This is a genomic window from Burkholderia aenigmatica, assembly GCF_902499175.1.
Classification (GTDB): Bacteria; Pseudomonadota; Gammaproteobacteria; order Burkholderiales; family Burkholderiaceae; genus Burkholderia; species Burkholderia aenigmatica.
In genome coordinates this window covers 52,124-99,056 of the sequence record NZ_CABVQC010000028.1, presented here as the reverse complement: position 1 = coordinate 99,056, position 46,933 = coordinate 52,124, and the positions used below count along the sequence as shown (strand labels likewise).

The 46,933-nt window shown below is 67.0% G+C and carries 48 protein-coding genes and 1 pseudogene; 24 read left to right on the top strand and 25 right to left on the bottom strand.

The window, feature by feature from the left end:
• A pseudogene (locus BDO18943_RS21120) lies at positions 1 to 504 on the bottom strand (helix-turn-helix domain-containing protein); the annotation flags it as partial.
• A gap of 114 nt (positions 505 to 618) precedes the next feature.
• On the opposite strand from BDO18943_RS21120, the gene BDO18943_RS21115 reads away from it, so the two are divergent.
• The 5 genes from BDO18943_RS21115 to guaA all read left to right on the top strand — a co-directional run bounded on the left by BDO18943_RS21115 (position 619) and on the right by guaA (position 6,315).
• Positions 619 to 1,383: a DUF899 domain-containing protein gene (locus BDO18943_RS21115; protein ID WP_175023886.1), complete on the top strand. Its 765-nt coding sequence runs from the start codon at positions 619 to 621 to the stop codon at positions 1,381 to 1,383.
• A 28-nt stretch (positions 1,384 to 1,411) separates the two neighbouring features.
• Positions 1,412 to 2,218 carry a DUF2182 domain-containing protein gene (locus BDO18943_RS21110; RefSeq protein WP_175023889.1) on the top strand — a complete coding sequence of 269 codons (807 nt, stop codon included), beginning with the start codon at positions 1,412 to 1,414 and terminating at the stop codon, positions 2,216 to 2,218.
• Between the two features lie 288 nt (positions 2,219 to 2,506).
• Positions 2,507 to 3,967: an IMP dehydrogenase gene (gene guaB / locus BDO18943_RS21105; protein WP_175023885.1), complete on the top strand. Its 1,461-nt coding sequence runs from the start codon at positions 2,507 to 2,509 to the stop codon at positions 3,965 to 3,967.
• Positions 3,968 to 3,973: 6 nt separating this feature from the next.
• The gene (locus tag BDO18943_RS21100; RefSeq protein WP_175023884.1) at positions 3,974 to 4,579 is read left to right on the top strand and encodes a hypothetical protein; all 606 of its coding nucleotides are present in this window, start codon (positions 3,974 to 3,976) and stop codon (positions 4,577 to 4,579) included.
• Positions 4,580 to 4,695: 116 nt separating this feature from the next.
• Positions 4,696 to 6,315 (top strand): glutamine-hydrolyzing GMP synthase, encoded by a 1,620-nt coding sequence (gene guaA, locus BDO18943_RS21095; RefSeq protein WP_011352431.1) that lies wholly within the window; start codon positions 4,696 to 4,698, stop codon positions 6,313 to 6,315.
• Positions 6,316 to 6,567: 252 nt separating this feature from the next.
• Here the strand turns inward: guaA and BDO18943_RS21090 are convergent, their stop codons facing one another.
• Together BDO18943_RS21090 and BDO18943_RS21085 are read right to left on the bottom strand one after the other, a co-directional pair.
• Positions 6,568 to 7,185 (bottom strand): 3'-5' exonuclease, encoded by a 618-nt coding sequence (locus BDO18943_RS21090; protein ID WP_175023883.1) that lies wholly within the window; start codon positions 7,183 to 7,185, stop codon positions 6,568 to 6,570.
• A 200-nt stretch (positions 7,186 to 7,385) separates the two neighbouring features.
• Positions 7,386 to 8,051, bottom strand: coding sequence for a DJ-1/PfpI family protein (locus BDO18943_RS21085; protein WP_175023882.1), 666 nt, complete (start codon positions 8,049 to 8,051; stop codon positions 7,386 to 7,388).
• A 96-nt stretch (positions 8,052 to 8,147) separates the two neighbouring features.
• Between BDO18943_RS21085 and BDO18943_RS21080 the strand changes: the two genes are divergently transcribed.
• Positions 8,148 to 8,702: a TetR/AcrR family transcriptional regulator gene (locus BDO18943_RS21080; RefSeq protein WP_175023881.1), complete on the top strand. Its 555-nt coding sequence runs from the start codon at positions 8,148 to 8,150 to the stop codon at positions 8,700 to 8,702.
• 142 nt (positions 8,703 to 8,844) lie between these two features.
• Here the strand turns inward: BDO18943_RS21080 and BDO18943_RS21075 are convergent, their stop codons facing one another.
• The 8 genes from BDO18943_RS21075 to BDO18943_RS21040 form a co-directional block, all read right to left on the bottom strand.
• Complete coding sequence (locus BDO18943_RS21075; RefSeq protein WP_175023880.1) at positions 8,845 to 9,294, bottom strand: acetyltransferase; 450 nt, start codon at positions 9,292 to 9,294, stop codon at positions 8,845 to 8,847.
• A gap of 94 nt (positions 9,295 to 9,388) precedes the next feature.
• Positions 9,389 to 9,862, bottom strand: a complete 474-nt coding sequence (locus BDO18943_RS21070; protein WP_175023879.1) for an NUDIX hydrolase — start codon at positions 9,860 to 9,862, stop codon at positions 9,389 to 9,391.
• Positions 9,863 to 9,913: 51 nt separating this feature from the next.
• Positions 9,914 to 10,798 (bottom strand): NAD(P)-dependent oxidoreductase, encoded by an 885-nt coding sequence (locus tag BDO18943_RS21065; protein WP_175023878.1) that lies wholly within the window; start codon positions 10,796 to 10,798, stop codon positions 9,914 to 9,916.
• A gap of 101 nt (positions 10,799 to 10,899) precedes the next feature.
• Positions 10,900 to 11,196, bottom strand: coding sequence for a gamma-butyrobetaine hydroxylase-like domain-containing protein (locus BDO18943_RS21060; RefSeq protein WP_175023877.1), 297 nt, complete (start codon positions 11,194 to 11,196; stop codon positions 10,900 to 10,902).
• The gene (locus BDO18943_RS21055; RefSeq protein WP_175023876.1) at positions 11,193 to 12,188 is read right to left on the bottom strand and encodes a HEAT repeat domain-containing protein; all 996 of its coding nucleotides are present in this window, start codon (positions 12,186 to 12,188) and stop codon (positions 11,193 to 11,195) included. Before BDO18943_RS21055 ends, BDO18943_RS21060 begins: the two co-directional genes overlap by 4 nt.
• Positions 12,189 to 12,231: 43 nt before the next feature.
• Positions 12,232 to 12,477, bottom strand: coding sequence for a 4Fe-4S dicluster domain-containing protein (locus BDO18943_RS21050; RefSeq protein WP_043190913.1), 246 nt, complete (start codon positions 12,475 to 12,477; stop codon positions 12,232 to 12,234).
• An 11-nt stretch (positions 12,478 to 12,488) separates the two neighbouring features.
• Positions 12,489 to 14,228, bottom strand: coding sequence for a fumarate reductase/succinate dehydrogenase flavoprotein subunit (locus BDO18943_RS21045; protein WP_175023875.1), 1,740 nt, complete (start codon positions 14,226 to 14,228; stop codon positions 12,489 to 12,491).
• Positions 14,225 to 14,995, bottom strand: a complete 771-nt coding sequence (locus BDO18943_RS21040; RefSeq protein WP_175023874.1) for a GntR family transcriptional regulator — start codon at positions 14,993 to 14,995, stop codon at positions 14,225 to 14,227. Before BDO18943_RS21040 ends, BDO18943_RS21045 begins: the two co-directional genes overlap by 4 nt.
• A 298-nt stretch (positions 14,996 to 15,293) precedes the next feature.
• Between BDO18943_RS21040 and BDO18943_RS21035 the strand changes: the two genes are divergently transcribed.
• Positions 15,294 to 16,514, top strand: coding sequence for an MFS transporter (locus BDO18943_RS21035; protein ID WP_175023873.1), 1,221 nt, complete (start codon positions 15,294 to 15,296; stop codon positions 16,512 to 16,514).
• Between the two features lie 72 nt (positions 16,515 to 16,586).
• Here BDO18943_RS21035 and BDO18943_RS21030 read toward each other — a convergent pair whose 3' ends face one another.
• Positions 16,587 to 17,669, bottom strand: a complete 1,083-nt coding sequence (locus BDO18943_RS21030; RefSeq protein WP_089450816.1) for a helix-turn-helix transcriptional regulator — start codon at positions 17,667 to 17,669, stop codon at positions 16,587 to 16,589.
• Between the two features lie 500 nt (positions 17,670 to 18,169).
• Here BDO18943_RS21030 and BDO18943_RS21025 point away from each other — a divergent pair, with 500 nt between their 5' ends.
• The 11 genes from BDO18943_RS21025 to BDO18943_RS20975 all read left to right on the top strand — a co-directional run bounded on the left by BDO18943_RS21025 (position 18,170) and on the right by BDO18943_RS20975 (position 27,386).
• Positions 18,170 to 18,439, top strand: coding sequence for a DUF4148 domain-containing protein (locus BDO18943_RS21025; RefSeq protein ID WP_175023872.1), 270 nt, complete (start codon positions 18,170 to 18,172; stop codon positions 18,437 to 18,439).
• Between the two features lie 251 nt (positions 18,440 to 18,690).
• Complete coding sequence (locus tag BDO18943_RS21020) at positions 18,691 to 19,092, top strand: DnaJ family domain-containing protein (RefSeq protein ID WP_043187968.1); 402 nt, start codon at positions 18,691 to 18,693, stop codon at positions 19,090 to 19,092.
• On the top strand, positions 19,089 to 19,685 hold the full coding sequence (gene tadA, locus BDO18943_RS21015) for a tRNA adenosine(34) deaminase TadA (RefSeq protein ID WP_175023871.1): 597 nt from the start codon (positions 19,089 to 19,091) through the stop codon (positions 19,683 to 19,685). Before BDO18943_RS21020 ends, tadA begins: the two co-directional genes overlap by 4 nt.
• A gap of 108 nt (positions 19,686 to 19,793) precedes the next feature.
• Positions 19,794 to 20,732: a muramoyltetrapeptide carboxypeptidase gene (gene ldcA / locus BDO18943_RS21010; RefSeq protein WP_175023870.1), complete on the top strand. Its 939-nt coding sequence runs from the start codon at positions 19,794 to 19,796 to the stop codon at positions 20,730 to 20,732.
• A gap of 307 nt (positions 20,733 to 21,039) precedes the next feature.
• On the top strand, positions 21,040 to 21,744 hold the full coding sequence (locus tag BDO18943_RS21005; RefSeq protein WP_175023869.1) for a GntR family transcriptional regulator: 705 nt from the start codon (positions 21,040 to 21,042) through the stop codon (positions 21,742 to 21,744).
• A gap of 150 nt (positions 21,745 to 21,894) precedes the next feature.
• Entirely contained in the window at positions 21,895 to 23,379 is a 1,485-nt protein-coding gene (locus BDO18943_RS21000) for an NCS1 family nucleobase:cation symporter-1 (protein ID WP_175023868.1), read from the top strand.
• A 10-nt stretch (positions 23,380 to 23,389) separates the two neighbouring features.
• Entirely contained in the window at positions 23,390 to 24,181 is a 792-nt protein-coding gene (locus BDO18943_RS20995) for an aspartate/glutamate racemase family protein (RefSeq protein WP_175023867.1), read from the top strand.
• A gap of 148 nt (positions 24,182 to 24,329) precedes the next feature.
• Entirely contained in the window at positions 24,330 to 25,283 is a 954-nt protein-coding gene (puuE, locus tag BDO18943_RS20990) for an allantoinase PuuE (protein WP_043187981.1), read from the top strand.
• A complete protein-coding gene (gene uraD, locus BDO18943_RS20985) occupies positions 25,280 to 25,801 on the top strand; it encodes a 2-oxo-4-hydroxy-4-carboxy-5-ureidoimidazoline decarboxylase (protein ID WP_043187984.1) in 522 nt (173 codons plus the stop codon). The genes puuE and uraD overlap by 4 nt, the downstream gene beginning before the upstream one ends.
• A 62-nt stretch (positions 25,802 to 25,863) precedes the next feature.
• A complete protein-coding gene (gene alc / locus BDO18943_RS20980) occupies positions 25,864 to 26,877 on the top strand; it encodes an allantoicase (RefSeq protein ID WP_043187987.1) in 1,014 nt (337 codons plus the stop codon).
• A complete protein-coding gene (locus BDO18943_RS20975) occupies positions 26,874 to 27,386 on the top strand; it encodes an ureidoglycolate lyase (protein WP_175023866.1) in 513 nt (170 codons plus the stop codon). The genes alc and BDO18943_RS20975 overlap by 4 nt, the downstream gene beginning before the upstream one ends.
• A gap of 59 nt (positions 27,387 to 27,445) precedes the next feature.
• On the opposite strand, the gene BDO18943_RS20970 is transcribed toward BDO18943_RS20975, so the two are convergent.
• On the bottom strand, positions 27,446 to 28,435 hold the full coding sequence (locus BDO18943_RS20970) for a LysR family transcriptional regulator (RefSeq protein ID WP_175023865.1): 990 nt from the start codon (positions 28,433 to 28,435) through the stop codon (positions 27,446 to 27,448).
• 151 nt (positions 28,436 to 28,586) lie between these two features.
• Between BDO18943_RS20970 and BDO18943_RS20965 the strand changes: the two genes are divergently transcribed.
• Positions 28,587 to 28,991 (top strand): RidA family protein, encoded by a 405-nt coding sequence (locus BDO18943_RS20965; RefSeq protein WP_043187994.1) that lies wholly within the window; start codon positions 28,587 to 28,589, stop codon positions 28,989 to 28,991.
• A 26-nt stretch (positions 28,992 to 29,017) separates the two neighbouring features.
• On the opposite strand, the gene BDO18943_RS20960 is transcribed toward BDO18943_RS20965, so the two are convergent.
• Positions 29,018 to 29,833 (bottom strand): aminotransferase class IV family protein, encoded by an 816-nt coding sequence (locus BDO18943_RS20960; RefSeq protein WP_175023864.1) that lies wholly within the window; start codon positions 29,831 to 29,833, stop codon positions 29,018 to 29,020.
• Between the two features lie 134 nt (positions 29,834 to 29,967).
• Here BDO18943_RS20960 and BDO18943_RS20955 point away from each other — a divergent pair, with 134 nt between their 5' ends.
• Complete coding sequence (locus BDO18943_RS20955) at positions 29,968 to 30,888, top strand: LysR substrate-binding domain-containing protein (RefSeq protein ID WP_175023863.1); 921 nt, start codon at positions 29,968 to 29,970, stop codon at positions 30,886 to 30,888.
• A gap of 78 nt (positions 30,889 to 30,966) precedes the next feature.
• A complete protein-coding gene (locus tag BDO18943_RS20950; protein WP_175023862.1) occupies positions 30,967 to 31,377 on the top strand; it encodes an ACT domain-containing protein in 411 nt (136 codons plus the stop codon).
• Between the two features lie 99 nt (positions 31,378 to 31,476).
• On the opposite strand, the gene BDO18943_RS20945 is transcribed toward BDO18943_RS20950, so the two are convergent.
• Together BDO18943_RS20945 and uraH are read right to left on the bottom strand one after the other, a co-directional pair.
• Positions 31,477 to 32,670, bottom strand: coding sequence for a urate hydroxylase PuuD (locus BDO18943_RS20945; RefSeq protein WP_043188007.1), 1,194 nt, complete (start codon positions 32,668 to 32,670; stop codon positions 31,477 to 31,479).
• Between the two features lie 50 nt (positions 32,671 to 32,720).
• Complete coding sequence (gene uraH, locus BDO18943_RS20940) at positions 32,721 to 33,074, bottom strand: hydroxyisourate hydrolase (protein ID WP_011352401.1); 354 nt, start codon at positions 33,072 to 33,074, stop codon at positions 32,721 to 32,723.
• A gap of 512 nt (positions 33,075 to 33,586) precedes the next feature.
• On the opposite strand from uraH, the gene BDO18943_RS20935 reads away from it, so the two are divergent.
• Positions 33,587 to 34,999, top strand: a complete 1,413-nt coding sequence (locus BDO18943_RS20935; protein ID WP_175023861.1) for an 8-oxoguanine deaminase — start codon at positions 33,587 to 33,589, stop codon at positions 34,997 to 34,999.
• A gap of 104 nt (positions 35,000 to 35,103) precedes the next feature.
• On the opposite strand, the gene BDO18943_RS20930 is transcribed toward BDO18943_RS20935, so the two are convergent.
• Both BDO18943_RS20930 and BDO18943_RS20925 read right to left on the bottom strand, forming a co-directional pair.
• Positions 35,104 to 36,033 carry a LysR substrate-binding domain-containing protein gene (locus tag BDO18943_RS20930; RefSeq protein WP_006490213.1) on the bottom strand — a complete coding sequence of 310 codons (930 nt, stop codon included), beginning with the start codon at positions 36,031 to 36,033 and terminating at the stop codon, positions 35,104 to 35,106.
• A 221-nt stretch (positions 36,034 to 36,254) separates the two neighbouring features.
• Positions 36,255 to 36,464: a dodecin gene (locus BDO18943_RS20925; RefSeq protein ID WP_011352399.1), complete on the bottom strand. Its 210-nt coding sequence runs from the start codon at positions 36,462 to 36,464 to the stop codon at positions 36,255 to 36,257.
• Positions 36,465 to 36,599: 135 nt separating this feature from the next.
• Between BDO18943_RS20925 and BDO18943_RS20920 the strand changes: the two genes are divergently transcribed.
• A complete protein-coding gene (locus tag BDO18943_RS20920; protein ID WP_175023860.1) occupies positions 36,600 to 37,508 on the top strand; it encodes an NAD(P)-dependent oxidoreductase in 909 nt (302 codons plus the stop codon).
• Positions 37,509 to 37,574: 66 nt separating this feature from the next.
• Here the strand turns inward: BDO18943_RS20920 and BDO18943_RS20915 are convergent, their stop codons facing one another.
• The 4 genes from BDO18943_RS20915 to BDO18943_RS20900 all read right to left on the bottom strand — a co-directional run bounded on the left by BDO18943_RS20915 (position 37,575) and on the right by BDO18943_RS20900 (position 40,950).
• On the bottom strand, positions 37,575 to 38,021 hold the full coding sequence (locus tag BDO18943_RS20915; RefSeq protein ID WP_027784713.1) for a hypothetical protein: 447 nt from the start codon (positions 38,019 to 38,021) through the stop codon (positions 37,575 to 37,577).
• 333 nt (positions 38,022 to 38,354) lie between these two features.
• Entirely contained in the window at positions 38,355 to 38,786 is a 432-nt protein-coding gene (gene mscL, locus BDO18943_RS20910; protein WP_006487991.1) for a large conductance mechanosensitive channel protein MscL, read from the bottom strand.
• 231 nt (positions 38,787 to 39,017) lie between these two features.
• The gene (locus tag BDO18943_RS20905; RefSeq protein WP_175023859.1) at positions 39,018 to 40,181 is read right to left on the bottom strand and encodes a tetratricopeptide repeat protein; all 1,164 of its coding nucleotides are present in this window, start codon (positions 40,179 to 40,181) and stop codon (positions 39,018 to 39,020) included.
• 88 nt (positions 40,182 to 40,269) lie between these two features.
• Positions 40,270 to 40,950, bottom strand: a complete 681-nt coding sequence (locus BDO18943_RS20900; protein WP_011352396.1) for a PspA/IM30 family protein — start codon at positions 40,948 to 40,950, stop codon at positions 40,270 to 40,272.
• A gap of 443 nt (positions 40,951 to 41,393) precedes the next feature.
• Between BDO18943_RS20900 and BDO18943_RS20895 the strand changes: the two genes are divergently transcribed.
• On the top strand, positions 41,394 to 43,910 hold the full coding sequence (locus BDO18943_RS20895; protein WP_175023858.1) for a penicillin-binding protein 1A: 2,517 nt from the start codon (positions 41,394 to 41,396) through the stop codon (positions 43,908 to 43,910).
• 84 nt (positions 43,911 to 43,994) lie between these two features.
• Here BDO18943_RS20895 and BDO18943_RS20890 read toward each other — a convergent pair whose 3' ends face one another.
• From BDO18943_RS20890 to argE, 3 genes are all read right to left on the bottom strand, one after another.
• Positions 43,995 to 44,465 (bottom strand): DUF3574 domain-containing protein, encoded by a 471-nt coding sequence (locus tag BDO18943_RS20890; RefSeq protein WP_235996144.1) that lies wholly within the window; start codon positions 44,463 to 44,465, stop codon positions 43,995 to 43,997.
• 145 nt (positions 44,466 to 44,610) lie between these two features.
• Positions 44,611 to 45,630 (bottom strand): threonine/serine dehydratase, encoded by a 1,020-nt coding sequence (locus BDO18943_RS20885; RefSeq protein ID WP_043188027.1) that lies wholly within the window; start codon positions 45,628 to 45,630, stop codon positions 44,611 to 44,613.
• A gap of 60 nt (positions 45,631 to 45,690) precedes the next feature.
• Complete coding sequence (gene argE / locus BDO18943_RS20880; RefSeq protein ID WP_175023856.1) at positions 45,691 to 46,911, bottom strand: acetylornithine deacetylase; 1,221 nt, start codon at positions 46,909 to 46,911, stop codon at positions 45,691 to 45,693.
• Positions 46,912 to 46,933 lie beyond the last annotated feature (22 nt).

Sequence of the window (46,933 nt, the reverse complement as noted above, 5' to 3'; positions counted from 1 at the left end):
CGCCGCGCGGGCCGCGTGCGTGCGGATGCGGCGCATCGCGATGCCAGCCGCGATCAGCTCATGGGCGGCGCGCGATGCTGCCGGGAGCGGCGCGGGATCAAGATTCGCAAGCATCCGTTCGGCATCGTCGAGCTGACCGATCAACAGCAGCCGGCGCACGCCGAGATAGCGCGCATGCGCGGCGTTCGCGCGGTCGCCGTGCGCGTCGAGCGTCGCGCAGGCGGCATCGAGCGCGCGCGTCGGCCAGCGCAGGTCGCGCGACGCGAGCGCGATCTCCGCTTCCGCGACGACACAGCGCGCACGCGCCACGGCCTCCCTTGCGCCGAACGCGCGTGCGGCGCTGCGCACGAGTGCACGTGCGCGTTCGAAATCGCCGAGCTGCGCCATCGCGATCCCGCGCAGCGCGAGCGCCGGTGCGTCGTCGCGCAGCGCGACGCGGTTCAGCGCGCCGAACGCGTCACCGGCCGCGAGCGCGCGCGCAGCCGCCGTGATCAGCGAATCCATCCGAATCCCGACACACTTGTCACTCCCTCCGGCTCGATGCCCGCCACTAATCTAGCACCATGCACACGGCGCCGGACGCCGTGCCCGGAAACCCATCGGAAGGAGGCACCTGCAATGACGACCCATCTCACCGGAACGCGCGAAGAATGGCTGGCCGAGCGCCGCGCGCTGCTTGACGCGGAAAAGGCGCTGACTCGGCAAAGCGACGAACTCGCACGGCGGCGCCAGGCACTGCCGTGGGTGCGCGTCGACAAGACGTACCGGTTCGACACCGAAGACGGGCAGGCAACGCTCGACGACCTGTTTCGCGGCCGGTCGCAACTGCTCGTCTATCACTTCATGTTCGGCCCCGACTACAAGGCCGGTTGCCCGTCGTGTTCGTCGATTGCCGACGGTTTCGACGGCTTTGCCGTGCACCTGGCGAACCACGACGTGACGCTCGCGGCCGTGTCGCGCGCGCCGCTCGCGAAGCTGCTCGCTTACCGGCAGCGGATGGGGTGGAGCTTCCCGTGGGCGTCGTCGGTCGGCAGCGATTTCAACTTCGACTTCAATGTGTCGTTCACCGAAACGCAGCAGCGCGCGGGCGACGTCGAGTACAACTACGCGCGGGCCGGCCACGCAATGGACATGGATCCGCCGCCGGCACCCGTCGTGGCGTTCGCGGCGACCTGCGGCACCGATGCGGTCACGTATTCGCTCGACCGGCCGGGGATGAGCGCGTTCGTGCGCGAGGACGGCGCGGTTTATCACACGTATTCGACCTATGCGCGCGGGCTCGACGGGCTGTGGGGGATGTACCAGTGGCTCGATCGCGCGCCGCGCGGGCGCAACGAGACCGGCCCGTGGTGGCGTCGTCATGACGAGTACGCACGCGGCTGAGCGCGCCGGCGACGGGTGGGGGCGGGCGATGACACGGCGGGCGGCCGGCGATGCGGGCCCCGATCAGCGGGCCTTCGGGGCGGCGTTGGTGGCCGTGTTCGCCGTCGCCGCGATCGCGACCGTCGCGCAGCACGCGTCGATGGCCGCGATGGGTGGCGTACCGGTGTCCGGTGGCTGGATGACCTCGGCGGCATGGCAGCGGCCGTGCGGATGGGGCGCCGGACGCACGTTCGCGGCGTTCGCCGGCATGTGGGGCACGATGACGGTGACGATGATGCTGCCCGTGCTGGCGCCGGTGCTCTGGCGATACCGGCAGAGCGTGGGTCCGTTGGCCGCGGCGCGTTCGACCTGGCTGGTCGTTGTAGCCGGCGCGGGATATTTCGCGGTATGGATGGCGCTTGGGGCGCTTGTGTTTCCTGCTGGCGCCGCGCTGACCGCCGCCGCTGTCCGGCTGCCGGCGCTCGCCCGTGCGATGCCGTTCGCGGCCGGTGCGATCGTGTCCGGTGCGGGGATGTGGCAGCTTTCGGGTTGGAAGGCGCACCGGCTGGCCTGCTGCCGTCACGCGGCGGCGGATGCAGGCCTGCCACGGGAGCACACGGGCGCCGCCTGGTGGCACGGCGTGCGAGCCGCAATGCGTTGCGGCGCCTGTTGCGGGAACCTGATGGCGGTCGCGCTGGCAGCCGGCGCGATGGATTTGCGCGTGATGGCCGTCGTAACGGTCGCGATGGCCGCCGAGCGCCTGGTGCCGGCTGGCGAGCGCGTCGCGCAGATCGTCGGCTGGGGCGCGATCGGGGCAGGCATCGCGATGATCGTGCGCGCGGCCGGGCTCCTGTGAGGCCGCGGCGCGAGCCACTTTGGCCGTCGCCGCGCGGCGCTCGACCGCGGCCGCTACCGCCGTGCAGCGCGGCCGCGACGGGCGCACATGCGGTGTCGCGGCCCGTTGCGCGAATGGCGCGATGCGACGGTGAAACGAAAGGCGATCGAAAACGAACCGAACGGCGAACCGAACGGCGAACCGAACGATTCGGCCCCCGAACGGAGGAAAGCGGCTAAGCCGTTGTTCGTGTTGTGAAAATTCGCAGCGCTTCGCGTATAATTCGCTTTTGCGCCCATAGGATTTGCCATGCGTCTGATCCAAAAAGCACTCACTTTCGATGACGTGCTCCTCGTTCCCGCCTTCTCCGACGTTCTCCCGCGCGACACCAGCCTCAAGACCAAGCTGACCCGCAACATCTCCCTGAACATGCCGCTCGTGTCCGCCGCCATGGACACGGTCACCGAAGGTCGCCTCGCGATCGCGATGGCACAGCAGGGTGGCGTCGGTATCGTCCACAAGAACCTGACGCCGGCCGAACAGGCCCGCGAGGTCGCGAAGGTCAAGCGTTTCGAATCGGGCGTCGTCCGAGATCCGATCACGGTGCCGCCGCAAATGAAGGTGCGCGACGTGATCGCGCTGTCGCGCCAGCATGGCATCTCGGGCTTCCCGGTCGTCGAAGGCCCGCTGCTCGTCGGCATCGTCACGAACCGCGACCTGCGTTTCGAAACCCGCCTCGATGAGCCTGTCAAGTCGATCATGACGCCGCGCGAGCGCCTCGTCACGGTCAAGGAAGGCACGCCGCTCGCCGAAGCGAAGGCGCTGATGCACAGCCACCGCCTCGAGCGCGTGCTGGTCGTCAACGACGCGTTCGAACTGCGCGGCCTGATGACCGTCAAGGACATCACGAAGCAGACCGAGCACCCGGATGCGTGCAAGGACGAACACGGCAAGCTGCGCGCAGGCGCGGCGGTCGGCGTCGGTCCCGACAATGAAGAGCGCGTCGAGCTGCTGGTGCAGGCCGGCGTCGACGTGATCGTCGTCGATACCGCGCACGGCCACAGCAAGGGCGTGCTCGAGCGCGTTCGCTGGGTCAAGCAGAACTACCCGCACGTCGAAGTGATCGGCGGCAACATCGCGACGGCCGCCGCCGCGAAGGCGCTGGTCGAGTACGGCGCGGATGCAGTCAAGGTCGGGATCGGCCCGGGCTCGATCTGCACGACGCGGATCGTCGCCGGTGTCGGCGTGCCGCAGATCAGCGCGATCGCGAACGTTGCTGACGCGCTGCGGGGCACGGGCGTGCCGTGCATCGCCGACGGCGGCGTGCGCTTCTCGGGCGACGTGTCGAAGGCCCTCGCGGCCGGCGCGAACGCAGTGATGATGGGCAGCATGCTGGCGGGCACCGAAGAATCGCCGGGCGACGTGTTCCTGTACCAGGGCCGCCAGTACAAGTCGTACCGCGGCATGGGTTCCGTCGGCGCGATGAAGGACGGCGCGGCAGACCGCTACTTCCAGGACAACTCGGCGAACATCGACAAGCTCGTGCCGGAAGGCATCGAAGGCCGTGTCGCGTACAAGGGTTCGGTCAACGCGATCCTGTTCCAGCTGGTCGGCGGCGTGCGCGCGAGCATGGGCTACTGCGGCTGCAAGACGATCGACGAGCTGCACGACAAGGCTGAATTCGTCCAGATCACCGCGGCGGGCATGCGCGAGTCGCACGTGCACGACGTGCAGATCACGAAGGAAGCGCCGAACTACCACGTGGACTGATCGCCGATGAAACCGCTGCTGCGAGCCGTGTTGATCGTCGATGCCGTGCTGCTGCTGGCGTTCGGCGTGCTGTTCGTGCTGACGCCCTGGCAGTCGCTGTTCAACGCGCTGCAGCTGGCGAGCGTCCAGCCGGCGATGCTGGGCCAGGCGTTCGGCATCGCGTTGCTCGGGCTCGCGTGGCTCGCGTTTCATGCAGCGTTCAACGGGGATCTCACGGCGCCCGTCGCGCGGTCGGTCGGCCACGTGTACTGGCTGACCGGCGTGCTGACGATCGTCTGGTCGATCGGCACCGGCAGCGGTCCCGCGCTGGCTGCCGCCGGCCGGGTGCTGTCGGCCGTGGCCGGTGTCGTGCTGATCGTGCTCGGCCTCGGCGGCGTGCGGCTCGCATCGGCCGTGCGCCGGCGCGAGAAAGCGCAGGCGCTCGACGCGCGTGCGCCGGCGCAGCGTCCGGCCGAGCCGGCGATGACGCCCGCGTCGTCGTCCGCACCGCAGCGTGTCGAACCCGTCGTCAGCCGTCCTGCGGCATCCGCCGCATCGTCACCGGCTTCATCCGGTTCCAGTCAATCGTCAGGCGGCGTCGCACTCGACGAACGCCCGCCGATGCAGGATTGACCGGCCATGCGTCGCGCGTGCTGCCTTCCGCCCGACGCCGCTGTCCATGCTATTGACGCAGCGCATGATGTAAATGATGCGCTGCTTTTCTTATTCTCTTCATCCCGTCCGCAGCCATGCACGACAAAATCCTGATTCTCGACTTCGGTTCGCAAGTCACCCAACTGATTGCGCGACGCGTGCGCGAAGCGCACGTCTACTGCGAAATCCATCCGAACGATGTGTCCGACGACTTCGTCCGCGAGTTCGCGCCGAAGGCGGTGATCCTGTCGGGCAGCCACGCGAGCACGTACGAAGACCATCAGCTGCGCGCGCCGCAGGCCGTATGGGATCTCGGCGTGCCGGTGCTCGGCATCTGCTACGGCATGCAGACGATGGCCGTGCAGCTCGGCGGCAAGGTCGAGTGGAGCGACCACCGCGAATTCGGTTACGCGGAAATGCGCGCGCACGGCCATACGCGCCTGCTCGACGGCATCGAGGATTTCAAGACCGACGAAGGCCACGGCATGCTGAAGGTCTGGATGAGCCACGGCGACAAGGTCGCCGAGCTGCCGCCGGGCTTCGCGCTGATGGCATCGACGCCGAGCTGCCCGATCGCCGGCATGGCCGACGAGGCACGCGGCTACTACGCGGTGCAGTTCCACCCGGAAGTCACGCACACGCTGAAGGGCCGCCAGATCATCGAACGCTTCGTGCTGCAGATCGCCGGCGCGAAGCCCGACTGGATCATGAAAAACCACATCGAGGAAGCCGTCGCGAAGATCCGCGAGCAGGTCGGTGACGAGGAAGTGATTCTCGGCCTGTCGGGTGGTGTCGATTCGAGCGTCGCGGCCGCGCTGATCCATCGCGCGATCGGCGATCAGCTCACCTGCGTGTTCGTCGACCACGGCCTGCTGCGCCTGAACGAAGGCAAGATGGTGCTCGACATGTTCGAGGGCCGCCTGCACGCGAAGGTTGTGCACGTCGACGCATCCGAGCAGTTCCTCGGCCACCTGGCCGGCGTGACCGATCCGGAAGCGAAGCGCAAGATCATCGGCCGCGAGTTCGTCGAGGTGTTCCAGGCCGAGGCGCAGAAGCTGTCGAAGGCGAAGTGGCTCGCGCAGGGCACGATCTATCCGGACGTGGTCGAATCGGGCGGTACGAAGACCAAGAAGGCGACGACGATCAAGAGCCACCACAACGTCGGCGGCCTGCCGGAAACGCTCGGCCTGAAGCTGCTCGAGCCGCTGCGCGACCTGTTCAAGGACGAAGTGCGCGAGCTGGGCGTCGCGCTCGGCCTGCCGCCGGAGATGGTGTACCGCCATCCGTTCCCGGGCCCGGGCCTCGGCGTGCGGATCCTCGGCGAAGTGAAGCGCGAGTTTGCAGACCTGCTGCGCCGCGCGGACGCGATCTTCATCGAGGAACTGCGCAACACGACCGCGACCGCGCACGATGCGGCTGCCGGCCTGTGCGGCGAAGCCGATGTCGGCAAGAGCTGGTACGACCTGACGAGCCAGGCGTTCGCGGTGTTCCTGCCGGTCAAGTCGGTGGGCGTGATGGGCGATGGCCGCACGTACGACTACGTGACGTCGCTGCGCGCGGTGCAGACGACCGACTTCATGACCGCACACTGGGCGCATCTGCCGTACGCGCTGCTCGGCCGCGCGTCGAACCGGATCATCAACGAGGTGCGCGGGATCAACCGTGTGGTGTACGACATCTCGGGCAAGCCGCCGGCGACGATCGAGTGGGAATAAGCGTTCGTGCTGAATCAGCGTTCGATTCCGCTCTCGTCGTTGCGCATCGATTGATGGCGCGATAGGGCGTGAGCGGATGGCGGGTTCAGCTTGTTCGCTGTCCCGGCACGGACCGGGACAAGAAACGGCTTGGCGATTGCCAAGCCGTTTTTCGTTAACGCGTCGCCTGAGTCACGAAACGGCGTGCGTCATTCGTGACGCGGCAATCCGTTGTGCGCCCGATGGCGATCGCTCGCGTCCGCCGATCGAATCTCACGCGTGCGAGCCCACGAGCGAACGCAGGTACGTCGGCACTTTCGCCTTGGCCGTTGCCTGGACACGCGCCATGAGCGCGTGATCGATGCGGTTCAGCCCGTAAGTCCGCGCAATGTCGTGCTGCAACCGGCACCACAGGTGACCGGCCATCTCGGCATCGACCATCGCCCGGTGGGCACGGCCCGATTTGGGCAACCGCAGCATATCCACCAGGCTCGACAGGCGGTGACTCTGGGCATCCGGGTAGATACGTCTCGCCACGAGCATCGTGCACGCAAAGGCATGCTCGGCCGACATGCCGAGCAGCCCGAGTTCCGCCTGCCAGAACCGTTTGTCGAAGCCGGCATTGTGCGCGACGACCGCATGCTTGCCGACGAACGCTGCGGCTTCCTTCATGACTTTCGATGCCGGGGGCGCCGATGCAATCATCTCGTTCGTGATGCCGGTCAGTGCGACGACATCGGACGGTATGCGTCTGCCTGCATTCATCAGGCTCTGGAAACGGTCGACGACTTGTCCGTCCCGGAGCAGGATGACGGCGATTTCGGTCGCACGGTCGCCCATATTCGGCGAAAGTCCGGTTGTTTCGAAGTCCAGTACTGCGACGGTTTGCATGGTCGAATCCTGTTGCTTCACGCGGTGTCGTTAGAGTGGCCGAGAGGTTAGCATCTCCAGACCCGCGACAGGCTCGTTCAGCGCGGGAAACGACCATCCTTGCGGCGAGCGCCGACCCGATCCGCCATTGGCACTGCAGGACGCACGACGATGCAACAGGGTGCCGGCCGCCGACTATCGGCAGCCCATTGGTCCGCGCGTCATGCCGCCAGACTGTTTTCGCCTTCAACCATCCGGATCGGGCCCGTGGTCTGTCCCGCACCCTGCCTGATGCTGAACTCGATCAGATCTTCGTAAATCTCCCGTTGCCCGGCGGGCAGCACAGGCAGCAGTGTCTCGCGGCGCTTGTCCGCATCGAACATCGATTCGACCAGCCATCCCGTCAGATAGACCGACGCCAGGCATCCGCCCGCGGTTGCGACATTGCCGTGGCACACCAGCGGCTGGTTCAGCACGTCCAGCCCGAGTGCCTGCAAACCCTTCCGCGCGTCAGGATGCGTCGTGGCGCGGCGCTCCGGCAGCAGCCCGAGCCCCTCGAGAATGAAGGCCCCGCCGCAGATCGATCCGACGAGCTGGCGCTCGGGATCGAGATCGAACGACGGCAGGAAGTCGGGATGGGCCAGTGCGGCCGGTACGCCTTCCTTGCCGCTCGAAAAGAGGACCGCGTCGGCGTGATTGGCATCGGCAAGCGGGCCGTGCGTCGGGATGGCCAGACGATGTGCGGAATGCAGCACTGGCTGCGCACCCAGGATCCGGACGCGCCAGTCGCGGTTGTTGCGGCCGAGAATGTCCCACATCAGGAACAGGTCGACGTCGGTGAACTGGTCAAATGCGACGAGAGCGATGTCTTTCAAGGCGGACTCCATGCGTAATGGCGCGCTGCCGGAAGCGGCGGCGGCCGTGATAGAGTTCGCAGCCTATCTGTCCATGCCGCACCATACACAGCCTGTATGGCGATGACGATGAGCACACTGACGCGAAACGACTGGATTGCAGCGGGCTTTGACGCCCTCGACGGGGAAGGGTATGCGGGCATGTCCGCCGAAAGCCTCGCGCGACGGCTGAACGTGACCCGCGGATCGTTCTATCACCACTTCCGCAATCGCGAGGATTTCGTCCGGACGCTGCTGACCGCGTGGGAGAGCGACTACACCGCACGCATGCTCGCGTATGCGGCAGACGGCCGCAGCGCGGGCGACACGCTGGCGCGCTACCTGCACATCGCCGCGGAGAAGCGGCCCGGCCGTGAAATTGCGATTCGCGCGTGGGCGCTGCACGATCCGCTGGTGGCGGAATTCCAGCAGCGCGTCGATGCGACGCGCCTGGCATTCGCGGTCGAGACGTCCCGCCGCTGGGCCCGCCTGCCGGGTGAAGCCGAGATCGTGGGGCAGCTCGCGCATCTCTGCCTGATCGGCGGCCAGCAGGCCGGGCTGCGGCGCGATGCCGAGCGGTTCAACGGCTTCATGCAGCGCGCGTTTGCGGCCGTGGGGAGCAGGCTTGCCCGGGGACGCGCGTAACGGTGCGATACGCGCGATACCGGTGAGGCAGGGATGTCGCGGGTATCGCGGCATCGAACGCGCTCGGATGCGCGGCTGGGTCGTCGACAAAAGCGCACGACGCGAAGCCGCAAGCAGAGGGCATGCGCTTGCGTGATACCGCTCAGGCGTGATCGCTCCCGCGATAACGCAGGTGAATCAACGGATAAGCCCGACCCTGCCCATCGAGCGGCGATCGTCCGCAGCGCTCGAATCCCAGCCGTTCATAGAATCCCGCCGCCTGGTCGTTCTGTTCGTTGACGTCGGTCGACAGGTCGGGATGACGCTTGAGTGCATCTTCCACGAGCAGGCGCCCGATCCCCGCGCCATGATGAGCAGGATCGATGAACAGCGCTTCCATGTGACTGCCGTCGAGAAGCATGAAGCCGATCGCACGGTCGGTATCGTCGACGGCGAGATCGAGCGGTGCACCGGGCAGGAACGCGACGACTTCGGATTCGATCGCGCGACGGTCGTTGTCGCTCAGGAAGTGATGCGTGGCATCGACCGCGCTGCGCCAGATATCGAGCACGCGTGCGCCGTCGGCCGGGGTGGATTGGCGGATTCCGATCATGATTTGATTTGTTGTTTTAGTCGCGACAGGTGGCTGGCGCCGTCAGGGTCCCGATCGGGCTGCCTGCACGGCGATGCGGAAAGTAAGCATTATGTCAGGTTGGAGCGCGACGCGTTTCGGCCAGGGTGGCTGCCCGTTCCACCGCCCGCCGCGCGACGTCCCGCACGCCCGCACTCATCGGCAGATCGTCACGATCGAGTTCGGCGAGATCGAACCAGCGCGCTTCGAGTGCATCGTCACCCGCAACGGGCATGCCGCGCAGCCACTTGCACAGCACGGCGACCAACACGTAATGCTGGCGCAGGCCGCCATTGGCATCGTGATCGAACGCATCCAGCGCGGTGAACACGTCCAGCGCTTCGACGTCGATCGCGGTTTCTTCGGCGATCTCGCGCACGGTGGCGCGCGTGACGGTTTCGCCCGCTTCGATCTTGCCGCCGGGAAACCCCCAGCAGCCGGCATCGGGTGGATTGGCGCGGCGAACCATCAGCACGTCGCGTTCGCGGAGGACGACGCCGATCACGGCGGGAACGGGGCGCACGGTCGGCGCGGGCGACGAATCGGACATGATGGTTCTATGCGTCGAAGCGTGGGCAGGTAAGCGACGTCAGGCGACGATTCATCGCCCGTCCTCGGTACGCTGCTCGATCGCGCGGATCACGGCGACCATGTCGGCGGACCCATGCCCGGCCTGTTCGGTCTCGCCGTAAAGCGCGTGGCAGATATCGAGCAGCGGCGACGCGATGCCGATGCTGCGCGCCGACTCGGCGACGAGGCGCGCATTCTTCAGCACGTCCGTGATCGCGGCCTGCACGGAGAAATCCGCCGCGACGAGCTTGCCGATCTTCACGCGCGACACGTCGCTTGCCATCGGGCCGGCATTCAGCACGTCGGCGAAGCGGGCGAGATCGATGCCGTGACGCTGCGCGAAATGCGTGGCTTCGGTCAGTCCGGTGACCATCGTGATCAGGAACAGGTTGACGGCGAGCTTCATGGTCAGCGCCGACGGCACGTTGCCGCAGATGAAGCTGTCGCGGCATAGCGGCTTCACGAGCGGGCGAACCGCGTCGACGTCGTCCTGCGCACCGGCCAGCATCACGACGAGCTGGCCTGCTTCGGCCGGCTTGCGCGACCCCGACACGGGTGCCTCGACGTAGCGGCCCGACGCGGCCGCGATCTCGTCGGCCAGCGCGCGCGAGTATTCCGGCGACGTGGTGCCCATGTTCACGATCACGTGGTCGCCGACGCGACGACTGAAGTCGGGCGTGCCGCGCCCGAGGACGGTGTCGATCGCGGTATCGTTCGCGAGCATCAGGATGACGGTACGGCAGGCTGCGAACACGTCGTCGGCGTGCTCGGCGATGCGTGCGCCGGCGTCGCGCAGCGCGTCGTCGCTGCCGTGGGAGCGGCTCCATGCGACGAGCGGCGTGCCGGCCCGCGCGAGATTGAGTGCCATCGGCGTGCCCATCACGCCGAGGCCGATGAATCCGACTGCCGTTTGCATGTCCTGACTCCCGCTGTGAGTGGAGACGATCGTGGCCGTCAGTATCGCAGCGTTTTCGCTCGCGTGTCGGCGATGCCGCGCGCGTCGCGCAGGAAGCGGTTCTAGCGATGCGACGGCGCTGCGTTCATGCCGGCCAGATACGGCCACGGATAGATGCCGCGTGCATGGCCGTCGCCAAACGCGAGACGGATACCGTAGCCGGCCGGCTCCACATCGTCCAGCGTGAGGCCGGGCTGCACGTCGACACGGCCGCCGTCGTACCGGATCCGACGGCATTCCGCGCACGGGCAGCCGCGGCGCAACTGCGCATAGCCGATATGCTGCGTGTCGCCGTCCGGCCAGCGCAGCGTCAGCGCGCGCGCCGGATGATCGAGCACGATTTCGGTCGGTACGATCATCGCGAAGCCTCGTCGATCTGCCGGATCGCGATCCGCACGGCCTTGCGAACCTCGGGGTCGCGATCCTCCAGTGCGGTGTGCAGCGCGGGCAGGGTCGTGCGCTCGCGCAGTTCGCCGAGCGCGAGCGCGGCCTCCTTGCGCAGGTTGCCGATCGCATGCGCGAGCAAGGCGGCGATCGCAGGGGCGGCGGTGCTGTCGCGCAACTGGCCAAGCGCACGGACGGCGCGCAGGCGTACCTGCCAGTAGTCGTCGTCGAGCGCGGCGACGAGCGGTGCGCTCGCAGCGGAGATCCGCAGCTTGCCGAGTGTCGCGGCCGCTTCCTCGCGCACTTGCCACGCGGGGTCGCGCAGTGCGGCGAGCAGCGCTGTCGCGACGGGCGCGTCGTCGGGCGCGGCGAAGCCGAGCGCGCCGACCGCCGCACGTCGTACGTCCGCATCGGTGTCGGCCGTCGCGACGCGCGCGAGCGGCGGCAACGCATGCGCATCCTTGAGCCAGCCGAGCACCGCGACGGCCTCGGCGCGCACGGCGGCCGCATCGGCATCCAACGCGTGCAGCGCGGGCGCCAACGCATCGGGGTCGCGCAGTTCGCGCAGGCCGCGCAGCACGGCGGCGCGCACGAACGGCTCCGGCCGGTCGGCCCAGCGACGCAGCGCCGCGCCCGATGCGGCGTCCTTCAGTTCGGACAGGCTTTGTGCGGCGGTGGCGCGTACACCGTCGTCCGGATCGAGCAGCGCGCCGCACAGTGCGTCGACGACGTCGGGCTGCTCCCACGCGCCGAGCGCGCGGGCGGCTTCGCCGCGGACGTCGGCCGACGCATCGTCGCGCAGTGACGCGACGAACGCGGGCACGCAGTCGGGATCCTCGAGGTCGGCGAGTTCGAGCAGTGCGATGCGGCGCTCGGACGCGTCGGGCGCGGCGAGGCGGGCGACGAGCGCGGCCAGGTCGGGGTCGCGCGCGCCGGGCAGCGGGGAAGCGAAGGCAGAGGCGGTCATGGGTAAACGGTCGGGGGAGGGTGAGAGCCTGCCGCTCACACGATCAGCGCAGCAGGTACGGGATGTCGACCTTGACCGCGCCGGTCGGGCAGTCGCGCTCGCACGGCATGCAGTACCAGCACTCGTCGAACTGCATGTAGGCCTTGCCTTTCGTCACGTCGATCGCGAGCAGGTCGAGCGGGCACACGTCGACGCAGACGGTGCAGCCCTTGTCGGCGATGCACAGATCCTCGTCGATCGTGACGGGCGCGCTGCTGCGCAGGAAGATGTCGTGCGGCGTATGGGGCACGGTTGGGCTCCTCAGAGGGCGGCCGCGGGCGCGGCCGGTTCGCGGATGCGCAGATGCGCGTAGGCGCTGCGCTCGTCGTCGGCGAGCGGCACGACGTAGGGTTCGACCGCTCGCTTCTCGCTGCGCATCGCGCCGTCGGCGCCCTTGCGCAGCCACGTGTGGCAGAACCACTCGGCGTCGTTGCGCTGCGGAAAGTCGACGCGATGGTGGTACAGCCCCCAGCGGCTCTCGGTGCGGAACAGCGACGCGCGCGCGGCCATTTCCGCACAGTCGCGGATCGCCCGCACCTCGGCGGCGCGCATCAGTTCATGCGGATGATCGGCTTTGATCGATTCGATATCCTCAGTAATGGCGTCGAAACGTTGAAGCCCGATTTCCATCTTGCGCGTCACCTTCGGCGGCTGCAGATAGTCGTTCACCATGCGACGCAGCTTGTATTCGACCTGCGCCGGCGCCAGGCCGCGCTCGCGCAGCAACGGGGCAAGCACGCGGGTGCGCTCGGCGGCGACCTGTTCGTCGTCCACCGGCGCATGCGCGCGGCCGGCAACGTAGTCGGCCGCATTCTGCCCGGCAAACCAGCCGTACGTAAACGCACCGAGCATGTAGTTGTGCGGGACGGCCGCCATGTCACCGGCCGCATAGAGCCCCGGTACGGTCGTCTCCGCGCGTGCGTTCACGTACACGCCGGATGCGCTGTGGCCACTGCAGAAGCCGATCTCGGAGATGTGCATCTCGACCATCTGCTGCCGGTAGTCGGTGCCGCGCCCCGCGTGGAAGCGGCCGCGGCTCGGCCGTTCGTTCGTATGCAGGATCTGCTCGATGGTCTGGATCGTTTCTTCCGCGAGATGGTCGAGCTTCAGGAACACCGGGCCGTTGCCGCTTTGCAGTTCCTGGTAGAACTCCCACATCATCTGGCCGCTCCAGTAATCGCATTCGATGAAGCGTTCGCCCTTGCCGTTCGCGGTGAAGCCGCCGAGCGGGCCCGTCACGTATGCGCACGCGGGGCCGTTGTAGTCCTTGATCAGCGGATTGATCTGGAAGCACTCGAGGTTCGCGAGCGCGGCGCCCGCGTGATAGGCCATCGCGTAGCCGTCGCCTGCGTTGGTCGGGTTCTCGTAGGTGCCCATCAGGTAGCCCGAAGCCGGCAGGCCGAGCCGGCCGGCCGCGCCGCAGCAGAGGATCACGGCCTTCGCACGGATCACGTGGAACTCGGCCGTGCGGCAGTCGAAACCGAGCACGCCGCTCGCGCGGCCCTGCGCATCGGTCAGCACGCGCGTCACGACGATCCGGTTCGTGATCGCGATGCGTGCGCGCTTCAGTTGCCGGTACAGCACCTTCTTGATGTCGTGGCCTTCGGGCATCGGCAGCACGTATGCGCCCATGTGATGGACCTTCTTCACCGCGTAGTCGCCGGTGCCGTCCTTCTCGAACTTCACGCCCCAGCGGTCGAGCTGCTCGATCGTCGCGAAGCTGTGCCGCGCATACGCATGCACGGCTTCCTGGTCGACGATCCCGTCGTTGGCGATCGTGATCTCGCGCGTGTACTGCTCGGGTGTCGCGTGCCCGGGGATCACCGCATTGTTCAGGCCGTCCATTCCCATCGAGATCGCGCCGCTGCGCTTCACGTGCGCCTTTTCGAGCAGCAGCACGCGCAGCGACGGGTCGCGCTCCTTCGCCTTGATTGCCGCCATCGGGCCGGCCGTGCCGCCGCCGACCACGACGATGTCGTATTCGAGCACATGAGTAGTCATCGTTGTGTCCTTGCAGGTTTGCGCGGTTTCTGGCGGTCGATGCGCAGCCGGTACTGGAAGGCGTCGCCGCGGAAGTACAGGTATTCGAAGTCGATCGGTGCGCCCGATGCGTCGTGCGTGAGGCGCTCGATGCGCAGCACGGGGCTGCTTTCCTCGACATGCAGCGCATCGACGATCTCGTCGTCGGCGAGGATCGCGTCGATCGACACGTCGGCATGGCCGAGCGGGATGCCGCAGTCGTTTTCCAGGACCAGGAAGATGTCGCGGGTCGCGAGATCGGCGCCCGCGAGGCGCTTGCCGAGGGCTTCGGGCACCCAGGTCTGTTCGAGCGACACCGGCTCGCGATTCAGCAGCCGCACGCGATGAATCTCGACGAGCGGCGCGCCTTCGGGCACGTTCAGCTTGGTCGCGAGATGGCGGTCGGCCTTGACGGTGCGGAAACTGCGCACCTGGTTGACGATCTCGTAGCCCATCGACGACATCGCCTCGGCGAAGCCCTGCAGCGACGTCACGTTCTGGAACGCCTTCGGCTTCGACACGAAGGTGCCCTTGCCGTGCAGCTTGAACAGCAGTCCTTCCTTCTGCAGATCGCCGAGCGCCTGGCGCACCGTGATACGGCTGACGTCGAACATCGCGCAGAGTTCGTGTTCGGAAGGCATCCGGCTGTGCGGCGCATAGGTGCCGTCGAGAATCCGCGCGCGCAGGGTGTCCTTGATCTGCACGTAGAGCGGGGCCATCGACAGCGGCACGACGTTGGGTGAAGTCATCGGTCAACTTGTTATGACAAGATTGATCGAGTGTAGTCAGCGCGCTCGCGGGTCCCAACCAACGATTTCTGATTTGAACTTTCCGATTCCGGAAAAGCGCGCCGGCAGGGGACAGACCAAACGGACGATCCGCCGGTTGCGGGCGGAGCGGAGCGGCGGACCATAAAAATTCGCCGGCGCGTGTTCCGCGCCTGTCGATTTCCCGATGCGTCGCCCGTCGTATCCATGTCGACCGGACATGGCGCCACGCGGGTAGCACCCGGTCCCGGGCATTGCCGTAACGAAAAGGAGGCACGCCATGCCGGATTCCCGATACCGCTGGGTGATCGTCGCCGCAGGCGGCCTGATGGGCTGCATCGCGGTCGGCGCGATGTTTTCGCTGCCGGTGTTCCTGCGTGCGATCGCACGCGACACCGGCTGGTCGATGACCGGCATTTCCGGCGCGATGACGCTCGGCTTCATCGCAATGGCCTTCGCGAGCATGGGGTGGGGCAGCCTGTCGGATCGCATCGGCACGCGCCCGGTCGTCATGACGGGCGCCGTCCTGCTGTCGGCGAGCCTGGCGCTGGCGAGCCGTGCGCCGTCGCTGCTCGCGTTCCAGCTGACTTTCGGCCTCGCCGTCGGTGGCGCGACGGCCGCGATATTCGCGCCGATGATGGCGTGCGTGACGGGCTGGTTCGACACGCACCGCAGCCTGGCGGTGTCGCTCGTGTCGGCCGGGATGGGGATGGCGCCGATGACGATGGCCCCGCTGGCCGCGTGGCTCGTGTCGGTGCGCGACTGGCGCACGTCGATGCTGCTGATTGCGGTGCTGGCGGCCGTCGTGATGATTCCGGTGTCGCTGCTGGTGCGCCGGGCGCCCGCGCTCGACGGTGCGCCTGCGGCCCCGGTGGCCCCTGCACCGGCGGACGAGCCTGCGGCGATGTCGGTCATGGATGCGCTGCGTTCGCCGCCGTTCATCGTGCTGCTGCTGACCAACTTCTTCTGTTGCGCGACGCATTCGGGCCCGATCTTCCACACGGTCAGCTACGCGGTGACGTGCGGGATCCCGCTGACCGTCGCGGTATCGATCTACAGCGTCGAAGGGCTCGCCGGCATGGGCGGCCGGATCGTGTTCGGGATCCTGGGCGATCGCATCGGCGCGAAGCGCATGCTGGTGGCCGGGCTGCTCGCGCAGGCGCTCGGTGCGCTCGGCTATGGCTTCGTGCGCACGCTCGACGGGTTCTACGTGATCGCGACGCTGTTCGGCTTCGTCTATGCGGGCGTGATGCCGTTGTATTCGGTGCTCGCGCGCGAGAATTTTCCGCAGCGGATGACGGGCACGGTGATCGGTGGCTGCGCGATGGCTGGCGGCCTCGGCATGGCCGCGGGGCCCGTCGCGGGCGGCCTGATCGTCGATGCGTCCGGCAGCTACCGCTGGCTCTACATCGGTTCGTGCGCGATCGGCATCGGTGCATGCCTGATCGCATGGATGTTTCGTCCGTTTCCGCAAGCGCGGCCGATGCGGGCAGCCGCATGACTGTGGTTCGACCATGCGCCGCGTGTCGAGCGGAACATGTGAACCGATCAGGAAAACGAACGATATGCCGCGCTAGTCGTGCGAGCCGGCCCGGAACACGCTGCGCAATTCGTCGTGGTTGTGCACGTTGAGCTTGCGATAGATCTTGCGCACGTGATCGATGACCGTGCTGTTGCGCAGCGCGAAGCCGCTCGCGATCTCGCTGTGAGAGCGGCCGAGCACGAGCTGCGTGCAGAGTTCGCGCTGGCGTTCGGTCAACCCGAATTCGAAGCCGAGCCGTTCGATCTCCAGTTCGAGCGGCGGAAAATGTTCGATGTAGATCACGATGGAGAAATCGCGCTGCACGGGGCGTGCGTCGGCGAGGCGATAGGCCTTGAAGCGAAAGCGGCCGGCGGTATTGCGGCGCTCGAGCGTCGCGGGTGGCGCAGGGTGTCCGCGCCAGATCCGGTTGACGTTCGACAGCAGCGGGGCGAGCCAGTCCGGCAAGTGGTCGTGACGATAGAACGCGAGCGGTTCGCCGGTCGCGAGCGACAGCATCCGGATGCTCTCCGTGTTGTGCAGCAGGAGCCGGCCGGCGCCATCGACGACGACGATCGCGGACAGGCTGCCTTCCGCCTCGTGCAGCGGCAGTTGCGCGGGCCGCGACAGCGCGTGCGCGAGATGTCTGGCGACGGGTTCGATGTCGCGATGATTCTTTTCCGAGAACGGACGACTGCCGGGCGCGCGTGACAGCTGCAGGCTGCCCCAGCCGCGCGTGCCGTCCGTCGCGGTCAGTTCGAGACAATGACGCATCGAGGTCGGCTGCCACAGGTCCGCATACATCTCGCTCGACAGCAGCTCGTCGTCGTAGTGCGCGCTGTTGACGAAACCGCGGCCGCGGCGCATCGCGTCGGAGAACGTGACGCCGAGCACCTCCTGCCGGGCGGTGTTGTGCACGTTCATGAAGTACGACGGCAATACCGTGTAGACCGTGTCGTTCTCGCTGTAGACGTCCGACAGCGCGTAGTGCTCGTCGGCGTAGAAGAACATGCCCCAGTCGGCACCGACGATGTGTCGTGCGGCTTCAATCACATGAGGAATGACGAGGCGCGGCTCGACGCCGAGCGAACAGAGTCGTCGAATGTGACTCGCCAGCGCGACGTGCTTGTCGGACATGAAGACGCTCCTCGAGCGTGCATCGGACTCGCGCGCCGCGTCGTGGTGACGTGGCCGATTGCACATGCGCCGTCCTGTCTGTCCAGCTTAGACGCCCAACATGACAACGACCGAAATTACCCCCTTTCAAGGGGGCGTCAAAGCGGCACGTGGTTTCTATCATTGCTCCATTCCAGTTGTATTCACGTGACGAACATGCCGTTGCATTCGGCGTGCGGCATTCGTCCGATGCAACGTGAATGCAACCGGAATATCCGATTCGCGATGCGGCGGGATGCGCGAGCCACACAACTCGAAACGCGCAATGTGGCCGCAGCACGAAATCGCGCATGTCGATGCGCCAGCCCCGGGGGGAAACAGAGGGATTGCCAGCAAGGATCGACGTTGCGTGCACGCCGGATACGACGGCACGCGAGCAGGACGTCGAAGTGCGCGGACGGCGGGAAGCCGGCGCCGCCCGCGTCGTTGGGGGGTATTGCAGCTTCATGTGAGGTGCCACGATGAAGACCATGTACAAGGCGGCGCTGGCCGCAATCTGCGTGCTGGGCGCGGTGGGGCTCGCGCAGGCGCAGGAAGGGAGCGCGCCGACGTCGACGCCGCCGTCCGATGCCGCGATCAGCGCGACGTCGATGGGCAGCATGCCCGGCGCAGGGTCGCAGGCGGGGAGTCCGACCGCGCTCACGCGAGCGCAGGTACGGAACGAACTGCTGCGCGCGCAGAAGTCGGGCGAACTCGATCGGCTCAACAATCAGTTGTACAACGGACAGTAGCGGCGGACGTGACGACGCGGCCGCAGCGAAGCGGCTGCGTCGACGGCGGCGCCGGGTATCGGCGGCGCGCAGAAATGGGGTGCGACCATGCGTGGTCACGAGCCGGCATGGTCTTAAACGGGGTTGGAACAACGCTCGCGCAAGCACGGCGCGAGCGTGTCGTCAATGGCATATCGAGCATTCGTTCGAAGTGCCTGTCACACGTGCGTCACCCTGCTAGAATTCGGCTGCCGCATTGTTTCGATTGACCGATGAGATTGCTTGACGCCCTGGTCGAACAACGTATTGCCGCTGCTGCCGCGCGGCGCGAGTTCGACGATTTGCCGGGTACCGGCGCGCCACAGGCGCTGGATGACGACCTGCTCGTACCCGAGGAGGTGCGGGTGGCCAACCGTATCCTGAAGAATGCGGGCTTCGTGCCGCCGGCCGTCGAGCAATTGCGCGCGCTGCGCAACCTGCACGACGAAGTGCAGGCGGTCAGCGACCGTGCCGCGCGGTGCCGGCTGCAGGCGAAGATCCTCGCGCTCGACATGGCGCTCGAATCGCTGCGCGGTGGCCCGATGGTGATGCCGCGCGACTACTGCCGGCGCATCGCGGAACGCCTGTGCGAGCGCGGGCTCGACGAAGCGTCCGCCGAAGCGGGGCCGATGTGACGTCCGACGCGCTGCACGACGCAGCCGGGTCGGCGGCCGCTCCGGCGGCCGAATCTACCGCCGATTCTCCCGTTCCCGAAGCCGCGCCCGTATCGGCGCGCGACCTGCATTTCATGCGTCTTGCGCAGGCCGCCGCCGAAGAGGCGCGCGCGGCCGGCGAAGTACCGGTCGGTGCGGTGCTCGTGCGCGGCGACGAAGTGATCGCACGCGGCTTCAACCATCCAATCGGCGGGCACGACCCGTCGGCCCATGCGGAAATGGCCGCGCTGCGCATGGCCGCGCAGCATCTGCAGAATTACCGGATGCCCGGCTGCGAGCTGTACGTGACGCTCGAGCCGTGCCTGATGTGCGCGGGCGCGATCATGCATGCGCGCATCGAGCGGGTCGTCTACGGCGCCGCCGACCCGAAGACGGGCGCCTGCGGCAGCGTGATCGACGCGTTCGCGAATCCGCAGTTGAATCACCATACCGAAGTGACCGGTGGCGTGCTCGCCGACGAGTGCGGTGCCGCGTTGAAGTCGTTCTTCGCCGAGCGCCGTCGTGCGCTGCGCGAAGCACGGCTGGCCCGCGACGCCGAATCCGGCACGTCATAGGCGCGCCCGCCGCGCGTGTCGCCCGGCGCGAGCCGGGCGTCCACGGTTCCGTGAACCGGAGACGGTTCAGGCCCTCTAAGCAGGTTTGACGACCCGACACCCTTCGCCATGTCCTTCCAGCCCGCCGCGTCCTACACCATCCGCCTGCTTGCGCCGTCCGGCTATCCGCACGACCCCGACGCGATCAATCGTGCGCTCGAGCGCCTCAGCACCGCGCAGCACCGCGTCGAGAACATCGAGGCGACGCAGCGGCGCTTCCAGCGGTTCGGCGGCACCGACGGCGAGCGGGCGGGCGACCTGAACCGCCTTGCCGATCCCGAACGGCCGCTGCCGGACATCGCGCTCGCGGTGCGCGGCGGTTACGGTGCCGCGCGCATTCTGCACGGGCTCGACTATCGCGGGCTCGAACGCAGGCTGCGCGACCAGCCGGTCGCGCTCGTCGGCCACAGCGACTTCACGGCACTCCAGCTCGCGCTGTACGCGAAGGCGCGCATCAAGACGTTCGGCGGCCCGATGCTGTCCGCCGACTTCGGCGCGGAAACGCCGAGCGATTTCACGATGCAGCACTTCTGGCAGACGCTGACGCAGCCGAGCACGACGATCATCGCCGAAGCGCCGCAGGTGCAGACCGTCAACGTGACGGGCACACTGTGGGGCGGCAACCTCGCGATCCTCACGTCGCTCGTCGGTACGCCCTACATGCCCGACATCGAAGGCGGCATCCTGTTCATCGAGGACGTCAACGAACAGCCGTTCCGGATTGAACGGATGATCTATCAACTGCACCTGTCGGGGCTGCTCGCGCGCCAGCAGGCGCTCGTGCTCGGCCAGTTCACCGGCGCGCGGCCGTTCGAGTACGACAACGGCTACGACATGCAGGCGATGATCGAGCAGGTGCGTGCGGTGGTGGGGATTCCGGTCGTCACGGGGCTCCAGTTCGGCCATGTGCCCGACCTGCTGACGCTGCCGTTCGGCGCGCAGGCGCAACTGGTCGCGAATGCGCACGGTTTCCGGCTCACGCTGTCGGACTATCCGCATCTCGGCTAAGGCGGGCGCGATCGAGCGAAAGGCGGGTTTCCCGCCTTTTTCTTTATGTAAGTGCGCAACTAACGGTCTATATTTTTCGTCGACACCAGCAGGGTCCAAACCGGATCTTGCACCAGTTTTGTCAACAAAATAGCCGGAAGGGTATACGACGAGAATGGCCTCTGTCTTGCGTCTTGTCCTTGTCGTGCCTGGATTCTGCCCATCGTGCACCGAACGGGGTCGCATCGATGCACGCCGATTGTGCGCAATGCCGGAAAAGAATTGTTGACAATCTTTATGTCCGCCCTAGGATGAGGATCATCACACGATGCCGATCATGAACGAGCCCGAATCCCACCCGTCCGGTGCAGCCAGTCCCGAAGCGATCGCCGAGCGGATCCGCACGGCGATCCTCGAGCATCGGCTCGCGCCCGGCGCGAAGCTGACGGAGGCGCAGCTCTGCGATGTGTTCAACGTGAAGCGCGGGGCGATCCGCCAGGCGCTCGCGCAGCTCGCAACCGACAAGCTGGTCGATCTCGAGCCGAACCGCGGTGCGTTCGTCGCGAGCCCGACGCTGCAGGACGTGCACGAGGTGTTCGAGATGCGCCGGATCATCGAGCTCGCCGTGGTCGAGCGGCTCGCGACCGGGCCCGGCGCGAAGCGGCTGAAAGGGGTCGCCACGCTGATCGAGAAGGAACGCAAGGCATTCGAGCGGCACGACTTCGCCGCCTGGATCCGCCTGTCGGGCGAATTCCACACGACGCTTGCCACGCTGATGGGCAATGCGACGCTCAGCGAGTGCCTCGAAGGGCTCGTCGCACGCTCGACGCTGATGTCGGCGCTGTACGAATCGCACGGGCGCAGCCCGTGCTCGTGCGACGACCACGACGAGATCCTCGGCGCGCTGGAGGCGGGGGATCCGAAGCGGGCGGTGACGCTGATGGCGCACCACCTGCAGCATGTCGAACTGAAGATGCTGGACCGGCCCGCGCAAGGGCAGGTCGATTTGCGCGAAGTGTTCGGCGGCGCCTGAGCGGCGACGCGAACCCGGCCGCGCGCCACAAGAACGAGCGAAATGCAGGCCCGCGGTGTTTGCCGCGGGCCGCTGGTCCGACTCCGGGCGTCGATCCGGAGCGATATCGATGACGGTGGAGCGGCCGCGCGGCCGCGTCAAGGAGAAGTCATGGCTCAGTTCAGTGTGGCGCACGACAGCGCCTATCCGGCGGAAGAAGGCGGGGAGGGCGGCGATCCGACGCTGCCGAATGGTTACAGCGAACGTCTGTACAACGAAGATTTGGCACCCCTGAAAAATCAGACATGGGGTTCGTACAACATCTTCGCGTTCTGGATGTCGGACGTGCACAGCGTCGGCGGCTACGTGTTCGCAGGCAGCCTGTTCGCGCTCGGGCTGACGAGCTGGCAGGTGCTGATCGCGCTGATCGTCGGGATCGGTATCGTGAACCAGCTGTGCAACCTGATCGCGCGGCCGAGCCAGCAGGTCGGCGTGCCGTATCCGGTCGCGTGCCGCGCGACGTTCGGCGTGCTCGGCGCGAACGTGCCCGCCGTGATCCGCGGGCTGATCGCGATCGCGTGGTACGGCATCCAGACCTATCTCGCGTCGAGCGCGCTCGTGATCGTCGTGCTGAAATTCTTCCCGCAATGGCTGCCTTATGCGGATGTCCACCACTACGGCTTCCTCGGGCTGTCGGCGGTCGGCTGGGCCGGCTTCATGCTGCTGTGGGTGCTCCAGGCGTTCGTGTTCTGGAACGGGATGGAGACGATCAAGAAGTTCATCGACTTCGCGGGGCCGGCCGTCTACGTCGTGATGTTCATCCTCGCCGGCTACATGGTGTGGCGCGCGGGCTGGCGCAACATCGGCATCAATCTCGGCGGCGTGAAATACCACGGCGCGGAAGTGATTCCGGTGATGATCACGGCCGTGTCGCTGGTCGTGTCGTACTTCTCCGGGCCGATGCTGAATTTCGGCGACTTCTCGCGCTACTGCCGTTCGTTCGGCGAAGTGAAGCGCGGCAATTTCTGGGGGCTGCCCGTCAACTTCCTCGCGTTCTCGCTCGTCACGGTGATCACGACGGCCGCGACGCTGCCGGTGTTCGGCGAACTCATCACCGATCCCGTCGAGACGGTCGGCCGCATCGACCATCCGACCGCGGTGATCCTCGGTGCGCTGACGTTCACGATCGCGACGATCGGCATCAACATCGTCGCGAACTTCGTGTCGCCCGCGTTCGACTTCTCGAACGTTGCGCCGCGCCTGATCAGCTGGCGCGCGGGCGGGATGCTCGCGGCCGTTGCGTCGATCTTCATCACGCCGTGGAACCTGTTCAACAACCCGGCCGTGATCCACTACACGCTCGACGTGCTCGGTGCGTTCATCGGCCCGCTGTACGGCGTGTTGATCGCCGACTTCTACCTCGTCAAGCGCGGCCGGCTCGTGCGCGACGACCTGTACACGATGTCGGAAAGCGGCACGTACTGGTACACGGGCGGCGTGAACCGCCGTGCGCTCGCCGCGCTGCTGCCGGCCGCGTTGATCGCGATCGTCTGCGTGATGGTGCCGGGCTGGCAAGGCGTCGCGAACTTCTCGTGGTTCATCGGCGCGGGGCTCGGCTTCGTGTTCTACCGGCTGCTCGTGAGCGCGAAGGCCTGAGGAGCGTGCGATGAAGATCCGACTGATCAATCCGAATACGACCCAGCGGATGACCGACGCGATGGGCCGCTGCGCGCGCGAGGTCGCGGCCGCCGGCACGGAGATCGCGGCGGTGAGCCCGCCGATGGGCCCGCCGTCGATCGAAGGGTATTACGACGAGGCGCTCGCGACGCCGGGGCTCCTCGCCGAGATCGTGCAGGGCGAACGCGATGGCTGCGACGCATACGTGATCGCATGCTTCGGCGATCCGGGCCTCTACGCGGCGCGCGAGCTCGCGCGCGGGCCGGTGATCGGCATTGCCGAGGCTGCGATGCATGCGGCGAGCGTGCTCGCGCCGGGCTTCTCGGTCGTCACGACGCTCGCGCGCACCTGCGGGATGGCGTGGCACCTCGCGGAGCGCTACGGGATGAAGCGCTTCTGCCGCAACGTGCGCGCGACCGACGTCGCCGTGCTCGAACTCGACCGGCCGGGCTCGGCCGCGCGCCGGATCATCGTCGACGAATGCCGGCGCGCGCTCGACGAGGACGGCGCCGACGCGATCGTGCTCGGTTGCGCGGGGATGGCCGAGTTTGCGCACGAGATCGAGCAGCAGATTGGCGCACCGGTGGTCGAGGGTGTCACGGCGGCCGTCAAGTGGGCCGAGGCGCTCGTCGCGCTGCGCCTCGCGACCGCGAAGCGCGGCGACTACGCGCGGCCGCTGCCGAAGCGCTATGACGGCGCATTCGCCCGCTTCAGCCCGCCGGACGGGGATGAGGGGGAACCGGTCCCGAATTTGCCGCAACCGCACATACACACCGTCTGACACGCACTATCTGCGCCGCTGTATGGGCGCGTATGGGCGTTTTCGCTACACTGGGCCGTCATCGCATCGGCTTGCGCAGCCAGCCTCCGGCACCCGCGCAGTCGATGCGAACCCATTATTTCAGCGAGCTTTCGCCGCACTTCGAACCATGTCACTCGATCCCAACTATCCTCGCGACCTGATCGGCTACGGCCGCCATCCCGTTCAGGCGAACTGGCCGGGGCGCGCCCGCGTCGCTGTGCAATTCGTGCTGAACTACGAGGAGGGCGGCGAGAACTGCGTGCTGCACGGCGATCCGGGCTCCGAGCAATTCCTGTCCGAAATTGTCGGCGCGGCCGCGTATCCCGACCGCCACATGAGCATGGAGTCGATCTACGAATACGGTTCGCGGGCCGGCGTATGGCGCATCCTGCGCGAATTCGAGAAGCGCGGGATGCCGCTGACGGTATTCGGCGTCGGCATGGCGATCGAACGCCATCCGGAGCTCGCGCGCGCGTTCGTCGAGCTGGGCCATGAAATCGCGTGCCACGGCTGGCGCTGGATCCACTACCAGAGCATGACGCCGGAGCTCGAGGCCGAGCATATGCGCCTCGGGATGGAAGCGATCGAGCGCGTGACGGGCGAGCGCCCGCTCGGCTGGTACACCGGCCGCGACAGCCCCAATACGCACCGCCTCGTCGCCGAATACGGCGGCTTCCTGTACGACTCCGACAACTACGGCGACGACCTGCCGTTCTGGATGGACGTCGACGTGTCGGGCGGCAAGAAGTCGCCGCAACTGATCGTGCCGTACACGCTGGATACGAACGACATGCGCTTTGCGACGCCGCAGGGCTTCAACACCGGCGATCACTTCTTCGACTACCTGCGCGACGCGTTCGACGTGCTGTACGCGGAGGGCGACGAAGCGCCGAAGATGCTGTCGATCGGCATGCACTGCCGGTTGCTCGGCCGGCCGGGCCGGTTCCGCGGGCTGCAGCGTTTCCTCGATCACATCGAGAAGCACGATCGCGTATGGGTGACGCGCCGTGTCGATATCGCGCGTCACTGGCGTGAACATCATCCGTATCAGCCCAATCATCGAAACGAAGGGAAAGCATGAAGGCGATGCGCTACACGTTGGATCAACTGAACACGATGGCGCCGAGCGCATTTGTCGCGGCGCTGTCGGGGATTTTCGAACATTCGCCGTGGGTGGCCGAAGTCGCTGCGGGCGAGCGGCCGTTTGCGAGCATCGACGCACTGCACAAGACGATGTCGGGCGCGGTGGAAACGGGCGGCGAAGTGCGCCAGCTCGCGCTGATCAACGCTCACCCGGAACTGGCCGGCAAGGCCGCCGTGCGTGGCGAGCTGACGGCCGAGTCGACGCGCGAGCAGAGCGGCGCGGGCCTCGACCAGTGCACGCAGGAAGAGTTCGACAAGCTGCTGACGCTGAACCGCACGTATCGCGAGAAGTTCGGCTTCCCGTTCATCCTCGCGGTGCGCGGCTATGACCGGCACGGCATCATCGCGAACTTCGAGTCGCGCGTGAATCATTCGCGCACCGAGGAACTGCGTGCGAGCCTCGACCAGATCTACCGGATCGCGCGCTTCCGCCTCGACGACCTGATTGACGCCTGACACCGCAATACCGCCTGCTGCGTCGCAGCGGCCTGATCGCATCACTGAAACAAGGAAACATCATGGCTGTTCCGCTTCTCGATCCCAACGCCCCCGACTTCACGCGGCGCTACGTGAATCTTGCCGACCCGCGTCTCGGTGCGCAGGCGCTCGAAGCCAGCGACGATTTCTTCGCGCCGAAGGATCGGATGCTGAACCCCGAGCCGGCCGTCTTCATCCCCGGCAAGTACGACGACCACGGCAAGTGGATGGACGGCTGGGAAACGCGCCGCAAGCGCACGACGGGTTACGACTGGTGCATCGTCAAGCTCGCGCGCCCGGGCGTGATCAAGGGCTTCGACATCGACACGAGCCACTTCACCGGCAACTTCCCGCCGGCCGCGTCGATCGAGGCCGCGTTCGTGGCCGACGGTGCGCCGACGCATGCGACCGAGTGGGTCGAGATCGTGCCGTCGACGACGCTGCAGGGCAACAGCCATCACTATGTCGAAGCGAGCGACGCGCGTGCGTTCACGCACCTGCGCGTGAACATCTACCCGGATGGCGGCATTGCACGCCTGCGCGTGTACGGCCAGCCTCAACTCGACTGGGCCGGCGCGAGCGCGACCGAGCAGTTCGATCTCGCGGCGATGGAAAACGGCGGTTACGTGGTGGCCGCGAACAACCAGCACTTCGGCGTCGCGTCGAACCTGCTGCTGCCGGGCCGTGGCGTGAACATGGGCGACGGCTGGGAAACCCGCCGCCGCCGCGAACCGGGCAACGACTGGGCGATCATCGCGCTCGCGCAGCCGGGCGTGATCCGCAAGATCGAAGTCGATACCGCGTTCTTCAAGGGCAACTATCCGGACCGCTGCTCGATCCAGGCCGCGTACGTGTCGGGCGGCACGGACAGCTCGCTGATCACGCAGTCGATGTTCTGGCCCGTGCTGCTCGGCGAACAGAAGCTGCAAATGGACAAGCAGCATTACTTCGAACACGACATCGCATCGCTCGGCCCCGTCACGCACGTGCGACTCAACATCATTCCGGACGGCGGCGTGTCGCGCCTGCGTCTGTGGGGGACGCTCGACAAATGAAGACGCTTGCCATCGAACCGCTGACCAAGGAAGCGTTCGCGCCATTCGGCGACGTGATTGAAACGGAAGGCGCGAAGCAGATCCCGATCAACCTCGGCACCACGATCCGCTTTCACGATCTCGCGAAAGTCGACGTGACCGATGAAGACGGCCGCACGCTCGTCAACCTGTTCCGCGGCCAGCCGCGCACGCTGCCGTTCGAAGTGAAGATGCTCGAACGGCACCCGCTCGGCAGCCAGGCGTTCGTGCCGCTGAACGACCAGCCGTATCTCGTCGTCGTGGCGCCCACAGGCGATCTCGATCCGGCGAAGATCCGCGCGTTCGTGACGAGCGGGTGGCAGGGCGTCAACTATGCGAAGGGCGTGTGGCATCACCCGCTGATCGCGCTCGGTGGCGTCAGCGACTTCATCGTCGTGGATCGCGGCGGCGACGGCCTGAACCTGAACGAGCAGGACCTGCAGGAATCGCTGTGGCTCACCGACGAGGCGCTGCACGCGCTGACCGCCTGAGTCGCTCGCGTATTCGCGACTGACTGCCTGTCGAAACCCGCGCAATTGGCGCGGGTTTTTTATGTCCGGTCGCTTTCTCGCGATTCAGGTCGCCGCGGTTTGCGCGTGTCGCGCGAACCGTGGCCGCCGCGGCGCCGGTTCGCGACCGGCGCATGCTGCGCCATCAGCTCGGCGACCCAGTCGATAAAGACGCGTAACTTCGCGCTGACGTGCCGGTTCGGCGGGAACGCGACGTACATCGGCATCGGTTCGAGCTGCCATCGCTCGAACAGCGGCACCAGTTCGCCGCGGGCGCGATGCGCGCCGGCCATGTAGTCGGGCAGCCACAGAATGCCCAGCCCGGCGAGACCGGCCTCGAGGTACGCGTTGCCGTCGTCGACCGCGAGCACGTAGCGTCCGCGCACCGTGACCTGCTCGCCGTCGCATGCCATCTCGAACGGCAACGCCTTGCCGGTGCGTGCCCACAGAAAACCGACGATCCGGTGATGCGTGTCCTCCAGCTCGTCCGGATGCGTCGGCGTGCCGGCGCGGGCGAGATAGGCCGGCGACGCGTACACGCCGAGCCGCAGGTCGCCGACACGGCGCGCGACCAGCGCGCGGTCGGTCGGCTCGCCGCCGCGCACGACGCAGTCGACGTTTTCGCCGATTACGTCCACCACGCGGTCGCTCACGCCCATGTCGAGCTGGAGGTCCGGATAACGCGCATGGAACGCGGGCAGCGCGGGGATCAGGATCAGGCGCGCGAACGGGCTCGGCACGTCCACGCGCAGTCGCCCGTGGGGCGACGCGGAGGCCGCGGACAGGCTCGTTTCGGCATCGTCCATGTCGGCCAGCAGCCGCACGACGCGGTCGTAGTACGCGGCGCCGTCCGCGGTGACGACGACCTTGCGCGTCGTGCGGTTGAACAGCTTCACGCGCAGCCGTGCTTCGAGCTGCTGCACGAGTTGCGTGACGGTGGTACGGCTCATGTGCAGCGTGTCCGCCGCCTTCGTGAAACTGCCGGCTTCCACTACGCGGGCGAACGCCTGCATTGCGTCGAATCGATCCATCGGGTTACGGCTCCGCGTCGGTCGGAATTGTTTGGGACGTGCAAACAGTGTTGGACAGGGTTGCCGGTTTATTCGCCGGGCAACGATCCTTAAAGTGCCTTCATCGTTGATGCCGGGGCGGTTGCGCCCCACAAACCGAAGGAGGTGTTGGATGGTAAAGCGTAGCGTGGTTTTCCCGCCCGGTCGCCAGGCGCTGTACGACCGCAACCGCTATTCGCCGGCGCTGCGCTCGAACGGCTTCCTGTTCGTGTCCGGGCAGGTCGGCAGCCGCGAGGATGGCTCGCCCGAGCCGGAACTGGGCGCGCAGGTCCGCCGCGCGTTCGACAACCTGAATGCGGTGCTGCGCGCGGCCGGCTGCACGTTCGACGACGTCGTCGACGTGACGGTGTTCCTCGTTGATCCCGAAGCGACGTTCGAGCGGATCTGGGAGATCGTCCCCGAATACTGGGGCGACGCGCCGCATCCGACGCTGACCGCCGTCGGCGTGACCTGGCTGTATGGCTTCCAGTTCGAAATCAAGGCGATCGCGCGGCTGCCGGAGACGGTCGACGGGTGAGCCGTGCCCAACCCAGGGCCTGCGCGTCACGGTGTGACGGGCGGCTCCTGTTCGTACGCGCGATGCAGCAGCGCGACGAACGGCGATGAGTCGGGTAGCGTCGCCGTGCCGAACCGGCGCACGGCGATCCCGGGCGTCCACGAATTCATCACGACGGCGCCGGCCAGCGACGGCAGGTCGGCCGGCGTCAGTTCGCGATCGTGCTGCGCGACGCCCAGGCGTGTCAGTTGCCGGCGCAGGATCCCCATCGTGACGCCGCCGAGCATGCCGGCCACCGGCCACACGACCGCATCGCCGGTCCAGAACGCCAGATTCCAGATCGAGCCTTCGCTGATGCGCCCGTGGCGATCGACGAAGGCCGCATCGTCGAAACCCTGCGCGATCGCGCGGCGCAGGAAGTGTGTTTTCGCGACTTCGCCGACGTGCTTGATGTCCGGCAGCACGCGCTCGTGTTCGAACGGCGCAAGATCGAGCGAGCCCGCCGGACCCGACGACGGCGCGGCGGTGCGGACCAGCACGTCGAGCGCTTCGTCGTCGCGCGGCGCGACGAATTCGCCCGTCGTCGCATGCACGGTTGCCGTCAGCGACAGCGCAGCCGGCGCGCGATCGAGCGCGGCGCGCAGGAGCGTGCGAATCCGGTCGTCGGGCAGCGCCTGGCCGAACAGCGCGTTCGACGCATCGCGCAACCGCGCGAGATGCAGGTCGAGGCCGCGCACGCGGCCGTCGCGCACCTGCATCGCGGTGAAATGCGCATGGCCGGCGAACGCGAGCGCGGCGAGCGCGTCCGGGGTGGCGGCAACGCCGTTGAGCTGGACGACGGACGGGAACGGGGCAACGGTCATCGATGGATCTCCGGGTTCGGTCGCGAGCGGCGGGGGGCTCGCCACATTTTCAAGAAAGCCTATTGTTTGCCGATTGATGGGCGCTTGAAAAACGAGTAGTTTTTGAACGATCATCAAATCCGGTTTGAAGATCGATGGAACGCATGTGGCCCGGTACGCGCGCGCTGAGGACGTTCGATGCGGCGGCGCGGCACCTGAATTTCTCGCGGGCGGCCGACGAGGTCGGACTGACGCCGGCGGCCGTCAGTCACCAGATCAAGGAAATCGAGGCGCAGCTCGAGATGGAGCTGTTCGTCCGCACGAGCCGTAGCATCCAGCTGACACCGGCCGGTGTCGTGCTGGCTGCTGCGGCAGCCGATGCGCTGGCGGGGCTTCAGCGTGCGACCGTGCGGGCACGACGCATCGCGCGGGAGCAGACGGAGCTGCGCGTGTCGGTCGGTGCGCGCTTCGCGACGCACTGGCTGCTGCCGCACCTGCCGCGTTTCAGGGCCGCGCATCCGGCGTTCGAGCTGTCGTTCGACATCACCGACCGGTTGCGCGATTTCGAAGACGACGACGTCGACGTTGCGATCCGCTTCGGCACCGGGCGTTATCGCGACACGTGCGCGCGGCGCCTGTTCGATACGTCGGTCGTCGCGGTCTGCAGCCCGGCGCTGTTGTCGTCCGCGCCGCCGTTGCGCAAGCCGCGCGATCTGCTGCGCCACACGCTTTGCCACGTCGATTGCGAAGTCGACGGCGTGACCTGGCCGCGCTGGTCGGCCTGGATGGCGGCCGCGGGCGTCGACGGTTTCGACGACAGCCGGTGCATCTCGTTTCCGGATTCGAGCCACGTCGTGCAGGCCGTGACGGACGGCACGGCGGTCGGTCTTGCAGAGCCGCACATGATTGCGCGCGATCTCGCGGAAGGGCGCGTCGTGCGGTTGTTCGACGTGAATGTCGAGGTGGCGCCCGGCCTTGCGTATCACGTCGTGTATCCGGAGCGCACGCAGGACGATCCGCGCATCGTCGCGTTGCGCGACTGGCTCGCGGATGAAGTCGCGACGATGCGCGCGTAGCGATGGTGATGGTGGCAGCGCGTGCTATCGTGCCCGCATCGCCACCGCACGATGCCCGACTCCGGGCTTATTCCTCCGATGAGCCAACCTGAAAACGACCTCGCGATCCTGCTGCGCACGATGCAGCCCGAACTGCATCCGGGCGCGTTCGCGTTCGCATCGCTGCGGCCCGATACGAACGTATCGTTATCCGAAGTCATTGCAACGTTCCGAGAAACGGAAGGGCTGACGGTCGTCGTCGACGAGGAGACGGCCGCGCGCCATGGCTGGCCGGTGCTGTTCCGTGCGGCCTGGATCACGCTGACCGTGCATTCCGACCTCGCGGCCGTCGGCCTCACGGCGGCGTTCGCACGTGCACTCGGCGCAGCCGGCATCAGTTGCAACGTGATGGCGGCGGCCTACCACGATCACATCTTCGTGCCGTTCGACGACGGCCCGCGCGCGCTCGATGCGCTGGTCGCGCTCCAGCGCGACGCGATGCGCGGCTGACGCGCGAAGGGCATCCGGCGCACGCAAAAAAAACGGGCCCGTTACCGGGCCCGCGAACGGAGAGGATTGCGCCGTAACCAACATCTAGCGCACGGCGGCTTACTTGTTTGCGCCGCCCTCGAACCAGGCGGCGAGCTTGGTCCGCTCGTCGTCGGTCATGTGCGTGACGTTGCCGATCGGCATCGCCTTCAGGCGCACGGCCTGTTCGTAGATACGCTGCGCGTTCTTCGACACTTCGTCCGGCGTGTCGAACATCACGCCCGCGGGGGCGCTGCCCATCAGCGTCGGCTTTGCCGAGTGGCATTCCACACAGCGTTGCTGCAGAACCGGCATGATGTCGGCGATCACGATCTTCGGCGCGTTGGCAGCTTGCGCTTCCGGCGCGACCGGCTTCGGCATCGTCCAGACCAGCGCGGCCGACAGCAGTGCGACGCCGCCGATCGGCAGGTACCACAGCTGCTTGCCGCGGTGACGCATCACGAAGAACTGGCGGATCAGCGCGCCGGCCAGCATGATCATCACGAGCACGACCCAGTTGAACTTGTTCGTGTAGGTCATCGCATAGTGGTTCGACAGCATCGCGAACACCACCGGCAGCGTGAAGTACGTGTTGTGCACCGAGCGCTGCTTGCCGCGCTTGCCGTAGATCGGGTTCGGCTCTTCGCCCTTGAGCATCTTGTCGACCATCTTGCGCTGGCCGGGGATGATCACGAAGAACACGTTCGCCGACATGATCGTCGCGAGCATTGCACCGACGATCAGGTACGCGGCACGGCCTGCGAAGATGTGGCACGCGAGGTAGGCGGCGGCGACCACGTAGATGCCGACGCAGATGCCGAGCACGCGGTCGTTGGTGCCGAGGATGCGGCACAGCGAGTCGTAGACGATCCAGCCGGCCGCGAGGAAGCCGAGCGCGGAGGCGACGGCGACCACCGGGCCCATGTCGAGCACGCTCTTGTCGATCAGGTACGTGTTCGGCGCGAGCAGGTACAGCACGAAGAACAGCGAGAAGCCCGACAGCCAGGTCGTGTACGACGGCCACTTCGACCAGTGCAGGTCATCCGGCATTTCCGGCGGAGCGACCGTGTACTTCTGCATGTTGTAGAAACCGCCGCCGTGGACGTGCCACAGCTCGCCGAACACACCGCGCTTGCGCTGGTTCGGGTCGGTCGGCGGTTTCAGGCTGTTGTCGAGCGCGACGAAATAGAACGACTCGCCGATCCACGCGATGGCGACGATGACGTGCAGCCATCGCAGCGCGAGGTTCAGCCAGTCGGTGATGAAGCCTTCCATGAAACTCCTCCAGACTCAGATTTTGTCTTGATGTGGGCGCTGATGCGATGTCAGCTGCCGCGATAGGTGCTGTACGACCACGGCGACACGAGCAGCGGCACGTGGTAGTGCGAGCCGGTGTCGGCGATGCCGAAGCGGAGCACGACGCGATCGACGAAACGGGGTTCGGGCACCTTCACGCCGAGCGACGCGAAGTAGTCGCCGGCATGGAACACGAGTTCGTATTCGCCGGCGGCGAGCGCGGCGCCTTCGAGCAGGGGTTCGTCGCAGCGGCCGTCGCTATTGGTCAGCACGGTCTTGATTGCGCGGCGCGATTCGCCGTCCAGCGCGTAGAGGTCCACCTTGATTGCAGCGCCGGGACGGCCGTGCGCCGTATCGAGTACGTGGGTAGTGAGCTTTCCCATTCGCAATTGTCCTTGTGTGAATGCGAGGTTCGGCGGCGACTCGATCCATTGACTGTGCGGCGGATCGAGGCTCCACGTCACGTGGCTACATACCCGTCGGCGAGATTGAAGCGAGCGCCGTGCAGGCATTGTAAAAAGGTTCCCCGCGCAAATACGGGCGCGATATCAAAGATAATGCGCCGCGCATGAGCGGCTGTCGACGGCACGCCGGATACGGCTTTCGGCGGGCGTTTCGGGCCTCCGGCGGGGCGTTGCGCGGCGTACCATATCGAAACCGTGAAACGCGGTATTCCGGATCGCGCATTGTGTGCGGCGCGCGCTTGGGCGATCCTGCCGCCGTGCGCGTCGGCCTTATGGCCCGCGCGTACCCCGAAGACGGCGAGCACGCCGGGTAACCGGGCCAGGGCGTTCGAACGGACGCAGGCACCGGAGCGTGCCGCGACTCAGCGTTCGAACGGCTGTGTGACCGCCTCCAGGATCAGCCCCTGGAAGCAGACCGACGCGGAGAACGCATGAACCTCGAGCAGCACGCTGGCGCACGCGCGCCGAATACCTCCTCATCCCGCCCGAAAACCCTGCTGGTCAAGCACGCCGACGTGCTCGTGACCATGGACGACACACGCCGCGAACTGCGCGACGCGGGGCTCTATATCGAAGACAACCGGATCGTCGCGGTCGGCCCGACCGCCGAGCTGCCCGACACGGCCGACGAAGTGCTCGACCTGCGCGGCCACCTCGTGATCCCGGGGCTGGTGAACACGCACCATCACATGTACCAGAGCCTCACGCGCGCGGTGCCGGCCGCGCAGAACGCCGAGCTGTTCGGCTGGCTCACGAACCTGTACAAGATCTGGGCGCACCTGACACCCGAGATGATCGAGGTGTCGACGCTCACCGCGATGGCCGAGCTGCTGCAGTCGGGCTGCACGACGTCGAGCGATCATCTGTACATCTACCCGAACGGCAGCCGCCTCGACGACAGCATCGGCGCAGCGCAGCGGATCGGCATGCGTTTTCACGCGAGCCGCGGCGCGATGAGCGTCGGCCAGCGCGACGGCGGGCTGCCGCCCGATTCGGTCGTCGAGCGCGAGCCCGACATCCTGCGCGACACGCAGCGCCTGATCGAGACCTATCACGACGAAGGCCGGTACGCGATGCTGCGCGTGGTCGTCGCGCCGTGCTCGCCGTTTTCGGTGAGCCGCGACCTGATGCGCGACGCGGCCGTGCTCGCGCGCGAATACGGCGTGTCGCTGCACACGCACCTCGCGGAGAACGTCAACGACATCGCGTACAGCCGCGAGAAGTTCGGGATGACGCCGGCCGAATATGCGGAAGACCTCGGCTGGGTCGGCCACGACGTGTGGCATGCGCACTGCGTGCAGCTCGACGACGCGGGCATCAGCCTGTTCGCGCGCACCGGCACGGGTGTCGCGCACTGTCCGTGCTCGAACATGCGGCTTGCGTCGGGTATCGCGCCGGTGAAGAAGATGCGTCTCGCGGGCGTGCCGGTCGGCCTCGGCGTCGACGGCTCCGCGTCGAACGACGGCGCGCAGATGGTCGCGGAAGTGCGGCAGGCGCTGCTGCTGCAACGGGTCGGTTTCGGACCCGATGCGATGACCGCGCGCGAAGCGCTCGAGATCGCGACGCTCGGCGGCGCGAAGGTACTGAACCGCGACGATATCGGCGCGTTGAAGCCCGGCATGGCCGCCGACTTCGCCGCGTTCGACCTGCGTCAGCCGCTGTTCGCGGGCGCGCTGCACGATCCGGTCGCGGCGCTCGTGTTCTGCGCGCCGTCGCAGACGGCGTACACGGTGGTGAACGGGAAGGTGGTGGTGCGGGAGGGGCGGCTGGCGACGCTCGACCTGCCGCCCGTCATCGCGCGTCACAACACGCTCGCGCAGGCACTGGTCGAGGCATCGCGCTGAGGGAAGACTGAAGCCGTCCGGCGGCTGCCTTGCCGCCGGGCGTGCCGCCAGCATTCGCCGTGCCGTGCCGTGCCGCGCCGGGACGGCGCGGTCGGTGCGTGCCGTTACGGCTCGATCAGCGTGCGGGTGGCTTCGGCGACGAGGCTGCGCAGCCAGCGCACTTCGTCGGAGTAGTGGCAGCGTTCGTGCCACAGCTGGTAGTACTGCATCGGCGGGAAGTCGAGCGGTGCCGGCACGACCGACAGCGGCAGAAACTTCGCGTAGTGATCGGCGAACAGGCGCGTCGTCGTGAAGATCAGGTCGGACTTCACGAGCACGTAAGGTGCAAGGTTGAAGTACGGCAGCGTGACGACCACGTGGCGCTTGAGCCGTTCGCGCGCGAGATGCACGTCGATCGCGCCGCGCTGGCCGACCGAGTACGGCGTCGGCGCGAGATGCGGTGCGTTCAGGTACTGATCGAGCGTGAGCCCGCCGCGCTTTGCGAACGGGTGCGTGTTGCTCATCAGGCAGACGATTTCGTCGACGAACAGGTTCGACAGGTGCAGCTGCTCGGGCGGTTCGGGCCAGTTGCCGACGACGATGTCGAGCTTGCCGTCTTCCAGCGCGAGCTCGTAGTCGAACGCGGGGCCGAGCGAGTGGAATTCGAGCGTCGCGTTCGGCGCGGCCTGCCGGAAACGCTCGACCACGGTCGGCACGAACAGCACGTTCAGGTAGTCGGGGCAGCCGATCCGGTAGCAGCGGATCGACGTGGCCGGGTCGAAGTTGTGCTGCTGGAACTTGATGCGCTCGATTTCACGCAGCGCGTTCTGCACGGGCTCGAGCAGACGCAGCCCGTATTCGGTCGGCACCATGCCGGATTTGCCGCGCACCAGCAGCGGATCGCCGGTGATGTCGCGCAGGCGCCGCAGCGCGGCGCTGATCGCCGGTTGCGACTGGTTCAGTTTGACGGCCGCGCGCGTGACGCTGCGCTCCATCAACAAGGTGTGCAAGACGCGCAAGAGGTACGTGTCGATCGCCTCGCGTTGCTGACTCATGATATCTCCGTTTTATATGTCTGGGCTGATCGAGGGGGCAGGGGGGTATATCGTTTTTAATATGAAGCTGGCCCAGCGTCAAGGGATGGATACCCGCAGACGTCCGCCGGCCGGGCCGCGACGAGGGGCCCGAACGGGGTGCGAAGCGAAGCGCGCGGCGCCGCCCGGACCCGTGTTGCGCGGATCCGGATCGCGGCGCGGCGTGTGATGCGGCGTGCGCGTCAGTCGTCGATGCGCATGCCGACCTTCAGCGTGACCTGCCAGTGAACGACCTGGTCGCCTTCGATGTGGCCGCGTGTTTCGGTCACCTGGAACCAGTGCAGGTTGTGCAGCGTCTTGCCGGCTTTCGAGATCGCGTTGCGGATGGCGTCGTCGCTCGATTGCTTCGACGAACCGGTCAGCTCGATCATCTTGTACACGTGGTCGCTCATGATGCGCTCCCTGGGATATCGGTATGGATGGCCGGTGCAAGCCGTGGTCCCGAAGCGGCGCCGCGCGTGCCCGGCTTCTTGAGTGATAGGTATGATGGGCGGCAAGTTCAACCCATATCGGAGACGAGGAACATCGTGGAAGTCGGATTTTGCGGACCGGGATTGATGGGCGCGCCGATGATTCGGCATTTGCTGGCGGCCGGGTATCGGGTCAGCGTGTGGAATCGCTCGCGCGACAAGGCCGAGGCGCTCGTGAAGGACGGCGCGCAGGTGGTCGGCACACCGCGCGAACTGGCGGAGCGCGTCGAGACGGTATGCGTGTGCGTGCTCGACGGCCGCGCGGTGGGCGACGTCGTGTTCGGCGAGCACGGGCTGCTCTCCGGCGACGCCGCTACGCGTCGCCTGCAGCGCATCGTCGATCATTCGAGCATTCCGCCCGCCGCCACGCGTGATTACGCGGCGCGCGCGGCCGCGCTCGGCGTCGGCTGGGTCGATGCGCCGGTATCGGGCGGCGTGCCCGGCGCGCAGGCCGGCACGCTCGCGGTGATGGCCGGCGGTCGCGCGGCCGATCTCGACGCGGTGCGGCCGCTGATCGACACGTATGCGTCGCGCATCACGCACATGGGCGACGCGGGCGCGGGGCAGACGGCGAAGCTGTGCAACCAGGCGATCGTCACTGCGACGGTGACCGCGATCGCCGAGGCAGTCGGTCTCGCGCAGGCGAGCGGCATCGATGCCGCGCGACTCGCCGAAGCGCTCGCGGGTGGCTGGGCCGATTCAGTGCTGCTGCAGACGTTCGTGCCGCGCATGACCTCGGGCGGTCATGCGCGGGGCGGCCATCCGCCGATCGGCGCGCTCAGCACGTTCCAGAAGGACGTCGATGCAATTGCCGACGCGGCGCGCGACACGGGCGCGGTAATGCCCGTGTCGGCCACCGTGCAGCAGGTGTTGCGGCTCGGCGCCGCGCAAGGGCTCGCCGGCGCCGATTTCGCCGCGTTCATCGACATCGTGCGGCCCGGCAACGGGCGTCAGCAGGTGTCGTGACGGGCAAGCGGGGCGCGTGAATGGCAGATGGGCCGCCCGGAGGCGGCCCATCGAATGGCAGGCGGATCAGCCGAGGGAGCGAGGTGTCGTGTCGCCGGCGTTCTGGCGGCCGAGCCCGCCGCGCAGGCTCGCTTTCGTGCCTGCACCAAACTCGGGCAGGATGCGCGCACGCGCACGGCTGGCAAACACGAGGAAGCCGAAGCCGTTTGCTTCGTACCAATATCCACCGTTCTCGAGGCCGTCCAGCGGCTGCTCGAGCGCGTTGGCGATCGACTCGATGCAGCGCTTGCGCAGCTCGGCAATGGCGGGATAGGGCGGCTGGGCACCGCGCACGCTGCACAGGAGCACGTCGAGACCGGGCAGCACATGCGCGTACAGGACGGGTTCGTCCTGCGCACGGGCGCGGGCAATCTTGGTGTCGAGCTGGGCAAACGGTTTCGAGTGGCGCAATACCGCGAGGAATGACTCCTGGCCATCCTGCTGGGCACGCCGACGTTTTTTCGGGAAGGACATAAACACTCGCCTCAAAAACAATTGCAAGAAATGCGGCACTTTCATGCGACCCACTCCCGGCTATGTACGCCGCATGTCGATCCTTTATAGCACACGAAAATGCTGCCTTCGTGCAGTACGACGATCAATGTCTCCCGTCGACCTGCTCGCCATGATCGACACAGCCAGCGTCTTGGCGCCCGTACTGTCGTTTAGTCTCCATCATAGACCTGCTTTCCCCGCGCGTGCATTCGCCCGTCACAAAAAAGTGAGATAGGCCGCATGCGGCGGTGCATCGCGCACGCAACAAAAAGGCCCGCACGGGGCGGGCCTGGCAGGCGGGGCGCTCGGCGATCAGCGCTGCTTCAGCGAATCGCGGATCTCGCGCAGCAGCACGGTGTCTTCCGGCGTCGCGGCCGGCGCGGCTTCTTCCGGCTTGCGCAGCTTGTTGATGAATTTCACCATCAGGAAAATGATGAACGCGAGGATGACGAAATTGATCGCCACGGTGATGAACGAGCCGTAGCCGAACGCGGCGACACCCGCGGCCTGCAGGTCCTTGAACGAATCGGGATTACCCTTGAACGTCGGAGGGATGGTGCCGAGCAGAACGAACTTGTTCGAGAAATCCAGACCACCGGTCAGCACGCCGATGACCGGCATGATGAGGTCTTTCACGACCGAGTCGACGATCTTCGAGAACGCGCCGCCGATGATCACGCCGACGGCGAGATCCATGACGTTGCCCTTGACGGCGAACTCCTTGAATTCCTTGATGATGCTCATGAGCGGCTTTCTCCTGGTTGGGGCGACGGGAGGCGTGCCGCGACGCGCAGGGATGCAGAGCGTCGAATGAGGGTCGGTGGCACGCCGATGGCCGCATGATAGCGAACGCTCCCCATTGCCGGTAGTCCATCTTGAAATGATTGACAAATCCGCGCGTCGGCGCGGCCGGCATGCAGGGGAGCGTGGCGTGCGTGGCTGCGCGTCGCGGGTATGTCGACGCGCTGCGTAGCGTCAGGTGTTGTCGTCGGTCCAGCCGTCGTCGTTGCTGCCGAGATCCATGCCGCCGCCGCCGTTGCCGTCGCTCCAGTTCGAACTGTCGCCGCGGCCGAGGTCGAAGCCCGGATCGTTCTCCTGCCGACGGCGCTCGCCGTCGACGATCACGTCGCGTTCGACCACGCGCTCGCGGCCACCCGACATCGCTTCGCCGAGCAATACGCCGGTCAGCAGCCCGCCCATGCCGCCGCCGAAACCGCCGCCGCCTTGCTGGATCACCACCGGCGGTTGCTGTTGCGGGTAGGGCTGCTGCGGATACGGCTGGCCTTGCGCGCCCGTCATGCGATCGGCTTCCTGCGCATACACGGAGCCGCTGCCGTTCACCGGTGCCGCGGGTTGCGCGGCCGGATCGGGACGGCCTTCGACGCGTGCCTTCACGCTCGCATGGCGCTGTTCGAGTTCATCGACGCGATAGGGCGGCACCGGATTCTTGCCGTTCGACAGCGTTTCGACGAGCGTGCGCGCGTCGGTCTCGATTGCTTCGAGTTCGCCCGTGAGCGCCGCGGCGCCGGGCGCCGTCGACAGCTTCGCGTCGAGTTTCAGCGGGCGGATATCGTTCAGCACGTCGGTGGCACGCTTGAGCTGCGTGCGGCGTTCGTCGTCGGCGCGGCTGTCGTCGGCCGTGCGTGCGCGCCGCAGCGTCCAGCGCAGCACCAGCGCGATCACCGCGACGATCAGCCCGAGGCCGATCCACATGCCGGTCGACGGGCCGTGTTTCTCGGCCGGCGCGACGGCGGGCGCGAGCGACGATTGCAGCGTGCCGGCCTGCGTGGCCGACGGCACGTTGCCGCTCACGCGCGCGGCGTCGGCGCGGATGCGCGACTCCGTCTGCGCGAAGCGCGACGCGTCGGTGAACTTGAGCTGCGGATCGAGCGACTTCGCGCGTTGCAGTTGCGTGAGTGCGTCGGACGCGCGGCCTTCGCGGTCCAGCACCTGCGCATACAGGTAGCGCGCGTGCGCGTTGTTCGGATGGGCGTCGATGACTTGCGACAGCTGCGTGTCGGCTTGCTGCCAGTTGCGTTGCGCGATCGATTGCTCGACCTGCTGCAGCGACGGGACCGCAAATGCGGCGGACGACAGCAACATCAGCGAGAGGCCGAGTGCGGCGAGAGATTTCTTCATGGTCGAACCGGGCGCAGGCGCCCGTCTCCTGACGATCGGTTCGCGCCGCGCCCGGGGCGGGCGGCGGCGCGGTTGCCCGCAGTGGCCGTTACTGCGCGGGCGTGTCGAGCTGCTTCTTCAGCGCGGCGAGGCGATCCTCGACCGACGGGCCCTTGTTCAGCGCGGCGAGCTTGTCGTCGAGCGCCTTGCCGCTCGACGTGTCGGCCGAATTCAGGCGCGCGTCCGAGCGTGCGTTCTGCAGCGCGACCTTGTCCTCGAGCTTCTGGAAGTCCTCGGACAGGTTCTTGCCGCCGATGCCGCCCAGGGCGCTGGCCGCGACGTCCTTCGCCTGCGCAATTTCCTGCTTGGCCTGCAGGATGTTCGAGCGCGCATTCAGGTCGTTGCGGCGCTGGCGCATGTCGGCGATCTGCCCCTTCAGCTTGTCGACCGACGGCTCGAGCGTCGACAGTTCGGCCGCGAGCGCGTCACGCTCGGCTTCCGCGTTGGACTGTGCGCCGAGTGCCTCGCGTGCGAGTGCTTCATCGCCGGACTGCAGCGCGCGCTTCGCGCCGTCCTCGTACTTCTTCACCTTGTCGTCGGCCGCATCGCGCTTGCTGCGCTGGGTCGCGACCTGTGCTTCGATTTCGATCAGCGAATTCTCGGCACGGCCGATGCTGTCGTCGAGCTCCCGCACGATCTGCCGTGCGTCGCGCGACGGATCCTGTACCGAATCGGCCGCATCGTTCAGCAGGCCTTTGATCGTGCGCGAAACAGAGTCGAAAAGCGACATGAAATCCTCCGTGGTTGAAAGGCGCCGCGTGACCGCGGCAGTGCCCGTTGCGAGCCGGTTCCGACCCGCATGAGCCGGCGGATATTACACCACCGGTTCACTTAAATACGGCTTAAACGCGCGAGTTCAAGCGGCTTGCGCATCAGGATGTCGAACCTTTCGCGATTGAAAGAAAATCGACTATGCGCGCCATATTGCGTGTCCATGATAGGCAGAGGATGCCGACAATACGTTCCTTAAATCACGGCATTGCGGGAATTTTTACAAAAAATCGCGAAGCCACCCGGTCGATTTCATTAAAATGCGCTGTCACGTCGCGGGAACGGATCGCCGCGCGGCGGGGTCTGTCGACGTGACAGCCGCATCACGATGTCTCTGCTCTGATTCATTCGCCTGCATTTCCGCATGCGTCCGAGGGCGCCACGACCGCCCGCCATTCCGACATGCCAATTATCAAACGACCGCCTTCTTCTTCCGACAGGAACGAACCCCACTACACGCTGCGCCGTTCGCCGTCCGGAGCCTATTACCCCGATGAGGATGACCGCGACGACGATCGCCGCACCCAGCGCAGCGGCGGCGGGGGCCGCCGCCGCGGATTCGGCTCGCGCGTCATGCTGTGGTTCGCCGGGCTGTTCGCGATCGCCGCGATCGTCGGCGCGCTGATCGTCGGCTACGCGCTGGTCGTGATGGCGCCGCAACTGCCGTCGCTCGATGCGCTGACCAACTACCAGCCGAAGGTGCCGCTGCGCGTGTTTACGGCCGATCACGTGCTGATCGGCGAGTTCGGCGAGGAGCGCCGCAGCCTCGTGCGCTTCCAGGAGATTCCGGACGTGATGAAGAAGGCGGTGCTCGCGATCGAGGACTACCGCTTCTACGAACACGGCGGTGTCGACTTCGTCGGCATCCTGCGCGCGGGCGTGGCCGACCTGATGCACGGCGGCGCGCGCCAGGGCGCGAGCACGATCACGATGCAGGTCGCGCGCAACTTCTTCCTGTCGAGCGAGAAGACCTACACGCGCAAGATTTACGAAATGCTGCTCGCGTACAAGATCGAGAAGGCCCTGACGAAGGACCAGATCCTCGAGCTGTACATGAACCAGATCTATCTCGGTCAGCGCTCGTACGGCTTCGCGGCCGCCGCGCGCGTGTACTTCGGCAAGGACCTGAAGGACATCACGCTCGCGGAAGCGGCGATGCTCGCGGGGCTGCCGAAGGCGCCGTCCGCGTATAACCCGGTCGTCAATCCGAAGCGGGCGAAGGTGCGCCAGGAATACATCCTGAAGCGCATGCTCGAAGTCGGCTACATCACGCAGCCGCAGTACGACGAGGCCGTGAAGGAAGAGATCCACGTGCGCACGCCGGGCAACCAGTATGCGGTGCACGGCGAGTACGTCGCCGAGATGGTGCGGCAGATGATGTACCAGCAGTACAAGGACGAAACCTATACGCGCGGGCTGACCGTCACGACGACGATCAACTCGTCCGACCAGGAAGCCGCGTACCAGGCCGTGCGTCGCGGCATTCTCGACTACGAGCGCCGCCACGGCTATCGCGGGCCGGAAGCGTCGATCAAGTTGCCCGCGGCCGGCGACGACCGCGACGAGGCGATCGACGACGCGCTCGCCGATCACCCGGACAACGGCGACCTGCAGTCGGCGGTCGTGCTGTCGGCGTCGCCGGGCGCGGTCGAGGTGCAGTTCGTCGGCGGCGCGACCACGACGATCGGCCCGGCCGGGCTGCGCTTCGTCGCGGTCGCGCTCGGTCCCCGCGCGAACGACACGCTGCGCATCAAGCCGGGCTCGGTCGTGCGCGTGCTGAAGGACGGCAAGACGGGCTGGCAGGTGGTGCAGCTGCCGCAGGTCGAAGGCGCGCTCGTCGCGATTGCGCCGCAGGACGGCGCGATCCGCTCGCTCGTCGGCGGCTTCGACTTCAACAAGAGCAAGTTCAACCACGTGACGCAGGCGTGGCGCCAGCCGGGCTCGTCGTTCAAGCCGTTCATCTACTCGGCGTCGCTCGACAAGGGCATGGGGCCGGCGACGATGATCAACGACGCGCCGCTGTACTTCCCGCCGAGCGTGCCGGGTGGCACCGCATGGGAGCCGAAGGACGACGACCAGCCGGACGGCCCGATGACGATGCGCACCGGCCTGCAGCGCTCGAAGAACCTCGTGTCGATCCGGATCCTCGCGTCGATCGGCACGCAGTACGCGCAGCAGTACGTGACGCAGCGCTTCGGCTTCGACCCGGCGAAGACGCCGCCGTACCTGCCGATGGCGCTCGGCGCGGGCCTCGTGACGCCGCTGCAGCTCGCGACCGGCTATGCGGTGTTCGCGAACGGCGGCTACAAGGTCGATCCGTACCTGATCGCCGAAGTCGACGACGCACGCGGCCAGCCGCTGCAGAAGTCGCAGCCGGTGCTCGCCGGCAGCACGGCGCCGCGCACGATCGAAGGCCGCAACGCGTACATGATGAACAGCCTGCTGCATTCGGTCGCGACGGCCGGCACGGGCGCGGGCACCAACGCACTGGGCCGCAGCGACCTGCAGGGCAAGACCGGTACGACGAACGACGCGAAGGACGGCTGGTTCGCCGGCTACCAGCAATCGCTCGTCGCGGTCGCGTGGATGGGCTTCGACCAGCCGAAGAGCCTCGGCAGCCGCGAATTCGGTGCGCAGCTCGCGTTGCCGATCTGGGTGAACTACATGCGCACCGCGCTGAACGGCGTACCCGAGCAGCAGATGCCGATCCCGGACGGCCTGACCTCGATCGACGGCGAGCTGTACTACGCCGATCGCACGCCGGGCAACGGCTTCGTCGCGAACGTCGACATCAACCCGGCCGAGAATTCGATCAGCGCGAACGACGCACTCGGCTCGGCCGGTGCCGCAGGGCTCGCACCGCCGCCCGTCACGCCGCAGGAGAAGCAGCAGATCATGGACATGTTCGAGAACAAGTAAGCGGCACGCCGCGGTTCCGGCATGCGACGGGCGCCTTCGGGCGCCCGTTTTTTTTACGCGGATTTGCGGCAGAGAGAAGGGTCGTCAGAACGCCGCGCAGGCCGGCACGAGCGTGATGCCGACCGATTGCTGCCGGAAGCGCACCACGTACGCTTGCCGGATTGCGGCGAGCCGCGCGCGCGTGTCGGGCGTATCGTCGGCGATGATACGGATCACGAAGCTGTCTTCGCGGGTGATTCCGCCGCTTGCGCGGTTGCGCCACTGGCCGTGCGTGTCCCAGTAGGTGAGGCCGTCGGGGAACCGCGGCGTGACCGTGTCGGCGAGGAACGTCGCCCGTTCCGCATCGGTGACGGGGCCGCGCGCGGCGATGTCGCGCCCGAACAGCAGGTCGGCCTGCAGCATGCGGTGCTCGCCCGGCTGCGCGCAGGCCAACGGCGCGCCGTCGACGGGCGAGGACGGTGCCGCGCAACCGGCGAGCAGCGCGATCGCAACACTGCCGATCACCGGCGCCGCGCGGCGCCACCCGGTCGCGGCGCATGCGGCCGACGGTCGCATCTGCCCATTTCGTGACGATCGACCTCCGCGCGCGCAAAACGCTGCGCGCTCAACCACTTGCGTGCTTGTCCGGCGGGTTATCAACAGGGCTGTCAACATAATCTGGGGATAACCCTGGGTTTACCCGCAAGTGCCCGATGCGGGGTCAGTGTTGCAATTTCGCGTGAGCGAGATGCATGCCGAGTGTGCCGGGGTCGGTATTGGTGCCGGATAGCAGCACGCCGACGCGCTTGCCCTGCAGCGTTTCGCGCAGCGGCCCGAGCAGTGCGGCCAGCGCGGCCGCGCACGCCGGTTCGACCGACAGTTTCAAGTGCGAGAACAGGAACAGCATCGCGGCACGCAGCGCGTCGTCGGACACGGTGACGATGCGGTCGACGTGGCGCCGGCACAGCTGGTAGCTGTATTCCTCGGTATGCGGCGCCATCAGCGAATCGGCGATCGTCTGCATCGCGCTCATCTTGATCGTGTGATTCGCCGCGAAACTGCGGCTCATCGCGTCGGCGCCTTCCGGCTCGACGCCGTATACGTGCACGCGCGGATTCGCGAGCCGCAGCGCGGTCGCCATGCCGGCCGCGAGCCCGCCGCCGCCGATCGGCACGATCACCGCGTCGAGGTCGGGCGTCTGCGTCGCCCATTCGTAGCCGAGCGTCGCGGTACCGAGGATCGTGTGATAGCCGTTGAACGGATGGATGAAGAAGCGGCCTTCCTCGGCCTCGATCCGCCGGACGAGGTCGAACGCCTGCGATGCGCTGCCGGCCAGCACGACTTCCGCACGGTACTGCTTGCACTGCGCGATGCGCGTCGGGCTCGCGGTATGAAACATCACGACCTTGGCGCTGCTGCCGAGCCGCATCGCCGCATACGCGACGGCCGCCGCGTGATTGCCGGCCGACACGCAGGTGACGCCGGCGTTCTTGCGCGCCTCGTCGAGCGCGAGCAGGTGCGTGAAGGCGCCGCGCGCCTTGAAGCTGCCGCTGGCCTGCAGCAACTCGAACTTGAAGTTGACGTGCGTGCCCTCGAGGGACGGCAGGTCGGCGCGTTCGAACACGGGCGTGCGCGCGACCCAGGGCGACAGTGCGAAATGCTGCGCGGCGATTTCGTCGAGCGTCGGGATCGGCTCGCCGTCGATCGTCGTATGGGCGGTGCCCTGGCGTTCAGTCGACATGACGTGGCGGGTGGCGGAGTGGGCCGGCCCGCACACGCGGGCCGGCGTGGCGGGAGGCAGTCAGTGCGCGTCGACCGACATGCTGCGGATGAACTTGCGCAGGAACTGTTCGCAGCCGGCGAGCTGCGCGAGCTCGACATATTCGTTCGGCTTGTGCGCCTGCTCGATGTTGCCGGGCCCGCATACGACGCTCGGGATGCCCGCGCGTTCGAACAGGCCGGCCTCGGTGCCGTACGCGACCTTGCGCTTGTCCTGGTCGGCCGTCAGCGCGCGCACGAGCTGCGTGATCGCGGCCTGTTCGGTGGCGTCGAGGCCGGGCGCCGCGGCGATCTTCGAGAATTCGATCGCGGCATTCGGATGCTCGCGAAGCATCTGTGGCAGCAGCGTTTCACGTGCATAGGCTTCGATGCGCGTGAAGATCTGCTCGGGGTCGAGCGTCGGCAGGTTGCGGAACTCGAAGTCGAACCGGCATTCGGCCGGCACCGTGTTGATCGCGTTGCCGCCCTGGATCGTGCTCGTCTGCGCGGTCGTGAACGGCACGTCGTACAGCGCGTCGAACGGGCCTTCGGCGCGGAAGCGGTCGGCGATGTCGCGGATGTGGCAGATGAGGCGCGCCGCATACTCGATCGCGTTCAGCCCCTTCGGCGTCAGCGACGAATGCGCCGCGTGGCCGCGCACGCAGCAGCGGTACGCATTGATGCCCTTGTGCGCGATGATCGGCCGCATGCTGGTCGGCTCGCCGACGATGCAGCCGGACGGTTGCACGCCGCGCTTGACCAGATCCGCAATCATCAGCGGCGCGCCCGCGCAGCCGATTTCCTCGTCGTAGGACAGCGCGAAATGGATCGGCTTCGCGAGCTGGGTCGCCTGCATCTCGGGCAGCAACGCGAGCGCGGTGCCGATGAAGCCCTTCATGTCGCAGGTGCCGCGGCCGTACAGGCGGCCGTCGCGGATTTCCGGCGCGAACGGATTGCTGTCCCATTGCTGGCCGTCGACCGGCACGACGTCGGTATGCCCCGACAGCACGATGCCGCCGTTCGTCGAGCCGTCGTGCGCGGGCACGGTCGCGAACAGGTTGGCCCAGCCTTCGCGCGGATCGTGCGTGATCGTCGATGCGATGCCTTTTGCGGCGAGCGCGTCGCGTACCGTTTCGATCAGGCCGAGGTTCGGCACGCGGCTCGTCGTGTCCATCGACACCAGTTGCTTGATCCAGGGCAGGCTGACGAGCGACGCGTCGCCTTGGTCGGCGGCGGACGACACCGTCGCGTCGAGAGTGGACATGGCAAGACTCCGTCTGATGAAT

Bases quoted from the DNA above. Each gene is read 5' to 3' on its own strand.
- BDO18943_RS21115 (WP_175023886.1), top strand. From the start codon at position 619: ATGACGACCCATCTCACCGGAACGCGCGAAGAATGGCTGGCCGAGCGC.
- BDO18943_RS21110 (WP_175023889.1), top strand. From the start codon at position 1,412: ATGACACGGCGGGCGGCCGGCGATGCGGGCCCCGATCAGCGGGCCTTC.
- guaB (WP_175023885.1), top strand. From the start codon at position 2,507: ATGCGTCTGATCCAAAAAGCACTCACTTTCGATGACGTGCTCCTCGTT.
- BDO18943_RS21100 (WP_175023884.1), top strand. From the start codon at position 3,974: ATGAAACCGCTGCTGCGAGCCGTGTTGATCGTCGATGCCGTGCTGCTG.
- guaA (WP_011352431.1), top strand. From the start codon at position 4,696: ATGCACGACAAAATCCTGATTCTCGACTTCGGTTCGCAAGTCACCCAA.
- BDO18943_RS21090 (WP_175023883.1), bottom strand. From the start codon at position 7,185: ATGCAAACCGTCGCAGTACTGGACTTCGAAACAACCGGACTTTCGCCG.
- BDO18943_RS21085 (WP_175023882.1), bottom strand. From the start codon at position 8,051: ATGGAGTCCGCCTTGAAAGACATCGCTCTCGTCGCATTTGACCAGTTC.
- BDO18943_RS21080 (WP_175023881.1), top strand. From the start codon at position 8,148: ATGAGCACACTGACGCGAAACGACTGGATTGCAGCGGGCTTTGACGCC.
- BDO18943_RS21075 (WP_175023880.1), bottom strand. From the start codon at position 9,294: ATGATCGGAATCCGCCAATCCACCCCGGCCGACGGCGCACGCGTGCTC.
- BDO18943_RS21070 (WP_175023879.1), bottom strand. From the start codon at position 9,862: ATGTCCGATTCGTCGCCCGCGCCGACCGTGCGCCCCGTTCCCGCCGTG.
- BDO18943_RS21065 (WP_175023878.1), bottom strand. From the start codon at position 10,798: ATGCAAACGGCAGTCGGATTCATCGGCCTCGGCGTGATGGGCACGCCG.
- BDO18943_RS21060 (WP_175023877.1), bottom strand. From the start codon at position 11,196: ATGATCGTACCGACCGAAATCGTGCTCGATCATCCGGCGCGCGCGCTG.
- BDO18943_RS21055 (WP_175023876.1), bottom strand. From the start codon at position 12,188: ATGACCGCCTCTGCCTTCGCTTCCCCGCTGCCCGGCGCGCGCGACCCC.
- BDO18943_RS21045 (WP_175023875.1), bottom strand. From the start codon at position 14,228: ATGACTACTCATGTGCTCGAATACGACATCGTCGTGGTCGGCGGCGGC.
- BDO18943_RS21040 (WP_175023874.1), bottom strand. From the start codon at position 14,995: ATGACTTCACCCAACGTCGTGCCGCTGTCGATGGCCCCGCTCTACGTG.
- BDO18943_RS21035 (WP_175023873.1), top strand. From the start codon at position 15,294: ATGCCGGATTCCCGATACCGCTGGGTGATCGTCGCCGCAGGCGGCCTG.
- BDO18943_RS21030 (WP_089450816.1), bottom strand. From the start codon at position 17,669: ATGTCCGACAAGCACGTCGCGCTGGCGAGTCACATTCGACGACTCTGT.
- BDO18943_RS21025 (WP_175023872.1), top strand. From the start codon at position 18,170: ATGAAGACCATGTACAAGGCGGCGCTGGCCGCAATCTGCGTGCTGGGC.
- BDO18943_RS21020 (WP_043187968.1), top strand. From the start codon at position 18,691: ATGAGATTGCTTGACGCCCTGGTCGAACAACGTATTGCCGCTGCTGCC.
- ldcA (WP_175023870.1), top strand. From the start codon at position 19,794: ATGTCCTTCCAGCCCGCCGCGTCCTACACCATCCGCCTGCTTGCGCCG.
- BDO18943_RS21005 (WP_175023869.1), top strand. From the start codon at position 21,040: ATGCCGATCATGAACGAGCCCGAATCCCACCCGTCCGGTGCAGCCAGT.
- BDO18943_RS21000 (WP_175023868.1), top strand. From the start codon at position 21,895: ATGGCTCAGTTCAGTGTGGCGCACGACAGCGCCTATCCGGCGGAAGAA.
- BDO18943_RS20995 (WP_175023867.1), top strand. From the start codon at position 23,390: ATGAAGATCCGACTGATCAATCCGAATACGACCCAGCGGATGACCGAC.
- puuE (WP_043187981.1), top strand. From the start codon at position 24,330: ATGTCACTCGATCCCAACTATCCTCGCGACCTGATCGGCTACGGCCGC.
- uraD (WP_043187984.1), top strand. From the start codon at position 25,280: ATGAAGGCGATGCGCTACACGTTGGATCAACTGAACACGATGGCGCCG.
- alc (WP_043187987.1), top strand. From the start codon at position 25,864: ATGGCTGTTCCGCTTCTCGATCCCAACGCCCCCGACTTCACGCGGCGC.
- BDO18943_RS20975 (WP_175023866.1), top strand. From the start codon at position 26,874: ATGAAGACGCTTGCCATCGAACCGCTGACCAAGGAAGCGTTCGCGCCA.
- BDO18943_RS20970 (WP_175023865.1), bottom strand. From the start codon at position 28,435: ATGGATCGATTCGACGCAATGCAGGCGTTCGCCCGCGTAGTGGAAGCC.
- BDO18943_RS20965 (WP_043187994.1), top strand. From the start codon at position 28,587: ATGGTAAAGCGTAGCGTGGTTTTCCCGCCCGGTCGCCAGGCGCTGTAC.
- BDO18943_RS20960 (WP_175023864.1), bottom strand. From the start codon at position 29,833: ATGACCGTTGCCCCGTTCCCGTCCGTCGTCCAGCTCAACGGCGTTGCC.
- BDO18943_RS20955 (WP_175023863.1), top strand. From the start codon at position 29,968: ATGGAACGCATGTGGCCCGGTACGCGCGCGCTGAGGACGTTCGATGCG.
- BDO18943_RS20950 (WP_175023862.1), top strand. From the start codon at position 30,967: ATGAGCCAACCTGAAAACGACCTCGCGATCCTGCTGCGCACGATGCAG.
- BDO18943_RS20945 (WP_043188007.1), bottom strand. From the start codon at position 32,670: ATGGAAGGCTTCATCACCGACTGGCTGAACCTCGCGCTGCGATGGCTG.
- uraH (WP_011352401.1), bottom strand. From the start codon at position 33,074: ATGGGAAAGCTCACTACCCACGTACTCGATACGGCGCACGGCCGTCCC.
- BDO18943_RS20935 (WP_175023861.1), top strand. From the start codon at position 33,587: ATGAACCTCGAGCAGCACGCTGGCGCACGCGCGCCGAATACCTCCTCA.
- BDO18943_RS20930 (WP_006490213.1), bottom strand. From the start codon at position 36,033: ATGAGTCAGCAACGCGAGGCGATCGACACGTACCTCTTGCGCGTCTTG.
- BDO18943_RS20925 (WP_011352399.1), bottom strand. From the start codon at position 36,464: ATGAGCGACCACGTGTACAAGATGATCGAGCTGACCGGTTCGTCGAAG.
- BDO18943_RS20915 (WP_027784713.1), bottom strand. From the start codon at position 38,021: ATGTCCTTCCCGAAAAAACGTCGGCGTGCCCAGCAGGATGGCCAGGAG.
- mscL (WP_006487991.1), bottom strand. From the start codon at position 38,786: ATGAGCATCATCAAGGAATTCAAGGAGTTCGCCGTCAAGGGCAACGTC.
- BDO18943_RS20905 (WP_175023859.1), bottom strand. From the start codon at position 40,181: ATGAAGAAATCTCTCGCCGCACTCGGCCTCTCGCTGATGTTGCTGTCG.
- BDO18943_RS20900 (WP_011352396.1), bottom strand. From the start codon at position 40,950: ATGTCGCTTTTCGACTCTGTTTCGCGCACGATCAAAGGCCTGCTGAAC.
- BDO18943_RS20895 (WP_175023858.1), top strand. From the start codon at position 41,394: ATGCCAATTATCAAACGACCGCCTTCTTCTTCCGACAGGAACGAACCC.
- BDO18943_RS20890 (WP_235996144.1), bottom strand. From the start codon at position 44,465: ATGCGACCGTCGGCCGCATGCGCCGCGACCGGGTGGCGCCGCGCGGCG.
- BDO18943_RS20885 (WP_043188027.1), bottom strand. From the start codon at position 45,630: ATGTCGACTGAACGCCAGGGCACCGCCCATACGACGATCGACGGCGAG.
- argE (WP_175023856.1), bottom strand. From the start codon at position 46,911: ATGTCCACTCTCGACGCGACGGTGTCGTCCGCCGCCGACCAAGGCGAC.